The sequence below is a fragment of the Bartonella sp. CL71SXKL genome, from assembly GCF_042194935.1.
In the GTDB taxonomy this organism is placed as follows: Bacteria; Pseudomonadota; Alphaproteobacteria; order Rhizobiales; family Rhizobiaceae; genus Bartonella.
The window spans coordinates 173,015-222,029 of the sequence record NZ_JBHINI010000002.1; the positions used below are offsets into that span (position 1 = coordinate 173,015).

Sequence of the window (49,015 nt, forward strand, 5' to 3'; positions counted from 1 at the left end):
AATCAATAATGTCAATGCACTTCTCTCTGGCTGGAAGTAAGAACTGATTCATATTCGTTTCCTAATTTATATTTGTTTCTTTGTAAAAAATAAACGCAACTGAAAATAAAAGTAATGGCAACAAAACGAAAGACATACCGAAAAAAAACTGTAAAACACCGTAAATACTATAGTAGTATTGTTATAACACTTCTTCTTATAATTTTTCATTTTATTTTTTGGAGTGCAAAAACTCTTTATTTCTATACGCGAAAAAATACTTTATTTTTTGTTGGATCTCTTCTTTTTAGCATTAGTTTTTTATTTATTTCATTTAATGCTTTATTTTCGCAAATGACAACGCATCAAAATATTTTAACTCAAATGAAATTTTCCTCTGTTCAAAGTATAGGTAAGAGCTCTACTTTATCGGAAAAAGAAGAAAAATCACAAGAACTCTCCCGTGTAACTTCTGTACATTCTCAAAATCATAACCACACAAATTCATCTTTATCCTCTCAATCAGCAAGCATGCTGGAAAAGCAAAAAGAACTAGCAAAATTAGGCCTTTATGATGGACCCTTAGATGGATTGGAAGGACCTAAAACACGCCGAGCCATCACTTTATGGAAACAGCAAACTGCTCAGAGAATGCAAAAGAATGTTCTATCTAATCCCGCAACAGATGAAATCGCGATATTAATTAAGCAAAGCGAAATAGAAACAAACAATACAAAAAATATGACACACTTAAAAGAAGCTATTTTAGAGCCTTCTGTTGAAGATATTATACAAGTGCAAAAAGCTTTACATATTTTTGGGAATGAAGAGGTTATTGTCACAGGAATAGAAGATCAAAAGACGATAGAAGCTTTAAAACAGTTTCAAAAAATATTTGATCTTCCTGTAACAGGTAAAATTAATCACACAATTTTAATGAAAATGCGTGAAATTGGTTTATTTAATTGAAGCTAATCATCTACATTATAAAAATAATCTCTTAATTTATAATGATAATTCATCTTTCGTTTGTTTAATGCTCCCCTCAAACATTCCTTCATCTCAAGCCCTCTTATATTCAATCAATCAGAATGGTTTTCTTACACATTACATATTGAGCCGTATAATTTGCTGCAAGAAAACCACAACCGATTGCAGAAAAAAGAAATATTGCAAAATAGAAAACGCGCTTGTTCTAGCATTTTTATTGCTTCTGATGATAAAAGGACACAAAATTTTTGTAGTATCACGTAAACCTTTCATATTATCGAACCACGAATTGTCCATATATTATCGTCAATTTGATCTTTATAAATATGATGCAAAGAATTTATGCAAACACCTGTAAGGATAAGTAGACGTAAAGCTAGTTGTGTTATGGTTGTTGTTTTGCAAAGTATCTGAAAAAAACAGCACTTCTCTCCAATCTATTGCTGGAAAATTATGTGTTTTATGACATTGTTTTCCTAAAATAGCGTGTGTGTTTAATATTGCCTATAAATCAACATCTAAATTTAACGCAGCAGTATATTTGAAATAAATGTTAAGACAGTTTAGTACTTTTCTCAGCTGTTATAGCTTTTGTATGCCAAATGGGGGCAAGAATATTGCGCATCTCTGTTTGTATAATCTCTTAAAACAGGGAGACAGCCTAATTTGGGAAGAATATGAAATTTTAAGGTAAAAACCAGTTTTCATCTTTGCCATTTCCTTTTAATTCAGCTTTACGCCTTTCAAAGACATCTAAAGCAATATCTTTAAAATAATGGAGATTACCTATTGCCTCATGCTTTTATTTATCACATGTCTTTTTGAACTCACTCCCCCCTCACGCAAAACAAAATGTCCCAAACGAAATACACTTGGATTGCCATTCACGGGCTTTCTTAAAAAAACATCTCTTAAAGCACCCAAGAGCATTTCACAACAACGCCCGTGAATAATAGCAGCCCCTACTGCGCGCGCGCTATCATTTTTACACTTGTGAAAAAGCAAGCCAGCACCATTACACACTGTACCTACCTTCAATTTGTGACAGCTCTTGACACTTGAGACGATTCATAAGAGGCATATCCTTGCTTTATTTTTTTATCCACAGACGCTCATCCCGCCTATAACATGCAAAAAACATGGTTTTGATTGATTCATTATAAAAAAAGTTGAAATGAGAAGATCTTATGATATTTACAGCTTTTGTTCAATATAAGAAATAAAAAAATATCATTATAAATCAACATATTGTATAACTTTTATATTCCTTCATAAAGGTAAAGATGGTAGCGTATAGTGGAGTTTATAAACTTACGGGGGGTTTACATAATCCCCATTCCACGAATGTCAATGTGAAATGGACATCCACTGAGAGATGTCTATCTCAAACAGCATGATGTGCAAAAAAATACATTTGTTTGGAGCATTCTATTTTGCGTGAGGAGCTCATTCCCCCATAAAAAAGCAAACGCGTAAATTGACTGCACAATAACACGTTTCTCTCTATCAAGAGGTTCTTCAATAGAAAGTGTATTAATAATACATCTTTGTCTATCCTGCTTTATATTTTTTCTTATAAACTTCTAAAAAAGCACTTTCTCGCGTAACATAACTTATCGTGCATTTTAGAAGCATTTTTATTCCCTTTATTAAAGAAAATAAAAGAATATATAAAAATTTATTTCAGTAATAACGATACAACAAAAAATATTAACCCATTACATCCTTTTTGCTATTGCGGCCTGAGCTGCTGCTAAACGAGCAATTGGTACTCGAAAAGGAGAACACGAAACATAATCTAGGTTATTTTCTTCGCATAAAGTAATAGAAGCAGGATCACCTCCATGTTCACCGCAAATTCCCAATTTTATTTTTGCACGCTTTGAACGTCCACGCTGTACAGCAATGGTAATAAGTTCCCCTACTCCATCACGGTCAATAGACACGAAAGGATCTTGCTCTAAAAGACCTTTTTGAAAATAGGTTGCTAAAAAAGGAGCAGCATCATCACGGGAAATCCCAAAAGTAGTTTGTGTCAAATCGTTTGTTCCAAATGAAAAAAATTCAGCAGTTTCAGCAATTTCATCTGCTCGAAGTGCCGCCCTTGGAAGTTCAATCATCGTCCCAACCATATATTGAATAGTGCTTCCCTTTTCCTTCATCACTTCTTCAGCAACCTGATCAATACGCGCTTTTACAAAATCGAGTTCAGATTTAAGCGCAACCAGTGGCACCATAATTTCAAGCATAACAGGAGATCCAGATTTTTGGGCAGCTTCTGCTGCTGCTTCAAAAATCGCCCGCGCTTGCATTTCTGCAATTTCAGGATAAGTAATAGCTAAACGGCATCCTCGTAATCCAAGCATAGGATTAAATTCGTGCAACTGCTGAGCGCGTTCAGCAAGCACTTCAGCAGAAACCCCCATAGCTGTTGCAACATCAAGAATTTCTGCTTTCGTTTTAGGCAAAAATTCATGTAATGGTGGATCTAGCAAGCGGATAGTAACAGGTAAACCACACATAATTTCAAATAATTCACTAAAATCTGAACGCTGCATTGGCAAAAGCTTATCTAGTGCTTTACGACGACCACTTTCATCATGACTTAAAATCATTTCACGCATAGCAACGATACGTTCATCAGAAAAAAACATGTGCTCCGTACGGCAAAGACCTATACCTTCAGCCCCAAAAGATCGCCCCATACGGGCATCAGATGGTGTATCAGCATTAGCGCGAACTCTTATACGTCGCATCCCATCAGCCCATTCCATTAATTTTGCAAAGTCTCCGCAAAGCTGAGGCTGCAACATTGCAACTTTCCCTTTGAAAATTTCTCCACTTCCACCATCAATTGTGATAACATCACCTTTTTTTAAGCTTTCTCCTGAGGCAAACAACGTATTTGTGTTATAATCAATCCGCACACTGCCAGCACCAGAAATACATGGTTTTCCCATCCCCCGCGCAACAACAGCAGCGTGACTTGTCATACCGCCACGCGTTGTTAAAATTCCTTCTGCAGCATGCATACCATGAATATCTTCTGGGCTTGTTTCTACACGGACCAAAATAACTTTGCGACCTTCCGCCGACACAGTTTCTGCCTCTTCTGAAGTAAAAACAATTTCACCAGTTGCGGCTCCAGGAGAAGCAGGTAAACCACGTCCTATAACAAAACGTTCTGCTTTAGGATCAAGTGTTGGATGCAAAAGTTGGTCCAGCGACTTTGCATCAATACGCATCACAGCCTCTTCACGGTTTATTAACCCCTCCTCAACCATTTCAATTGCCATCTTGAGAGCCGCACGAGCCGTGCGTTTTCCTGAACGAGTCTGAAGCATCCATAATTTACCTTTTTCAATGGTAAATTCGAGATCTTGCATATCCCGATAATGCTGCTCAAGCTTCTGCGCAATCTGACATAATTTCAAAAAAGCCTCAGGCATAATTTTTTCTAACGACGGTCTATTTGAACCAGCAACAATACGCGCACTTTCTGTAATATTTTGAGGCGTTCGAATGCCCGCCACAACATCTTCCCCTTGCGCATTAACTAAAAATTCACCATAAAGTTCTTTTTTCCCTGTCGATGGATTGCGTGTAAAAGCAACACCTGTTGCCGAATCTTCTCCCATGTTACCAAAAACCATAGCTTGCACATTAACTGCCGTTCCCCAACTTTCAGGAATGCTATGTAAACGGCGATAAGTAACTGCGCGTGCCGTCATCCAACTTGAAAAAACGGCTCCAATTGCCCCCCATAACTGTTGTTCAGGATCTTGTGGAAAAGGGGTTCCTAATTTTTCTTCAACATAGGCTTTATAAGAAATAATAACATTCTTCCAATCATCTGCTGTCATTTCTGTATCAATAGTGTAACCATTGCATGCCTTTGCTTCATCAAGAATCTCTTCAAAATACGAATGGTCTAGCCCCAAAACAACGTTAGAATACATTTGGATAAAACGCCGATAACTATCATAAGCAAAACGTTCATTATTGGCTTGTAAAGCAATGGCTTTTACAGTCTCATCATTCATGCCAAGGTTAAGCACTGTATCCATCATCCCTGGCATAGAAGCCCTAGCCCCTGAACGAACAGAAAGCAAAAGTGGCTTTTGCTCACTCCCAAATTCACGTCCTGTTTGTTCACCAACACGTCTTAGTGCTTGCTTAACAGATTCCTGTAGCTCTTCTGGATATGATTTGTCATGGGCGTAATAAAAATTACAAACTTCTGTTGTCAGCGTAAATCCTGGCGGTACGGGCAAACCAAGATTACTCATTTCTGCCAAATTAGCCCCTTTACCTCCGAGAAGGTTACGCTCACTTGCACTTCCTTCTGCCTTTCCATCTCCAAAACTATAAACCCATTTTTTCACTGTACAAATCCTCCCATATCAGCATCAAAACATCATTCAACCGAGGCTCACTTAAAAGCAATGATTTGATTCAAAATTGGCTCAAAAACAATATCGCTTCATAAATGCATAATATTAATCCTTCCAAAGGAGATAATGGCCAAAAGTATCACTATCCATCTTCTGGAAGATTAAGATTCAGTTTTTAAGAAAACTATCAATCACCGAAAAAAATTCTTCTACTTTCATGGCACCTTCATATTTACTACCATTAATAAAGAAAGTAGGTGTTGCTGTGACACCAAGCTCTTTACCGCGTTCAAAAGATGCATTTACTTCATCTAAAATGGACTGATTTTTCAAACAAGCAGTAAAACTTTCATCTGTAAAACCAGCCATTAAGCCAATTTTTTTCAATGGTGTTAGAGCATTTTTTCCGAAAGCCCATTCATTTTGTTTTTGAAATAAAACTTCTATCAAAGGAAAATAGCGATCTTCTGGTGCACACCGTGCCAACATAAAACCTGCTGTTGCCCGAGGATCAAAAGCATATTCTCGGAAAATAAGTTTTACTTTTCCTGTTTTGATATATTTTTTACGAATTTGGGGAAGTATATCATTATAAAAATGCGCACAATGGGTACATGTCAACGAAGCATACTCAACAATGACGACTGGTGCATCCGCCTCTCCCTCAAAGCGATCCTTTACTTTACCCGATTGGAGAAGCTCTGCCATATCAACAGTTGTTGCCACTGGTTTGGGATCACGCGCTAAAGCAACTGTTACACTGTTTTGTACAATCGTTATGAAGAGAAAAATTATCCCGAAAGATAAAAAAGAACGATATTTTACCATAAATAATACTTTTCTGTTGTTATTAACGAATAGGAATCCAATGCTTTCTCATATATTAAAGAAAAATATATAAAATATCTTCCTATTTATTATTTTTTTCCAAGAAAATGCAACAGCCAAGTTTATAAAGTGCTTGGTGCAAGCTTTTATCTTCAATTCCTTCAAGCATTTTTTCCACGCATTTTTTGTCTTGTTCACTCAAAGGCGGTTTTAGAGGCAAGTGATTCATAAAAACCGACATACTCCTTTGCTCAATCTTGATGCGATCAATAGCAATATAGCCAAAAAATCCGTTAATTCTATGAAGTAATTCCTCTGTTTCATGCATCAATTTTAACGCAGCAAATCCTTCACATGCGACAACAAGTGTTGCTGGCTGAAAAACTTCATCTTGATCTGCACGACGTTTCCAAATAATTTTAAGCGGCATTGTATGTTCACTAATATCATAGCCCGCAATCTGTGGCCAATGTTCTATAAGCGCTACATTAAGCCCTGTCCGTTTGCGTAAAACTGGATCAAGTATTTTGTATACCGTCTCAGAAAGAGAATAAAAGATACGTTTTTTAAGTTGTTTTCTCATTTTTAGATCATTGTTCAACCGCTTACTAAATTAAAATCATTTGTTTCATCTAGAAATTGTTGCCTCCTCAATTTATGAAATATCAACAAAATAAAAAGCCTTTTCTCACCAGAGCCTTGACAATAAAGAGCAAAAAACATGAATTACAAAATAAATAATTTTTTCTTTTGCATTTTATATCTCCCTATGCTTGAAAGCAATCATGTATGAAATTTCTTCGCACCTCCTTGCTTGGTACGATCAAAATCACAGACATCTTCCATGGCGGATTACCCCTGAAAAGCAAAAACAAGGTATCCGTCCTGATCCTTATCAAGTTTGGCTTTCTGAAATCATGCTTCAACAAACAACCGTTGAAACAGTTAAGCCTTATTTTAAAAAATTTCTAAAACTATGGCCTGATCTTTTCTCTTTAGCAAAAGCCTCACAAGATGATATCATGAAAGCATGGGCTGGACTTGGTTATTATTCACGCGCACGTAATCTTAAAAAATGTGCGCGACAGCTTGTTGAAAACTACGCGGGACAATTTCCACAATCTGTAAAAGAATTGCGAACTCTAGCCGGTATTGGAGATTATACTGCCGCAGCCATTGCTGCGATTGCTTTTAACCACCCTGTAGCAGTGGTTGATGGTAATGCCGAACGTGTGGTAGCGCGACTTTTTGCTATCACTTCAATATTGCAAAAAGCAAAAGTTGAAATTAAAGAAAAAACACAAAAAATTACTGCTTTAAATCGTCCTGGTGACTTTGCTCAAGCAATGATGGATTTGGGAGCAACAATTTGTACTCCACGCAAACCATCTTGTTATACCTGCCCTCTTCAATGTTTATGCAAAGCAGAAAAGATGCAACAACCGGAGTCTTTTCCAGTTAAAGCCCCTAAAAAAGAACGCCCTTCAAAAACAGGTATTGCTTTTGTGGTCCTTAATAAAAAGAGACAAATTTATTTGGAAAAACGACAGACACAAAAGCTCCTTGGTGGAATGACCCAAATTCCTAACAATATTGGCATAAACAACGAAAATGGGCTCCAAAACGCACCCTTTACTGCCAATTGGCAATTCAAGGGACAAATTACACATGTTTTTACTCACTTTTCTCTAAAACTCGATGTTTACTATACCGAAGATGTTCATGAAATGAATTGTGAAAATGGTTGGTGGTGTAACATTCAACATCTTACCGAAGAAGCATTACCTACTGTTATGAAAAAAGCCATTTCCGTAGCACTTCCCAATTCTTTCAGATTTAAATAACCTTCCCTATTCATAAAAATGTTTTCTAACAGAGACTTTTGTATCTCTAGCAATTATTTATTAATCTGCAAAAGAAAAATTAAAAAAATGAAATAACCAATTTTTTCTACAGATAAGAATTAAGGAGGAATAGAAAAGCTTAGAAATCTTAAATTTAAATTTCAGGTTCTATCCTTTTTTCGCTTATGAAGGAGTAAGTCGGCTCCATCGTTATATTTACCAGCCCCCTCAACATCCCTTGGTACGTGAAACGGTTCATAAGAGGTATTTTTAGTTCTTTCGTTAACAATTTTTATTCACACGCCAACCCCGTTTATGACATGCAAGCAAGTAATTTTCATCGATTCAATATGGAACAAGTTTGAAATGAAAAAACTTGACGATATTCCGAGGGCAATTCAATATGAGTTGCGTTAAATTATCTTTATAAATAAATACATTTTACGCACTTTACAGATGTACGTATTCAAAAAAGCACTTAATTTGGAACTTCTGAATGAACCTTTTAATTCTGATATTTCATTTTTATAAGCTTATATTGAAATTTTACTGTCTTGGAACTAAAACTAGAACATAGAGTGAAAATTTCTCATTTTAATTTCTTCTACAAGAAGCATAAAAATACTCGCTTGCCGCTTACAAGCGAGATTAGTGTGTCAATAAAAAACATCTAAGAAAGGCATAAAACGCCCTCACGTCCATCTTAATCAAGATCAGGTACATTGGTGGTCAATAGAATGAAGCGATCAGCTTAGTTCATAAAACACCCGTTTTTAACATTTGTGAACGTATAATCATTCTTAAATGATCTATGGACTTCAACCGTCCATTTTCCTCATAATACCAAAAGGTCCAACCATTACAACTCTGCGAATCTTGAGCCTTTCTTCCCATTGCGTGAATTGAACCCGCTTCACCACCATGCATAATCGTACCATCAGCTCTTACAATAGCAGATACTTGCTTCTTACGATCATAAAGAACTTCTCCAGGATAGAGTAAACCTGCTTCAAGCAAACTGTTGAATGCTACGCGCGGTTCTGCTTTTTTTCTATCCAAAATCGCTAGTTCTGGTTGCGCTAAAGGTTGAACCGCCGCAATTCTCTCACATGCTGCATCGATGTAATCTTGCTCGCGTTCAATCCCAACAAAATCACGCCCTAAAAGCTTGGCAACAGCACCTGTTGTTCCCGAACCAAAAAACGGATCGAGAATAACATCACCAGGTTTACTAGAAGCCATAATAATACGCGCTAATAACGCTTGCGGTTTTTGTGTTGGATGCAATTTACGCCCTGAATCATCCTTTAAACGTTCAGCTCCAGTGCAGAGAGGGAAAAGCCAATCTGAACGCATTTGTAGATCTTCATTTGCCGCTTTTAAGGCATCATAATTAAATGTGTACTTTTTATCTTTTTGATCTCGCACGGCCCAAATAAGCGTCTCATGAGCATTTTGAAAACGGCGCCCTCGAAAATTAGGCATCGGATTATTCTTGCGCCAAATAATATCATTAAGCATCCAAAAACCTAAATCTTGTAATGCCGTCCCAACCCGAAAAATATTATGGTAAGATCCGATAACCCAAAGTGTTCCGTTGGGTTTTAATACACGACGACAAGCAAGCAACCATGCACGGGTAAAAGCATCATAAGCAGCAAAACTCTCAAACTGATCCCATGCATCATCAACCGCATCAACAAGCGAATGATCTGGACGGTATAAAGCTCCATCCAATTGCAAATTATAGGGTGGATCTGCAAAAATCATATCAACAGAATGTTTTGGAAGTTTTTCTAGAACGGAAACACAATCTCCTTTAAAAATTTTATTGCGCCATGGCATTTGTGAGGGGATACGAAGGAAATCTTTTTGAAGCTGAATAACTGTCATGAAAAACCCAACAAAATTAACTAAATTTGCCCTATAATCAACTAAAATAGTTTATAGGCCCGCATTACCAATCCATATTTACAAAATAGCGTAAACGTATCGTTAAAATTCTACAAAATTGATAATTGTTTTTGTTTTTTTAGTAAAAAAAACTTTCACATGAATGAAACCTTAATTTTCTTTTTTTCAATGTACTGTTCCCATATCTTTTATTTCGTAAAAGAATTAAGAATCATTTTCAAAACTTATTTTTATGAAATAAGATCCTCTCAATATCGTTTTCATGAAAATTGTCCATCTCGTAACATGTAAAGGAATATCTTATGCCTCAGATAGATCTTATTATTTTTGATTGTGACGGAGTTCTCGTTGACTCTGAATATCTTGCAGCAAAAATTGGATCACAATTGCTCAAACAAACAGGATATGAAATATCACCCGAAGAATTGAGTGAGCGTTTTGCAGGGCTTATCTTTCGCGATATTCTTAAACACGTTGAACAGGAAACAGAAAAACCAATTTCTGCTCATCTCATAGACCAAATGACTAATATTTTTCGTACACAAATAAAAACTAAATTACGGGCTATTGATGATGTAAGAGAAGCTGTAGAAATTATTCAAACACGCTATCCCTACTGTATCTGCTCTAATGCAAAAAGCGTAGATATAAAAGAGATGCTCACCACGGTTGATCTCTATGACCTTTTTGAAGGTAAAATATTTTCAGCACCTGAAGTTGGAACAAAAAGAACGAAACCGGCCCCTGATGTTTTCCTTTTTGCCGCACAACAATTACAGGCAGAGCCCCAAAACACTATCGTTATAGAAGATTCACTTCATGGTGTACACGCAGCCATAGCAGCAGGCATGCGTGTCATCGGCTTTACGGGAGGATCACATAGCTATTTTGGCCATTCTAATGCACTTGCAGAAGCTGGTGCAGAAACAGTTATTGCAAAACATGCTCATTTAGGAGAAGTCTTAGAAGCAATGGCAGTATGGCGAGATCTATTATAAAAAATCTCTTGAATATATCAATTTGTAAACTCTTGTAAGAAGCATTTTTATTCAAATGTCCTTCTCTTCTCGCTGCTCCTTTTATAATAACTTCAATAAATGCGTAATTCACGACACGGGTGAATTGCATCTCAATGTGAAGGAAAAATATAGCGCCTCATTGAAATCATAAGTCTGTTAACCATTGCACGTGCTTTTAAAAAAGCAAAAAACAGGGGTGCCAACTCATAAAAATTAAACCCTGCTTATCTATCTCAACTCCGATATCCCACTCCCAACCTCAGCAGCTCATCCTGATAAATTATTATATTTGTCAAAAAAGGAATATTACGATGCCTTGCTCGATAAGATGTGAGAATTGCTAGCCTCTTTCATCTGATCAAAAAAATCACATACTATGGTAAAATTGTAAGGGATGTGCCTATTGATCATGGAAAAAAATATTAAAATTCGCGGAATCTATGGAACACAAGAGTTTATTGAAAATGACAAAAGCGTCCTTGTTGAGTTACACGGGCTTATATTTACTCAATCCAAATCTCGTAAACTTGTTGAAGGCTTATTTACTTTGCTGCTCAAACAGTATTTTAACAGCATCAATTAGTACAACCTCCCTAAGATTACAAAAAACAAAAAGAATACATTTTTATGAAAAATGTGCCTTTTATAAAAAACATTTCATACCAAGTAATTTACAGACAACATGTTGATTTATAATCAATAATTAATCATTATTCAAATTAAGCAAAAAAACCGAATATTGTAAGATCCTCTCATTTAAAATCTGGATAAGCTGAATTAAAGAAATAAAAATGCCTTTTAATGAATTATCTCAAAAGGCAAAAATTAGTAGCAACATTAGGAGCGAGCAAAGTGTATGGCACTGCCATCTTTCTTCTTTATAAACGTCAAAAATTCTGATGTCCTAAGAATTTTATATTATGGGACTTTATCATCATATATAGCGTTGCAAAATAGGCTTGAGTACCTTGAGAACGGTTTCTTTAAAAAAGCACTTAAATATGAAACATACAATCATGTTAAACAACGTACAGAGATACCAGTAGTTGCTCAAAATTTTCCAAAAGCACTTAATAGACTTTTTAAATAAGCAATGAAATCAGATCTTTTCAAAAGTAATCCAACTTTAGGAAAAACACCCTTTCTAAAAATAAAAGCGGCTTTTCAGTTTGGAAAGAAGAACATGTCGAAAAATATTATCCAATGCTGATCTTTCGGCACTCATAAATATGTCTGAATTGACATTCTTCTATACACTTTACATCATAGTAATACGCCGCTCACATTGGCGAGAAAAAGATAATATCATTTATCTCTATCCAATTCGAGCTCTACTTTCCACTATGAGAGAGCTGTATATTTTTTAGTATCTATAACATATTATTATCTATAAGATAAATGTATATAATTAATAGTTAAGTAAGCAGTAGTATTATGCTATCATTATGCAATTAATAATCATTGAATAATAACTTGATAATATCTATATAACACATATTATTACAATAATGACTATCTATAATAACTCATATAAATAATAATATTTTAACGTGTCCATTAATATTTTAATTTTTTAATAATATTTTTATAAATACATCATAATTTTTATGTTTTTATTATAATATCTATAATAAATAAATTTATATATATTTATTATGTAAAAAGTTTGATCAACTTTATTATTTATAATTGTATTAAAAAAAATAACATTAATATCATTTTATAAAAATCATACGATAACCACGTGTTGTTTTATATATAACACATAATAAGATATTTCATAAATTTTTTTAAAAAATATTTTTGTAATTATTACTGTTACTTTTTTACAATAATAATTATAAAAAATTACAGTTATATTTTTATATGTATTTTTATTATTGACTAAAAATACATATTGAAATATATAAATTATATATAGTGTGAGATACATAAACATTATGTATATTTCTTACATATATAACTTAAAAATATTTGAGGTAAAGTTATGATAAAAATATTTAAAAATTATATCTTAAGCATTTTTATAGCGAGCACTTTTTTTATTTCACAAACTGTAAATGTTAATGCAAACTATTTGAAAAATGATACTCCAAAAGAGGAACTTTCTGTTTTCCCAATGGAACAAGTAAAATATGCGACATCCGATGTAGTTTCTACGACTGCTTTCTATGTTCCATCTGTAAATTATCAAACAGAAAATGGAACAACTGGTGAAGGAAAATTAGAAAAGGTCGTTGAGCCTATAACTATAGGAATGGGACTATTGTTTACTGGATATGCAATGAGCTTTATAGGATCGATAATAAGTTGGATAAAGGACATAGTCTTGATGTTCAAATAATTCAACCTCATCTAGAACTCTAGAATATTAGCTTCATTATGTGTCTATAATTTATTGTAAATAATTACATAATGAAGCTCATCTTTCTACAAAATATAAATGTTGTAGATTATATCCAAATATCCAAAGTATAAATTTACGCATATATATAGTATAAAATATTTGAGGTAAATTATGATTAAATTATTTAAAAATCATATATTAAGTATTTTCATTATGTCTGCCTTTTCTCTTTCTCAGGTTGTAAATGTACATGCAAACTCTTTGCAAAATAGTACTCATCGTGAGAATACTTTTGTTTCTGCAATAAAGCAGAAAAGAAAGGATGCAGTCCATACCGTTTCTCTCTATAGACCCAGTTTAAATCGTGGAGTGAGTAATGAAACTACTATTGAAGGAAAATTTGAAAAGGTCGTTGAACCTCTTACAATCGGGGCTTTTGGTATGGGGATGGCACTTGGATATGCATCAAGTACGATAGGCATGTTTTTAGGATGGATAATAAGTAAAATAATATCGTGTTTTAAATCTCGTTAGAATTGAAATTTCATCAGAATAAAACCTTCTCATATGAAATATAAACTATGGATATATTCTGTGTTGATCGATTGTTGATGACAAAAAACTAATGAATTATCACACTAAGAATGAAAAAAGCTTTAAATGCTTCTGTTTCTCTCAATGTGCACTAATTCTGCCGACGAATCTATTCAATTCAGATTAAAATAAAAGTAAAAGTATTGGTGAAAAATTATGATTAAAGTATTGAAAACTTACGTATTAAATATTTTAATAGCAGTTTCTTTTTTGCTTTCACAAGTTATAAATGTTCATGCCAATCATTTGAACAATGATACTCAATGGGAAACTGTCTCTTTAATAGAACAAGGAAAGAAAAAAGCTATCGATATAGCGGCTCTTTATGTCCCAAGTTTCACTCATAAAGCAAAAAGTGAATCTGCCTTTGAAGGAAAATTTGAGAAAGTGTTTGAACCAATTACGCTAGGAATTTTTTCTACAGTAGGAGCTTTAGGTTTTGGATTCTTGACTGGATTTGTTATGTCCATATTTAGCGGGATAATCGGATGTGCAATAGGAAAAATTAAAGGAAAATAATTCAAAGATACTCAGTATTTTTTCTATTAAAAATGAGAATACTTTACAGCCTGCTTCACATCATTTAGCAGGCTGTTGTATGTTTTCTATGGATAAACTTTAAGTTACCATACTGTATAGCATAAATATAATATCTATTATTATACAAAATGATAAATTATGCTAAAAAAAGATTATGCAAAGTATAGATTTGCGCACGAAATGCCATAAAATTACCTTATAAATCTTCCAGTGTGAATTCTGAGATGTATCATTTTAACATTCGGTTTAGCAGATGTAATTGTTACAAAGTATTAAGAGCATAAAATAACTATGAATGATTGAGTTTTATACAAAAGTTCTTCAGTAACTACCATTCTATCTATTTAATTTTATTATTTTAGAAGGTGCACAAGTGAAGATACGTTGTAAAATTTAAGTGAGTGAATAATAGAGAGGAAATTTTCATCTGCAACAGATTTTCTGTGAACATTTGACGTTTATATCTTAAAAATAAAAATGCTTAAGACTATTTCCTTTCATTATTGAGTTAAAAAGAAGAAAAAAAGCTCTATCCATTTAATAATTTAAATATTATGAAAAACGTGAAATAAATAACTTCACCAATTTGCCAGAAATAAAAAAAGGATAAGACTTATGGAATATATCAGCACGAGAGGTGAAGCTCCTGCTTTAAGCTTTACGGAAACAATCATGACAGGGTTGGCAAGTGATGGGGGACTTTATTTGCCAGATAAATTTCCTCAGCTATCATTTGATGCGTTACGAGCACTTCGTGGTCAGTCCTATACAACAATTGCTAAAACTATTCTGTGGCCCTTTGTGAATAACGAAATCGAATATACAGCTTTTGAAAATATGATCGCTGAATCTTATGCAACCTTTCACCATCCAGCAATCTGTCCGTTACGACAAACTGGAGCAGATGAATTTATCCTTGAACTCTTTCATGGTCCTACTTTAGCTTTTAAAGATGTAGCAATGCAGTTTCTTTCTCGACTGATGGATTATGTTTTGACTGAAAAAAATAGATGTGCAACGATTATTGCTGCAACATCAGGTGATACAGGTGGAGCTGCGATACAAGCTTTTGCTGGAAAAGAACACTCAGATATTTTTATTTTATTTCCTAAAGGACGTGTATCACCTGTTCAACAACGGCAAATGACAACCAATCAATGTTCAAATGTTCATGCCATTGCCATTGAAGGAAATTTTGATGATTGCCAAGCCCTTGTCAAAGCAATGTTTAATGACCACAATTTTCGTACAAAAAGAGCACTTTCAGGTGTGAATTCTATAAATTGGGCGCGTATCATGGCGCAAATTGTTTACTATTTTTCATCTGCACTTTCTTTAGGAGCTCCTGATAGAGCTGTTTCATTTACTGTTCCTACTGGAAATTTTGGTGATATTTTTGCAGGTTATGTCGCAGCCCGTATGGGATTACCCATTGCTCAACTGGTCATCGCAACGAATGATAACGACATCCTTGTACGTACATTGACCAGTGGTACTTATGAAACACAACCAATAGTCCATACAACATCACCTTCTATGGATATTCAGGTCTCTTCTAATTTTGAACGTTTGCTCTTTGAAAGTGGCAATCGTGATCCAATCTGGATTCGCAATGCAATGGAAAACTTGAAAAAAACGGGGCTCTTTACTCTTGATGAAAAGCAACTCAAAAATATTCGTTCCCTATTTTCCGCCGGGAAAAGCAACATGGCTACAACAGCTCAAACAATTGATAGTGTCTATAAGGAAAGTGGCTATCTTGTTGATCCACATACAGCGGTTGCTCTTCAAGTAGCGCGTGAAAACAAAAAACCGCATATTCCAATGATCGTTCTTGCCACGGCTCATCCAGCTAAATTTCCTGATACGATTAAAAGCGCTTGTGGCCTTCATGCTCCATGGCCATCTCATCTCAATGATGTAATGAAACACGAAGAACATTTTATAAGTCTTGCTAATGATGAAAAAATAGTAAAAGATTATATTTCTTTAAAATCGCGTGCATCTTATTAAAGTTAGCTGCATTAATTTAAATCAAGAATATTCTAATACCTTTACAATGAGGTATTTAGCTTATTAATGGAGTTGTAAATACATGGATGTAGATATATGTCGCCTTAATAATGGTTTGACTATCGCCACACATACAATGCAACAAATTGATAGTGTTGCCCTCGGGATATGGGTTAAAGTGGGCTCACGCAATGAAACCTCCACACAGCATGGTATTGCTCATCTTCTTGAGCATATGGCTTTTAAAGGAACCGAAAACCGCACTGCTTTTCAAATTGCAACCGATATTGAAGATGTTGGCGGTGAAATAAATGCTACAACCAGTATTGAAACAACAGCTTACTTTGCACGTGTACTTAAAAGCGATATCCCTCTTGCTATAGATATTTTAGCCGATATTTTAATGCATTCAAAATTTGACGACAATGAACTAGAACGAGAAAAACAAGTAATCTTTCAGGAAATTGGTGCTGCCCATGACACTCCTGATGATATTGTTTTTGATCATTTTACAGAAACAGCCTTTCGTCATCAATCCCTTGGGCGCTCTATTTTAGGAACAGCTAAAACTATTCAATCATTTACATCTACTGATCTCCATGATTTCATCAATAAACAATATAGTGCAGATCGTATGATTGTCGTTGCAGCAGGAGCTGTAAAGCACGAAAGTTTTTTGCGAGAAGTTGAAAGTCGTCTTGGTACTTTTCGCTCCCATTCAACCGCACCTCTTACTAATCTTGCAAATTATGTCGGTGGCGACTTTCGTGAATATCGCGATTTAATGGATACACAAGTTGTTCTAGGGTTTGAAGGACGCGCTTATCACGCGCGTGATTTTTATGCGGCCCAAATTCTTTCAATCATTCTTGGTGGTGGTATGTCTTCACGTCTTTTTCAAGAGGTAAGAGAGAAACGTGGATTATGCTATTCTATTTATGCTTTTCATTGGGGATTTTCAGATACTGGACTTTTTGGTGTTCACGCAGCTACCGGACAAGAAGGGCTCAAAGAACTTATTCCTGTGATTCTTGATGAACTTTCCAAGGTCAGCAAAAATATTCACGCCAATGAACTGCAACGAGCACAAACGCAATATCGTGCGAACCTGACAATGTCACAGGAAAATCCTTCTAGTCAAGCACATCTCATTGCTCGCCAAATACTCCTTTATGGTCGACCAATTCCAATATCGGAAACAATTGAACGCCTCAATCTCATTACTCCTAAAAGATTAACTGATTTAGCACATCGTCTTTTTACAAACTCCACACCAACACTAACTGCTGTCGGACCTGTAGGACCCCTCATAAATTTTGATGATTTAACGTCAACTCTTTCATACAAGCTAAAGTAAAAACTTTTTTTCAAAGCAGCATCACAATAACATCACATATTTTATCATAAAATTTACCACAAAAGCTCTTCTCATTAAATAAGTTTTGGAAATATTGGGCAAAGAGGCGTACAAAACTACCCAATTCATACTTCATGTGATAAAGATTCTAGTGAGTGAAGGTATATCCGTGAAATTTGGAAATTCATGATTTAACTTTGCCCTTTTAAAATATAAAACTTCATTCGCTTCAAGTTCTATTGGAGCAAATGGGTATGTGGTTTATTTGTATATAAAATCACATAACTTAAGAAAAAGTGATACCAATTTATTATGTAAATAAATTATAAAAGGTGGACGTTTTTTCTCAAAAATAGAAATGAAAATTAAACATCCTAAAATATTGAGAGTGGGACATTGTGAAGAGTTTGCGTAAAATAATTGACATCATTTTCATTGTAGTCGTTAGTTCTTTTGTCCATCTTACATCAGCACAAGCAATTGAGCCAGTTAAAATTTCTTCTCAAGATGCTGCTCTTGATCTCTCAAAAGCAATTGAAATTCACCATACAAACAACTCTATTTTTCAAACAAGTACAGCGCCAGGACCAGATGGTATTGTATGGCGTATTGAAGTGCAGGCAAAAAATGAAAAATTTTCCGGAAATTGGGCAGTTTTTTCTCTTGCAAATCCAACAGATGAACAAGTTGATCGTCTCATCGTTGCCCCCCATTATCGCATGGCACGTTCTGGATTTTTTTGGCCAGACCTTGGATCATCAAGGATTCAATCCATAACGCCAAGCGAAGGTTTTTCCCTCGATCGTCAACTTAGTGCAAACTCTGATATCTTTCGTATTACTCTTAACCCTGGTGCTGTTGTTACATTTGTGGCCGAACTTAACTCTGCAAATCTACCGCAAATCTATTTATGGCAACCTGAAGCTTATAAAGATGCAATTAATTCTTATACGCTGTATCATGGTATTCTTCTCGGGATATCAGGTCTCTTAGCGCTTTTGTTAACTGTTCTCTTCGTCGTCCGTGGAACAGGGCTGTTTCCTGCAACAGCTGCTGTTGCTTGGGCAGTGCTTTTTTATATTGGTATTGACTTCAACTTTTTAAATAAATTCTTTGCAGTTACACTCACAACCCAACCAATCTGGCGTGCTGGTACAGAAGTAGCACTTACTGCTACACTCTTCATTTTTCTTTTTACCTATCTCAGCCTTAACCGCTGGCATTATCATTTTAGTTACGGTGCTATCGCTTGGACCATTGCCTTTTGCAGTCTAGGAGCCTTTGCTATTTATGATCCCATCAGAGCAGCTGGGATTGCGCGTTTGTCTTTTGGCCTTACCGCTGTGCTTGGTATAATATTAATCATCTATTTCTCAATCAGAAGCTATGACCGCGCTATTATGCTTATTCCAACATGGTTGCTCATTAGCTTTTGGTGTGTTGGAGCCTATGCCTGCATAGCTGGACATTTAAACAATGATATTATCCAGCCAGCATTAGCGGGGGGATTAGTGCTCATTGTTCTTCTCATAAGCTTTACTGTCCTGCAACAAACTTTTTCTAATGACGCTTTCCATGAAGGAATATTTTCCGACCTTGAACAACAAGTACTCGCAGCAAAGGGAGCTGGAAATATTATTTGGGATTGGAATATTGAGCGTGACCGTATTGTTGTACATCCAAACATGGCAACCCTTTTTGGTACTGAAATTCATAACCTCAATGGACCTATGCGCAACTGGATTTCAGCCTTGCACCATGATGATCGTGAACGCTTTCAAGCTGTATTGGATATCATTCTTAAAAATAAAAAAGGGCGCATTGATCAAATTTTTCGTCTTTCTTCCGGTGGTGGTTATTATCATTGGTTTTCTCTTCGTGCACGTCCGGCTATGCAAAAAGATGGAAAAATCACACGTGTTATTGGAACCATTGTCAATATTACTAACCATAAAAAGTCCGAAGAACGCTTATTGCATGATGCAATCCACGACAGCTTAACCGGACTTCCTAACCAACAAATTTTCTTTGATAGACTACAAAATTATACCTCTTTAGCGAAAGCAAATATCAAAATTAGACCGACTGTCTTTATGATTGATTTTGACAATTTTCGCCAAATTAATCGCAAATTAGGCATAGCTGTTGGGGATACTGTACTGCTTATAATCGCACGTCGTTTAAATCGTCTCATTAACTTTCAAGACACCTTATCGCGTCTTTCAGCAGACCGCTTTGCAATTATTTTACTCAGTGAAACCGAACCACAAAAAATTGCAGCATTTGCAGATCATTTGCACAAAACAATTTCAGCACCTATTTCACTTTCAGAAAACAAAATAATCCTTTCAACCTCTATCGGATTGGTTACATGGAGTGAAAGCCGATCGACGGCTAAAGATATTTTTAATGATAGTGAATTAGCGATGATTCGCGCAAAACAAATGGGTGGAAACCATATTGAACCTTTTCGTCCTAATTTTCGCACTTTGGGACTCGAACATAATACTCTGGAGAAAGATGCTCATTATGCCATAAAACGTAATGAGATGAAAATCCTCTACCATCCTATCCTTAATTTATCAGACGGACATATTATTGGTTTTGAAACAATTGTAGAATGGCATCATCCCACTTATGGAAATTTAAATGTCTCTGATTTCATAAAAATCGTAGAAAATGAACAAATTGTTATGGATTTGTCACAATTTATCATCGATAATGCCATTATTGATCTTATAAATGTACAAGAAAAGTTTTCCCAACAATCTTTCTTTATTTCAATTAATTTACCAAGCGCAGAAATGATTCATCCTCGTTTTATCAGTCAGTTGCGTGCCGCTTTGCTTCGCCATCCGCTTCACAAAGGGCGTCTGATGATTGAAATATCTGAATTTGTCTTAAGAAATAATCCTGAACAATCAGCACACTTTCTTGAACAAATTAAAACACTGGGAATGAATCTCGCACTCGATAATTTTGGAACAGGTTATTCGTCTCTGACCTATCTCGTACGTTATCCATTTGATATGGTTAAACTTGATCGTTCACTTATCTCAATCGACTCTCTTAAGAAGAAAATTGTTCTAAAGTCTATCATTAATATGGCAACAGATCTTAATTTGCAAATTATCGCAGAAGGTGTTGAAAATGAAAAAGAAGCAATCTTTCTTCGTCAAGAAGGCTGTAAATATGTTCAAAGTACACTTGTGACGAAACCGATTGCCATAGAAGAATTAATTACACTCGTTCAGAGCCATTTCCCTTATAAAATAAAAACATAATGGATAAAATAACGTGTAAAGTTAAAAAGCTTAGAAAAAACTCTACGCGTGTCCCATTTCAGAAGCAAGATAAGTTGGATCGATACCCATGCGTGTTAAACTTTTATCATATTTGCAGCTTAAATCGCTTTCAAAAAGAAAACTAGGTGATGTAGAACTGATTAGCCAACCATTTGTAGAAATTTCTGCCTCAAGTTGCCCCGCTTTCCATCCAGCATAGCCTAATGCGACCAGTGCATGTTGCGGACCTTGTTCGCAACTGATCGCTTTTAATATATCAATTGTCGCAGTAAAACAGATCTTATCTGCAATAAAAACAGTTTCTTCACAAGCATAATCATCTGAATGAAGGACAAAACCACGCAAAGGATCAACAGGACCACCATAGCGAACTGGAAACTGTTTTATTGGTTCAGAAAGACTTTTTTTTTGGCCACTGTCTATGACTCCCAAATGAAGCAAAAGCTCTGGAAAATCAATATGATGCAATTGATTAAGAATGATGCCCATCGCACCGGCATTAGAATGCGCACAAATATAAATAACAGAACGAATAAAGCGTTTGTCATTCATCCCAGGCATTGCTATGAGTAATTGTCCACCTAAAAAGCCATTACACCGCTTCATTAATCTGTTATTCTCCATAATTTACATGATAAAAGTTTGTTCATTTAGCACACTAGGAAAATAAAACTCCAATGAAAAAAAGTCGTATATTTACAAATTTACAAAATATCGCAACTTTCTTTTATAAAAAGCTTTTCGTTACTTTAAGCTTAACATTCATAGTTTTAGAATTACTTAACATTCCTGTAAATGCTCAAACAGAACAAAAACTCCAGCTTTTCGCAACATCTTGGTATGAATCAGATGGTGGTCGTATCCGATTAGCGATCACTGAACCTTCTCTTTCTGGAATAAGAGAAGGCATTATTGAAATTGAACTTAAACCAGGATGGAAAACTTACTGGCGTAATCCAGGTAATTCTGGCATGGCACCATTTTTTAATTTCAACCAACAGATTTCTTATGAAATCTTCTATCCTACTCCACAGCTTTTTGAAACAGAAAATGATTGGTCATTAGGTTATAAAGATAAAGTAATATTGCCCTTCAATCTTTCTGGTTCAAGCAAAAATTTAAGTGGTGCTTTCACTCTTGGATTATGTAATAAAATCTGTCTTCCATTTACTATTAACTTTGATTTTTCGCCATCTGCTCTTAAAAATAAACATCTTCCTGCTTCCTTCTTAAAAAAGGCGCAAGATTCTTTGCCCCGCATGATGCAGAATGCACTAAAAATAAGTGCCGAAAAAAATAACAGTACCCTTCTTATAAAAATACAAAATAACAACAAAACTACACCTTCCTCTCTCTTTTTAGATGGAGGAGAAATGCAAATTGGAGCAGCAAGAAAAGTCAGTGATAACGCAGAATATACACTCTTCAGTGCTCCACTCTATTTCGCACCAGAAGAAATAAACCAAAAAATTTTTTATACAGTTTCTTTTAAAGATCACGCCTTAAGTGGAACATTCATATTCCATACGCAGCCAACCCCGCTTGCGACTCCGTGATAAAAGAAAAAGCTCCCAAACAGCAATTATGCTGGAAAACGTCCATTTTCACGATATTGAGTAATTGCTTTGCGAGCAAGGGCATCTGCGCGTTCATTTTCTGGATGTCCCGCATGCCCTTTTACCCAGTGCCATCTGACTGTATGACAAGAACTAGCATCCTCAAGAGCTTGCCATAGCTCCATATTTTTAACAGGACTTTTTGATGCGGTGCGCCAATTATTCTTTTTCCAATCTTCAATCCACTTAGATATACCGTTACGCACATAAACTGAGTCTGTATAAAGATCGACCAAACAGGGCTCTTTAAGCGCCTTTAATGCACAAATTGCCGCCATGAGTTCCATTTGATTGTTTGTCGTATGGACCTTACCGCCATAAAGCTCCCGTTCATGACCATTCCAGCGTAAAATTGCCCCCCATCCTCCAATTCCAGGGTTCCCTGAGCAAGCACCATCTGTATAAATTTCAACGACTTTTTGTTGAGTTGCCATAAAATTTAAAAACCTAATTCACTTAGCGAATTTACATTACTGAAAAAACAAAGCTTGTGCCAATACTCCCATGGATCTTTCTTAATAACAAAGCTATTAGGCGGTGTATTAAACCAATCATATAGACGTGTGAGTAAGAAACGTAGAGACGCACCACGAGCTAATAAAACCATCTTGTCCAATTCTAAAGGGATCAATGGTCTTATTTTTTGATAACTTTCCAATAACTTACGTGCTTTGGTAAGATTATAGGAATGATCAGGCTCAAAGCACCAAGCATTTAAACAGATCGCTAAATCATAAGCAAAAAAGTCATTACAAGCAAAATAGAAATCTATCATCCCAGAAAGACGATGATTCACAAAAAAGACGTTATCATTAAATAGATCTGCATGAATAATGCCTATTGGTAAATTGAACGGCCAATTTTTCTGTAAAAAAGCCAATTCCAACTCAATTTTTTGTCCAAATTCTTTTAACAATGCATCTTCTTTGGTTTGACAACGTTGCCACAAGACCTTCCAATCCATAACAGAAAGAGTATTTTTACGACTAAGTGTAAAATCCTGTCCTGCTAAATGTAATTGTGCGAGCCCCATCCCCACTTCGCCACAATGATCTATATTGGGCTGGCGGATCCACTCTCCTTCCAGAAAAGTAATAATAGCGGCAGGACGTCCTGCTAATTCACAGATCATCATTCCATCATTTTGAATAACAGGTTGAGGACAAGGAATTCCACGCTGTCCTAAATGCTGCATCAAGCGACAAAAAAAAGGTAAATCATCTTTTGAAATACGCTTTTCATAAAGTGTTAAAATAAATCGCCCTTGTGTTGTCTCTAACATAAAATTAGAATTTTCAATCCCCTCCTCTATACCTTGATAAGACAAAAGTGATCCTATTGCATAACGTGTTAAAAACACTTTTAAATCATTTGGGTGAATATCTGTATAAACGGCCATTATTCTGCTTTCGTTGTAGATATGTTTGTATTCTGATTTTCATTTTTTGCATTATTTGCTGGACCATTGACGAAAGCCATATCTTGAGACGTTAAAATGACGTCACGTAATTCGCGACTCACTAAAAATTTTTCCGTTTCTACCGCTGTTTCAGCTAATTCTATTGTGACATCATAACGCTCACGAAATGCTGAAATAATTTCATCAATAATAATTTCAGGAGCCGAAGCCCCTGCTGAAAGACTGACAATAGAAAGAGATTTTAGGTTTTCAAAATTAATTTCATCAGCGCGCTGAACTAAAATAGCTTGCCGCGCACCAGACTTTTCGGCAACCTCTACTAAACGTCGTGAATTAGAAGAATTTGGTGCTCCAACAATCAAAAACAAATCGCTCCCCTTTGCCGCTGCTTTAACCGCATCTTGTCGATTCGTTGTAGCATAGCAAATTGACTCAGCCGCTGGGGCTGCTAATGTAGGAAAACGTTGTTGTAATATATCGATAATTCCTGCAGTATCTTCAACAGAAAGCGTTGTTTGTGTCACAAATCCTAATTTATCTGGATCATTGGGTTGATAATGCAAAGCATCTTCTATCGTTTCAATAAGCGTCACAGCCCCTTCTTCAAGCTGTCCCATTGTCCCTATCACCTCAGGATGACCAGCATGACCAATCAATATAACATGACGACCATGACGTTGATGTCGTATCGCTTGTTTATGAACTTTCGAGACCAACGGACATGTTGCATCGAGATAAAACAAATTATAGCATCGCGCTTCTTCTGAAACAGATTTTGGTACACCATGAGCAGAAAAAACAACCGGTTGATTGCGATGTTCTTCTGGAATCTCATCAAGTTCTTCGACAAAAACAGCTCCCCGTTGCTGTAATCCCTCAACCACGTAGCGGTTGTGTACAATTTCATGACGAACATATACTGGAGCACTATATTTTTTTAATGCAAGCAGAACAATCTGGATAGCACGATCAACCCCTGCACAAAATCCACGTGGACCACAAAGACGTATCGTTAAAGGGGGAAGTCCAGACATAAATCATCCTTAATCTCTATAGTTTTAGCTATATATTCAAACAACCTATTATTATACATGAATAAGCAATGTAAAAAAACGCGCAATATCATCTTTTGCATAAGAACAGACTCTATCGTGTTTTCTTACAGAATTTTCTTGAAGAAAAGCTCTTTTTAAATTTGCTTTTTCATTTTATTTGCCTAAAGAGCGATAAAATACCAAACAAGAGATTCAATCAAAAGAACTCCAAAGATAGCTGCCAAATAGAGTAACGAAAAGAAAAACGTTTTTTTGGCCATCAAAATAGTTTCATTATGTGTATCAGCTTTCCATAAACGATAGGCAAAATAAATAAAGATAATGCTTAAAATTGTTGAAAAAATACCATAAAAAATTCCGCCAAGACCAATAAAGCAAGGAGCAGCAGCACATAATGCCATCAAAATAGTATAAAATAAAATCTGTTTTTTTGTTGAATGTTCACCTCGTACATTAGGCATCATAGGGATGCCTGCAGCCTCATAATCAAGAGATGAAAATAAAGAAAGAGACCAAAAATGGGGGGGGGTCCACATAAAAATGATCAAAAATAATAAAAAGCTATCAATACTCACTGTCCCTGTTGCCGCGGCCCATCCAATCATTGGTGGAAAAGCCCCAGAAGCACCACCAATAACAATATTTTGTGGTGTGATACGCTTTAACCAAATTGTATAGATAACGACATAAAAGAAAATCGTAAAAGCAAGAAAAAATGCCGCAAACCAATTAATGAAGCTCCCCATAACCAATACCGAGAGCATAGAAAGAACCATGCCAAAAATAAATGCCTTTTGAGAGCTGATTTTACCCATGGGAATGGGACGCTTTTTAGTCCGTTCCATCACAGCATCAATGTCAGCATCATACCACATGTTCAGTGCTCCCGCACCACCGCCACCAGCAGCAATACATAAAATTGCTAAAAAACCATACCACGGATTGATAGGAACAGGAGACACCATCAAACCAACTAAAGCCGTAAAGATCACAAGAGACATAACACGTGGCTTTAATAATGTGATATAATCACTAATAGTGGATTTTGGTGGCGTTGGTTTACCATTCACAACCGATAACTTTTCTGAAACTGACATTCCACTCAAAGCCCTTTTCCATTTCTGTCATTCACAAACCCAATATTATCTGACAAATATTATCTAGCGTATGGAAATGACCAATTAAGACCAATCGTATTTTTGAGAAAATATGAAATATCTCTTTCGCACGTATACCCTAAAAGTAGATGAAAATACTGGCAATAAAAACACATTTTTTCAATCAACGTTCTTTCCCATATTACAAGTGTATCATAAAAATATATCCTATGAATTAATATATTTGGGTAAATACTGATTTTGTGTTATAGTTTTTTATAGGGAATTCATTTTTTATGTAAATCTATGCATGGTTGTGAGTGTTAAGTCGGATAGGATTTTCTGTGATACTTTATAAATTACTCAAAAAAACTTTTTTTATTGGCACTGTTTTTTACACACTTTATAGTAGTTTTATCAGTCATGCATTTGCACAAACACCCTATGCGCAAAGTGTCCCTGCTCCACAAACCTATGGTGCATGGACAAAAGTTTGTTCTCTACCACCAGGTACACCTAACATGCAGTGTGAAGTTGTACAAAACGTTCACACACAAGGGCGTCAAGATATTACCTTGCGCGTTACATTTTATAAACTTCCTCAAAAGCAAGGTGCCTTGATGCGTGTTTTTGTTCCGATTCGCGTTGAATTACGTCCTGGCGTTGGAATTAAAATTGACGATAAAAATATGGGCAGAATGGAATATCGTCGTTGTCTTGGTGATAATTGTGTTGCTGAAGCCTTTCTTAAAGAAGACATATTGCGGCTCTTTTTAAAAGGAAAAATGGCAACCTATTTTATCTTTACAACTCCGGAACAAGGGATTGGAGGTTTTGTTGACCTTCATGGTCTTGGCGACGCCTATGCAACCTTACCAACATGAGTGAAATCAATACACTTTAAACGATTGAAATTTCATCGTATATTTTGAAAGATTCTTAAAATTAGATTGATAAAAATCTTCTAAGCCCCCATAAAAATAGGATAATTCTTATGAAATCGCTGATTGATCATTTTGATATTGCTTCCTCTAAAGTGCAATCACTTGTACAGGAAACACTTCATCATGCTGATGATGGTGAGCTTTACCTTGAGTACACAGAAAGCGAAGCTCTTTTATTTGATAATGGGCAGCTTAAAAACGGCTCATTTCATCAAGATATGGGATTTGGACTACGCGTTGTTGCTGGAGAGGCTACTGGATATGCTCACTCTAGTGAGTTATCAGCTGCTGCACTCAAACGTGCCAGTGAAGCTGCTAAAGCTGTTACCTATAATAATCATGCAGGGCCTTATAGTATAGCACCTCAACAAACAAACAAAAGACTTTATCAACCGCATAATCCCCTTGATGCTCCATCATTTGAAGAAAAAAGTGCTCTTTTGCAAAAAATTGATGCCTATTTACGTGCTAAAAATGATAAATTGCATCAAGTGACTGTTTCTCTTTCCGGCTCGCTACAACATGTTGAAATTTTACGTGCAGATGGTTATTTGGTTCGTGATATTCGTCCCCTTGTGCGACTTTCTATATCTGTGGTCGTAGCTGAAGGCAATCGACGTGAAAATGGTTTTTATGGGTGTGGAGGGAGACAAGCATTTAACCAATTTATTCATGAAGACAATTGGAAGAAAGCTGCAGATGAAGCCTTACGTATGGCTTTAACAAATTTAGAAGCAGAAGCAGCACCTGCTGGATCTTTTGATGTTGTCTTAGCCAACGGATGGCCTGGTGTTATGCTCCATGAAGCCGTAGGTCATGGTTTAGAAGGTGACTTTAACCGTAAAAAAACATCCGCTTTTGCTGGACTTTTAGGACAACAAGTTGCAGCAAAAGGTGTTACAGTTGTTGATGACGGAACAATTCCACAATGCCGTGGCTCTCTCACTGTTGATGATGAGGGGACCCCTTCAGGATATAACGTTCTCATTGAAGATGGAAAGCTCGTTGGTTTTATGCAAGACAGGCTTAATGCACGGCTTATGGGAGGTAAATCAACTGGAAATGGACGGCGTGAATCTTATGCTTATGCACCAATGCCACGAATGACCAATACAATCATGCTAGGAGGAGATAAAACACCTGAAGAAATCCTTTCTTCACTTAAAAGTGGTATCTATGCTGTTTCATTTGGTGGAGGACAAGTTGATATTACTTCTGGAAAATTCGTCTTTGAATGTACTGAAGCATACCGAGTAGAAAATGGTAAAATTTGTGCACCAATCAAAGGGGCAACTCTTATTGGAAATGGACCGGATGCTATGAAACGTATCACAATGATTGGTAATGATAGTAAACTAGATAATGGTATTGGTATGTGTGGAAAAGCTGGCCAAAATGTCCCTGTTGGTGTTGGCCAACCTCACCTTCGAATCAATAATATGACAATCGGTGGAACTGCGCTTATAGAGGAATAAGCTTGTTCATTCCTTCCCCGTATTGCTTCCTTCTCGTCTATTACGACCATTTTGTTAGGGGGTACAATGCATTGATTTATAAAGATAATCTAGCGTTATTCATATTGTATTAGAACCTTGAATACCGTAAGATTCTCTCATTTTAAATCTGTGTCTGTTGAACCAATCAAAATCATTCGTTTATACATTACAGGCAGGGAGAGTTATATGGATAAAAACTGTACAAGAAAGAACTAAAGATTCTTCTTATGGACCGTCTCAAGTACCAAGAATTTTAGAAACATTGGGAGATGGCAAATATAACGATGGAACAGGCTTATTCAGACACATATTCTTCGTAATCCATTCGTCTTTTTTGTGGTTTTTTTGTGTGGGGTAACTTGTCTTTTATATTTCATAATAAAAAAGCACTTTCTACATTCAGTGCTCTTAGATCAACGAGAAAAAGGTTATTATTATAGATAAATTTTGGAGAGATTTTATAATAATACTCAGGTAAACTTTTAAAAAAAAATTAGGCTAAAGTTTCCAACCTTTCTTTTTTTTCTTTTTGCTCAAAACAGCAACAATTTCGACATGTGGTGACCATAAAAATTGATCGATCGGTATGATTTTTTCTACTGTATACCCCCCTGCAACAAGAAGAGATAAATCACGAGCAAATGTAGTAGGATTACAAGAAATTGCCACAACACGTGATACTGTTGTCTTCGCTAATTCACGTACTTGTTGCTCTGCACCAGCACGGGGAGGATCAAAAACAACACTCTCAAAACATTCAAGTTCCTTTACAGAAAGGGGATGTCGGAAAAGATCACGTTTTTCACAAGTGACCGTTTTTAAACCAGTCGCAAAACGTGCTGCTGTATTTAGATTTCTTAATGCATCTTCATTATTTTCTACTGCATGAACATTCATCTTTTTTGCCATACGCAAGGTAAATGTTCCTACCCCTGAAAACAAATCAACAGCATTCTTTGCTTTTTTTAAATGAGTCAAAATAATATTGCCCATTATATTTTCCGCTTCACAAGTTGCTTGCAGAAAACCACCAGAAGGAAATTCAACACGGACATCTCCAAAGTAAATCTCTGGTTTTTCTCGTTCAACCAAAACTTCACCGTCAACAGATAAACGTATAATCCCATATGAAAGAGCAGCACTGATCATTTTCTGACGAAGTGATTCATGGTGTATAATGCAACCGCTTAAAGCAACATCTAAACCATTTTCAACACATGTTATCGTAACATGAAACCGTTTGGCAGAGTTCTTTAGAAAAGCACAGAGCTCTCTGATATTATGCAACTGAGAAATAAGCTCTGGACGGCTTACTGGGCATTCCTCAAGAGCTACAATCTCATGAGAGAGATAACGGTTAAAACCAACTTTTTGCCCCTGTGGGGTCATGGATGCTGTTAGAGTAATCCGCCGTCGGCTATAAGGTTTACATTCTATTAAAGGCGCAACAACATTATTAAGTCCATACTTTTTAAGCGCCTCAACAACCAATTGTTGTTTCCATACGCGATAAGCATCCATATGCCAATGCTGAAGAGTACACCCTCCACATTCTCCAAAATGCTGACAAAGAGTATCAATGCGTTCTGATGATTTTTCTTTTAATGCTATATATGTTGCATATTTTCCATGAACAGTAATTTCAGCACACTCTCCTGGTAAAGTAAAAGGAACAGAAACGAAGCCGTGAGACGTCTTAGCAATACCATAACCATTTTCTCCGATATGATCGATTATGACATTGTCATTCACTCTTGTTTTTCTCCGAATAGTAAATATTCCACGTTGCCATCACCACCTGTAATAGGGGAAGAAATTAAACCTTTTGCACTCCACCCTGTTTGTGTATTTAACCAAACAAAAAGCGCCTCAGCAGTTTCTTTAGCACTTGATGGACTTAATATTCCTCCCTTACTAAAATGTTTACGACCAACCTCAAACTGAGGCTTTACCAGTAAAACAGCTTGGGCACCCTTCTTGGCTAAAGACAAAACAGGAGGCAATGCAAGTTTGAGAGAAATAAAGCTAACATCTGAAACGATAAGATCAATTTCTCGCCCACCTAAATGTTCCTGTTTAAAATCTCTGACATTCAAGCCTTCTAATAACGTTATAGCACTGTTGCCCAATAAACGTTTATCAAATTGATGATGCCCAACATCAACAGCAATGACATGATCTGCTCCACGCTCTAAGAGAACTTGCGTAAAACCACCTGTTGATGCACCAACATCAATGGCTGTCACTTTATCTGTTATAATTGGAAATGCATCAAGTGCAGCAATCAATTTTAACGCTGCCCGAGAAACATAATTCTGCGCTGGATCACAAACGGTAATCTCTGCATCATCAAAAACGATTTGCCCAGCTTTAAAAACGATTTCTCCGTTAACTTTAACAGTTTGGCGCATAACAGCATCACGTGCGCGTGAACGTGTCTTAAAAAAGTTTTTTTCAACTAAAAGAATATCGAGTCTTTTTCTGGCAGCCATCTCATACTCGAATTTTTTATCCTGTTCGAATCTCGCGGTCCAAAGCTGTAAAAACCGTGTTGACAATGCCCATAGCATCAAGCCCGATACGTGAAAGAACTTTTTCTGGTGAGCCGTGATTCAAATATTCATCTGGAAGTTGTAGTGTACGAACTTTCAAACCATGCTCTAAGAGCCCTTCTTGCGCTAAAAATTGTAATATGTGCGCTCCAAATCCACCGATTGCCCCTTCTTCAATTGTCACCAATACCTCATGCTCACGTGCCAAACGACGCATCAAATCCTTATCTAAAGGTTTTGCAAACCGTGCATCTGCAACCGTTGTAGATAACCCTTCAACCTCCAACGCATCAGCAGCTTGCAACACTTCTGACATCCGCGTTCCAAAACAAACCAAAGCGATCTTATTCCCTTCACGCAGAACGCGCCCTTTTCCAATTTCTAATAACTCACCACGTTGCGGTAAATCTATACCAATCCCCTCACCACGCGGATAACGAAAAGAAATGGGTCCCTGATCATAAGCTGCAGCTGTACGCACCATATGCATCAATTCAAGCTCATCAGAAGGTGCCATAACAACAAACTCAGGAAGAGTGGACAAAAAAACAATATCAAAACTTCCAGCATGTGTTGCGCCATCTGCCCCCACAAAACCTGCTCGGTCAATAGCAAAACGTACCGGTAATTTTTGAATTGATACATCATGAATAATTTGATCATAAGCACGCTGTAAAAAAGTAGAATAAATTGCAACAAAAGGCTTATACCCTTCACAAGCAAGTCCTGCCGCAAAAGTTACGGCATGTTGCTCAGCGATACCAACATCAAACATTTTTTCAGGAAATTTTTTCGCAAAAGAATCAAGACCTGTCCCTGTTGGCATCGCTGCTGTTATGCCAACAATCTTATCATCATGGTGAGCTTCTTCTATTAAAGCTTTAGAAAATACCTTGGTATAGGGTAGAATATTACTTGATGCTTTAACCTGTTTTCCTGTCGTGACATCAAAACGATTAACACCATGATATTTATCAGACGAGGCCTCTGCAGGTGGATATCCCTTTCCCTTATGGGTTACAACATGCACCAAAACAGGACCATTAGGATATTCACGAACATTTTTAAAAACAGGCAATAAATGCCCCAAATTGTGCCCATCTATGGGTCCAACATAATAAAAGCCGAGCTCATCAAATAAAGTTCCCCCAACCAAAAGTCCACGCGCAAATTCCTCTGAACGACGGGCCTTATCCAAAAAAAACTTTGGCAATTTTTCGCTCAACATCTTTACGCGTTCACGCAAATGACGATAAGAAGGACGAGACACTAATCGTGCAAGATGTGCACTCATAGCACCTGTAGGTGGTGCTATAGACATATCGTTATCATTAAGAACAACAATCAAGCGCGCATTCAAAACACCAGCGTTGTTCATTGCTTCATATGCCATACCCGCAGACATTGCACCATCACCAATGACAGTTATGATATTGCGTCTTGTCTCTGCTTTCAAAGCACTTGCCACCGCCATGCCAAGCCCCGCTGAAATAGAAGTAGATGAATGCCCCGCTCCAAATGGATCATACACACTTTCTGAACGTTTTGTAAAACCAGATAATCCGCCCTCTTGACGTAATGTGCGAATTTTTTCTCTACGCCCCGTTAAAATCTTGTGTGGATAGGTTTGATGACCAACATCCCAAATAATCCTATCCTCTGGTGTATTAAAAATATAATGTAATGCAACAGTGAGCTCAACAACACCAAGTCCCGCCCCAAGATGACCACCTGTTACAGAAACCGCATCAATTGTTGCTGTCCGCAACTCATCAACCAACTGTACCAAATCAGACTCATGCAATGCCCGCAAATCTTGCGGAAAACAAACACGGTCAAGCAATGGTGTTAGGACCTGAGACAAAAAAAATCCTTTCTATTATCTTAACTCAAGAAAACGCAACGAAATACATCTTCTCTACTCTTATTTACAGTTTTGCATCTTTTTTTACTGAAAAATGCTCTTTTCTATTGAGATGAACTATAATTTCCTCATTTTTAAATTATTATATAAAAAAGAAATCAATAAATTTTTCTGTTTATAAACTAAGGTTATTGCATCTCTTAAGTCCCACAATAAATATCCAAAAAGATTTAATATTATTTAGCATCAAGTGGTTCTACTCCTTCTGGAGAACCTTCTTCTGAAAACTGGATTTTTTCAACTTTAGCTTCAGCAACTCTTAAGAGTTTTTCACAATGCTTTTTAAGCGCTTCACCGCGTTCATAAATATCAATGGATTGTTCCAAAGGCACATCGCCACGTTCCAAATTTTCGACAATAACTTCAAGTTGCTTAAGCGCTTGCTCGAAACTTAAGGTCGTAATATCTCCCTCTTGTATCTCTTTTTTCATATGAACCTCAAAAAATATCTGTTCTGGATATACGAATTCCAAAACCTTCCAAACCTACATAATGGCGCTCTTTAGAAGCATAAACAATAACAGAGCCTATTCCTAAATATTTTAAAATTTGTGATCCTAAACCAATTTTGCGCCATTCTTCTTCGCGTTCAATCGCCTGCACATGGTTTTCTGAACTGTCTCTTGCCATGTTTTGAATATCAATAGTTGATTGTATAACAGATCCTTCACGCAAATAAATAAATACGCCACGTTTTTCTTTTTCCATCATACGCCGCATCATCACCATAATATCTGAAGTTTGACAAAAAACGTCATTTATAATGTTTTCATGATGTAAATACACAGGAATATCCTCCCCCTCACGGACATCACCAAAAACAATTGCAATATGCTGAACGGCTTCCCAAGGGAGTTGATAACTTTGAATAATAGCGGGACCTACAAATGTTTCAATAGGCATTTCTCCAACATTTTTGATCAATATTTCCTTACGTTGGCGGTAAGCAATTAAATCTGCAACCGTTATAATATGCAACCGATGTTCTTGCGCAAATTTCATAATCTGATCGCCATGTTTAACGCTTCCATCATCATTAACTAACTCACCGATAACACCAACCGGCGGCAAATTAGCTAATTTACATAAATCAACAGCCGCCTCTGTGTGACCTGAACGCATGAGCACCCCCCCTTCATGCGCAATCAAAGGAAAAACATGCCCTGGACGAACAAAATCATCCGCACTTGCATTTGAATTCGCAAGATTACGTACAGCTAATGTACGGTCATGTGCTGAGATCCCTGTTGTTATGCCGTGTTTAAAATCAACAGTAACCGTAAATTGTGTCCCATGTGCAGAATTATTATCTGGTACCATAGGAGAAAGATTAAACCGTTTTGCTTCTTTTTTTGGCATAGGTGTGCACACAATACCTGTTGTGTGACGAAGAATAAACGCCATCTTTTCTTCTGTACAATGCGCTGCAGCAACAGTTAAATCACCTTCATTTTCACGGTCATCGTCATCTGTTACCACAACAATTTCACCGCGTTCAAAAGCTTTAAGTGCAGAAACAATTTTTTTTTCATCATACGCCATTGTTCACCTTTTCAATCACCCAACTTGACCGCGATGTCTTAGATAATGGTCAGCAATAGCACAAGCAACCATCGCTTCACCAACAGGAACGGCACGGATCCCAACACATGGATCATGACGCCCCTTTGTTATAACGTCTATATCATGACCATCAACATCAATAGAGCGACGAGGTGTTAAAATTGATGAAGTAGGCTTTACAGCAAAACGTGCAACAATTGGCTGTCCACTCGATATTCCCCCTAAAATACCTCCCGCATGATTTGATAAAAAAAGCGGTTTTCCATCATTTCCCATTCGCATTTCATCGGCATTTTCTTCTCCCCTCAAGCGGGCTGCCGCAAAACCATCACCAATTTCCACACCTTTTACCGCATTAATCGACATAAGTAACGAGGCAATATCTTGATCAAGCTTTGCGTAAATAGGGGCTCCTAAACCTGCCGGAACATTTTCTGCAACGATCTCAACAACCGCTCCAACAGATGTTCCCTCTTTACGGAGTTCACTGATATAATCACTAAAAATGTGAACCATCTCTGCATCAGCTGTAAAAAAAGGATTATTATTAACCTCTGACCAATCCCAACGATCACGATTAATATTATGAGGACCAATTGCTATCACTGCTCCTCGTACAATCAAACCAGGAACGATTTTACGAGCAAATGCACCAGCTGCAACACGTGCTGCCGTCTCCCGTGCCGAAGAACGTCCCCCACCTCGAAAATCACGAATGCCATATTTAATATCATAAGTATAATCCGCATGTCCTGGACGATACTGATGGGCAATCGAGCTATAATCCTTCGAACGCTGATCTGTGTTTCGAATCAACAGAGAAATTGGTGTACCTGTTGTCACCAATGTCGTCCCATCGTCTTGAACAACAACTCCTGAAAGGACTTCTACTTTATCTGATTCTCGGCGCTGCGTTGTATATTTTGATTGTCCTGGTTTGCGTTTATCAAGATAAGCTTGAACTTCTGCAAGAGTAAAAATAATTCCAGGTGGACAACCATCAATGACACAACCAAGAGCAGCACCATGACTTTCACCCCATGTTGTTACACGAAACAAATGACCAAATGTATTATGCGACATGAAAAAGATCCGTTTCTCTGTCAAATATTACAACGACAACGCATGTTGTATGCTATACACAAGGTAGCTCTTTGCGCTCAAATACTCTTAGCCACTTTAAATTTGGTCAAATTACTGCTGTCCAATAAAATCCTATAAACCAAACTTTATTCTTTAACGACAGAAATGTCTGGTGCATCAACGGCTTTCATACCTATGATATTATAACCCGAATCGACATGATGGACTTCACCAGTAACAGAACGAGACAAATCTGAAAGAAAATAAAGCGCAGAATCACCAACCTCTTCAATTGTTACCGTACGACGTAATGGAGCATTATATTCATTCCATTTTAAAATATAACGAAAATCACCAATACCAGAAGCTGCTAACGTTTTAATGGGTCCAGCAGATATAGCATTAACACGAATATTTTGAGGACCTAAATCTACCGCTAAATATTTCACGCTCGCTTCAAGAGCCGCTTTAGCAACCCCCATTACATTATAATTTGGAACAACCTTTTCTGCTCCATAATAGGTCAGTGTCAAGATTGAACCACCATCTGGCATCAATTTTTCTGCACGCTTCGTTAGAGCCGTTAGGGAATAAACGGAAATATTCATGGTCATCATAAAATTTGATTCGCTGATATCAACATAACGACCGCTTAATTCATCTTTATCAGAAAAACCAATAGCATGAACTAAAAAGTCGAGTTTTCCCCATTTCTTCTCTATTTCTTTAAAGACCGTATCAATAGAGGCACTGTCAGAAACATCACAATGCCCACAAACAAACCCCTTTAATTCTTCAGCCAAAGGCTCAACACGCTTTTTCATTGCTTCACCCTGATAGGTAAAAGCTAGCTCTGCCCCTGCGCTACTTGCCGCTTTAGCGATTCCCCAAGCGATGGAGCGATTATTGGCCAACCCCAAAATTAAACCACGCTTACCGTACAATAAACCATTACCCTTAGCCATCAGCACTGCCCCATTGTTACTTAAAATTAATATTATTCACCTGCCTATGACACAGGTCAACTTTTTCTTCAAGCAATTGGTTTAAAATCAAACAAAAACTACGCTTTTATATATAAAAAATTTTAAAATTAATCTTGCTGCATTTTCAAAAACTGTTCTAGCGCGGCATTTTCACCTTCCGGCAACATAATGCGAACATGCACATAAAGATCATCTCTTGTACCATTTTTTAAACGAAGCCCTTTCCCTTTCAACCGTAAAACGCGATCAGAACTTGACCACGCAGGAATCGTTAAAACCACACGTCCCTCCAACGTCTCAACTTCTTCTTTTGCTCCCAAAACAGCATGTTTAAGAGAAACTGGTAAATCAAGATGAAGTGCTCTTCCTTCAACCCGAAAACGAGGATGTTTTTGAATCTGAATGGTTATCAACGCATCTCCTGCTTGCCCAAGAGCTACCTCTTCTCCCTGACCTTTTAAACGAATAACCTGTCCGTCTTCAATATAATCTGGAAGTTTAATTTTTAACTTTTTTCCATTTGGAAAAACAGCTTCCACCTTTTCTGCGCCAACCATCTGCTCTAATGTTATGGCAAGATTAGCACGCACATGTGCTCCTTGTTGGGGACGGTTATAGTGTGTGGAATTCGAAAAGCTACCTCCTCCTCCAAACAGATCCCGAAAAATATCACTCGCATCAAAACCTGCACCACCTGAAGAGGAAAAATCAAATCCCTTTGCTCTTCCTGAAAAAGGATTTTGTTTATTGCTAAAATTTTCACCAGTACCATAGGCCTGATAAAGCGGTTTTCCTTCCATATCAATTTCACCGCGGTCAAATTGTGCCTTTTTATCTTTATCACCTATAATTTCATAAGCTTGATTAATTTCAGCAAATTTTTCTTTAGCCTTTGCATCATCTCTATTATGATCTGGATGATACTTCTTTGCTAATCTTCTAAATGCCGATTTAATCTCTTGCGATTTTGCGGTACGTGCCACACCCAGAATCGTGTAGGGATCACGCATATTGCCCTCTTTTCAATTTCTTCGTTTTCAAAATATCAACTGATACGTTGTTAATACCCTTTATAGCTTCATCAATCTATTCTAGAGAATAATTTCTTCTTTTCTCTTTATATGTCTATCAATAAACTAAAATACCAGATAAAATGAGATATTTATTTAATATAGCTCCTTGTAGTCTATGCTAAAGTAAAAATAATTAAACTACCATAGAAATACACGATAGCATTGACTTTTTGAAAATAAGGAAAAATGGTACTGTGACTTCTTGATGATAAAGTAAATGAGAAAATGCCTCACCCATGCTCACTGATATTTGGAGAAACTATGAGCAAAAAAATACCAACAGATGATCATTTTATGCAAATGCAAAAACCTTTTGAACTTTTCGCAAAGTGGCTTGAAGAGGCAACGATAAGTGAAATAAATGATCCGAATGCTATGGCATTAGCAACAGTTGACGAAACAGGACTCCCTAATGTTCGTATGGTTCTCCTCAAAGACTACAGTCCCCAAGGCTTTGTCTTCTATACCAATTATGAAAGCTGTAAAGGACAAGAAATTTTAAAATCAATGAAAGCATCCTTAGGTTTTCATTGGAAATCGCTCCGTCGTCAGGTAAGAATTAGAGGAATTGTTGAAAAAGTAAGTCAACAGGAAGCCGATGCCTATTTCCAATCACGACCACGTGGTAGTCGAATTGGTGCATGGGCATCTAAACAATCTCAACCTTTAGACAATCGTTTTGTGCTCGAAAAAGCAATTGCTCAATATACTGCGCGTTATGCTCTAGGTAATATTCCACGACCACCTTATTGGTCTGGGTTTCGTGTTAAACCCCTTTCTATAGAGTTCTGGTGTGATCGCCCATTTCGTTTACATGATCGTCTGCTTTTTACACGAGATTGTGTTGAACACAGCGATTGGAAAAGACAAAAACTTTATCCCTAATCCTTCAAACTTCATCGTTATGAAGATTTTTTCTTCCCAACAGTTAAGCAAATATTTTTTATTTGAAAAATTCTAAAAGAAGATGATTTATTTTATTTAAATAGAAGAATTTCATTTCCACTGTAACAGTTGATTAGTAATATTTTCTACTGTATCGCTTAAAAATAGATTAGCAACAAGCTTATTTAAAAAAACATACTGTATTCAGTAGAAACTATGATTTTAGCTAACTTATTTTTAGACCGCAGGATAAAATATCGTCCATATACCCCCACATACTAAACCAGCAAAAATCACAAAACCAATAAGCGAATTAGATTTGAAAAGCCTGAGGCATTGTGAACTGTCATCTATATCAATGACTTTAATTTGAATAAACATATGGATGCTTGCCACAAAAATCCCCAAAAAACTAAGAACAGGGACTCCAGCTAAATAAAATGCTAGACTAATGAACATCACAAAACCACCATACAAAAATACTAAAGCACGCTTGGTTGCTTTACCAAAGAGAAGAGCCGTAGAACGGACACCAACAGTAACGTCATCTTCTTTATCTTGATGTGCGTAGATTGTATCATATCCTATGGTCCACAAAATTGATCCCACATAAAGCAAGATTGGTGCCCAGCTTAAACTTCCAAAGACAACAGCCCACCCCATTAATGCCCCCCAATTAAACGCAACGCCTAAAAAAAACTGCGGCCAATATGTTACGCGTTTCATAAAAGGATAAAATGCAACAGCTATCAATGACGAAATACCTAGAAAAAAACTAAACCTATTAAATTGTGATAAAACAACTAAACCAACCAAACATTGCACAAGTATAAAAACTCTTGCTTGAAACCGACTCACATGACCTGTCGGCAATGGGCGAGAACGTGTCCTTTCTACCTGAGCATCAATTTTATGGTCAATAAGATCATTCCAAGTACATCCTGCCCCTCGCATAGCAATAGATCCCAGAAAAAAAAGAAAAAGATACCAAACCCAATGAAGAAACATTGATAAAAGAGTATCGTAATGCATTTTATAAGAGAAAAAAGCCATTGTTGTTGACCAAAAACAAGGCCACATCAACAATTGCCATCCAATAGGCCGATCCCAACGCGCCAATTGCGCATAAAACCATAAAGAACAGGGAAGGAAATTGTAGACCCATTGTTTGGAAGATGCATCCATAACCCGTCCTTGGCTATCATAGGACTGAACATGCGCGATATTTTTATTTTTTTTCATCAAATGATTTACCTTTGGTCTTGCGATAGAGACATTTCATTCTTATGAGAAGGGGATGAGATTAATCATCTTTTATGAGAGGAGCAAGCAATGAATATTCTTCTTATTGGCTCAGGTGGACGAGAACACGCTTTAGCATGGAAAATAGCAGCATCACCACTGCTAACAAAGTTATACTGTGCTCCTGGAAATCCTGCAACAACAGAATTTGGTGAAAATATTAATTTAAACATTGATGACCATTCCCTTGTTATTGATTTTTGTAAAGCACGTTCTATTGATCTTGTAATTGTAGGACCAGAAGCACCATTGGTTGCGGGTATAACAGACTCTCTTAATAGCGCTAACATCTGTGTATTTGGTCCTACTCAAAAAGCTGCTCAACTAGAAGGTTCAAAAGCTTTTACAAAAGATTTATGTCGTAAGAATAACATTCCTACAGGAAGTTACCAATGCTTTAATGATGCCTCTAAAGCTAAAGCTTACATTCAGCAACAAGATGTTCCCATTGTTATTAAAGCTGATGGCTTAGCAGCTGGCAAAGGTGTTGTGGTTGCAACAACTATGGAAGAAGCATTTAACGCAGTTGATGCCTGCTTCAAAAGTACATTTGGAGATGCAGGAAACAAAATTGTTGTAGAATCTTTTCTTGAAGGTGAAGAAGCAAGCTTCTTCTGCCTTTGTGATGGTAAAGTTGCTCTTCCTTTTGGATCTGCTCAAGATCATAAACGTGTAGGTGATGGGGATATTGGAGCAAACACCGGTGGTATGGGTGCTTATTCACCAGCGCCCATCATGACCAAAGAAATAGTGAATCGTACTCTCAAAGAAATTGTTGAACCAGCTTTAAAAAGCATGAAAGAAATGGGCGCTCCCTTTAAAGGTATTCTCTTCGTCGGATTAATGATAACGCAAAAAGGACCCGAATTAATTGAATTTAACGTACGATTCGGTGATCCTGAATGTCAAGTTTTAATGATGCGCCTCAAAGATGACATTTTGCCAATTTTTCTTGCTGCTGCTCAAGGAAAACTTGAAAATAAGCCTCTTCGGTGGTCTGAAAAAGCTGCTCTCACCGTTGTTATGGCTGCTAATGGTTATCCAGACTCCCCCCAAAAAGGTACTGTTATCCGTAACGTTGATCAAGTAAACTCTCTTCCCGATGTGAGAGTTTTTCAAGCTGGTACAGTGTTGCGTGATGGAGAACTCATTGCAAATGGTGGACGTGTTCTCAATATAACTGCAACAGGAAAAACGATTACGCATGCACAAAAACGTGCCTATGAAGCAGTTGATTGTATTGATTGGCCAGAAGGTTTTGTTCGTCGTGATATCGGATGGAGAGCCGTTGCGCGAGAAAATAAAATCCTTTGAATATTCTTTTTTACGATTTTATTATTTTATATAAGAGCATGACACACAAATTTTCTCACTGTTTTACGTTGACCATAATTTTGAAAAAATGAGTGTGCTTTCCTTTGAACAATCAAATATTATAAATAGAATATCTACTCATGATAAAATAGGAAAATTTTTTGAATCTGAAAATGTAATATAAAATGATCATTTTACTGTTACTTTAAACGTATTTTCTCATCACTTTTATAAACACTTTCTTTCTTATAAAGTCCTGAAGAAAAACATATATACTATCATTTCTTTTATCTATCGCGTTTTTAATGAAATTCCGCTTTTACAAAAAATAAAATGCCCAAAAAAGATAGTTATATTATTCACATACAAATTCTTAAACAATACCTCTCATGCTCATCACTCCCATTTTACGACACTACCTGCAAATAGTATAAATCCACTCTTCCATCTTTCTGGAATAAAAACCGATACCATCTTTGTATTTTCCAACTCTCAATATTACGATAACCCTTTCTATCTAAATGATTTTGATTATAAGAGAGAGAGATGAAATAAGAATATTCTGCAATATTCAAAGCTCTCATTCAACATGGAGAAATTATTTATAAAAAAATTCAAAAACACTTCCAGCAATCTGCTGGTGTTTTTATGATGTGGCAAAAACCCAAAATTATACCGCCAAAAAAAACAGTTTCTATTGTTATGAAAACCGTTTTTACCTCTCCGAAAAAAGCGTTTTACATAATCGATTTCTGCTGCCAATGTATGGTGTCAAAAAACTCTCATTTACAATCATTGACTTCCTCTTTTTGTTTTCAAGAACCAAAAGTCACACCAAATCCCGTCTGTAAAGGTCTGGATTCTCATTGAGCGGGTTCCTCTTGCTTCCCACTCCTATGCTGCACTTACACAAATACCTACAAGCAAACTTAAGAATATTTGCCATATCTCCTAAAACACTTCATGTGTGAAGTTTACATGCCTTATATTACCGCTCCAAACAACGATGTTTTACAGCACAACAAGATAAATGCTGACGGTAGTACAAAAATAAATGCATGTTAATATTACTGGAGTGCAATTCGATTCGCAATCACCAAACGCAAGCCTAACGGATTGCTATAACGAAGTAAAAAACGCTTTTGTTTAGAATGTGCTGTTGTACCAAAAAATCGATGTAAATCAGAACGATCTTTTACAACCAGAATGCGATTATCTTCATTGATCATAAGCATGGGAAGGCCATAAGTATCCGCCCATAACCGCCAATCCAGAAGAACATTATTCAAATCTCTGGAAACCAAAAGCGGTATACAAGCTTCCTCATCGGCATGAAGTAATTCTAATGCAACAGCTCTTTCTCCTGAACGCGTTTTTACGGTACGTGCTGCAATTCCTTGGAAATGATAAGGGGGTATTAAATGCGATAAACTTGAAGGCATATCCGTTTTAAAAGAAACACCACGCTCATTTAACGAACAAATAACCTGATTACCCGTTTTGGATGAAAAATATGTCGTCGTTTGTGGCAAATGGCACGGATCTAACCGAAATTCAAGCACCGCTTTTGCCTGATTAAAGCATTGATTAGCCATATACATTATCCCAATTTATCTTAAATAACATACACCCTTTAGCAGCTTTTTCTCATTGGATTATTAAAAGTTTGAATAAAAAACAACTGGTTTCTTTTTTGGTTATTAAAATCTAAACAAAAATACATGATCACCATTCTTGAATTATAATACTTTTCCAGGATTCATTATCCCTAAAGGATCGAGCGTTTTTTTAATCCCTTGCATAATATCCAATGCGACAGGCGATTTAAAAGAACGAAGTTCTTCGCGCTTAAGCTGACCAATTCCATGCTCAGCAGAAAATGCACCTCTATAGTCCACCACTAAACTATGAATGCGATGATTCATTGTTGACCATAACTGCAAGAACACTGTCGTATCAGCTCCTACAGGTTGTGTAATATTATAATGTAAATTTCCATCACCCATGTGTCCAAAACAAATCACCCGTGCTCCTGGAGCAATATCTTCTACAATAAGCGCTGCCTCAGCAATAAAATCAGGAATAGAAGCAAGTGGGATTGCAATATCATGCTTAATGGACCCTCCTGCTAACTTTTGTGCTGATGATATACTTTCTCGTAATTGCCAAAAAAAATCTTGCTGTTTTAAAGATTGCGCAACAACTGCATCTTCTATCACCGCATTCTTTAAAGCTTCTTCTAAAATAGTACTCAATACCGATAATGCCTCATCATTGCCTTGCAACGATGAAATGTTCATTAATACATACCATTCATGTTTCCGCTGAAGAGGAGGCTTCTCACACATCTTATAATCTAAAGCCATTTGCAAACTGAGATTTCCCATGAGCTCAAAACCTGTCAACATCCCTCCTCCATATTCTTGAGCCAGAGATAAAAACTCTAAAGCCTTCGCCGGACTATATAATCCCACCAAAGCAACAGCTTTTCCTTTTATTTTTGGAAACATCTTCAAAACGGCTGCGGTTATAACTCCCAATGTGCCTTCTGCACCAATAAAAAGATCTTTTAAATCGTAACCGCTATTGTCTTTTTTAACAAAACGCAAATCATCTAAAATACGCCCATCCGGTAAAACAACTTCTAAACCAAGACAAAGATCACGCATATTGCCATAAGCTAAAACAGCTGTCCCTCCAGCATTCGACGAAAGATTGCCTCCTACTTGGCAAGAACCTTCAGATGCCAAAGAAAGAGGGAAAAAACGACCTGATTCATCCACTTTTTTCTGTAAATCCTGTAAAATAACACCAGCCTCTACAACAACAAAATTTCCCTCAAGATTTATAGCTCTAATCTTATTTAATCGCTCCATGGATAAAAGAACGCTCCCTCCTCTTTCATCTGGTTGTTGTCCCCCCACAAGCCCTGTATTTCCACCCTGTGGCACAATCGGTGTGCGCGTTTTGCTCGCTAACTGCATAATCGATGAGATCTCTGCGCAAGAAGATGGACGTAAAAGTAAAGGTGTTTTTCCATGAAAAAGCCCACGCTCTTCAAGCAAATACGGCGCAATCAACGCTTGATCTGTTATAGCATGCTTAGCACCAACAATTTCCCTAAACCCCTCAATTAATTCCTGCTCCATGTTCATTTCTCCTTTGGAGCTGCAGCCCGTATAAGACGATCATTGATAGCCTCCCCTAATCCGTATGATGGAATAGGTTCTACTGCGATACATCTCACTTTAAATGAATCTAATTCCTTCATATATTGAAATAAATGAGAAGCTGCCTCTTCCAACTTTCCATCTTCGCTAAGGTTTAAAATAGAAACGGCATTTTCAGCCCCCATAACACGCTTTGAACCAAATGCTAAAAGCGCTTCACCATTTTCCACCTTTTCTACATTCAAACGAACCGTGGCATTGGGGGCATAATGCGATTTTAACATCCCAGGAGCTTCAATCGCCGCCCTTTGATCTATCCGTTTTAAAGACTTCCCCACAACTTCTTCAATTTTATCAGCCGTAAGCCCCCCTGGACGCAAAAGATAAATATTTTCACCACAAATTTTAATAATCGTTGATTCTAGTCCTATTTTAGCAGGTCCTCCGTCCAATATTAAAGGAACAGATTCCCCCAAAGATGCAAAAACAGCCTCAGCTGAAGTAGGGCTAAGACGCCCCGATTGATTCGCACTAGGAGCAGCAAGTGGACGGCCAAAATGTTGTACCACTTCCGCAAAACGACTGTCTGGAAAACGAACAGCCAAGGTATTCAAACCAGAGGTTGTTAAAGGATGGATATTATGCTGTTCCTTTAAAGGCAAAACCAATGTCAAAGGCCCTGGCCAAAATTCCTCCATTAATTGGCGTGAAAGAAAGTCAATTTCAACATAACGTTGTGCCATTTCGATGCCGCTAACATGCGCAATAAGAGGATTAATTTGCGGACGACCCTTTGTAGAATAAATAGAAGAAATTGCCCTCCCATTGGTTGCATCGCCCGCTAATCCATAAACAGTTTCCGTTGGTAACGCTACTAACTTCCCTTTTTCAAGAAGCGCTATTGCTTCTCTTATCGAAGCACTATCGAGTGGTAGAATCGTCATGATACATCATTTCTATAACACTCTTTTAGTGATATTATGCTCTTTTTTATTCATATATCACATTGATTTTATATAGTTTTTTTTAAAAGTGCGAGGTTCATAAATAAAGGTTAGGGAATAGGATTTTCCAATATTCTTCTACAAAACATATCTTATTCTGCCAACTTTCTCTAATCATTTTTTGAATTTTGCTAAGTTCTCTTGTGAAAAGCTATTGTTGAAACTCTTAACATAAACTTAACGTGTAGTACATTGTACTACAATTGAATAGGAGGTTTAGCAATGGGAAAAATTCAAGCCCGCATACCTGATGAAGTTCAAGAAATTGCAAGTGCAGTTATTAAGTCTACGGGTTTAACTGTATCGGATGCAGTACGCATGTTTATGACCCGCATTGCTAGAGATCGAGCATTACCGCTTGATCTATTCCAACCAAATCCGGAAACATTACGAGCTATCGAGGATGCTGAAATGAGACGCATCGAACATACATCATTAGACGGCTTAAGGACCATGATACGGGAAGATAGAACCGAAATGCGTAAATCTGAAAAGCAAACCTAAGCTTGCTATGCGGGAAATTGTCTATACGCGTTCATTCCGGTGTGATCTTAAACGTGAAAGCAAAGGTAGATATGCTAATGCACTAGAGGAGAATTTGCTGCTTGTGGTCAAAGCGTTAGCGGAGAATGAACCGCTAACGGCGCATTAGAGAGATCATGCACTAACATGTCAATGGCGCAATTGTCGTGATTGTCATATCAAGCCAGATTTAGTTGTGATCTATCGAAAGCCAGATACCAAAACACTAGAGCTCTTACGACTTGGTTTGCATTCTGAACTACGCTTATGATTGGATCTCCAATTCATAGTAAAAAGGATTTTTCGAAGTTTTGCTTGTATGACAGTTTTTCTAATTCTTTAAGAACCATTGTTTTAAATGTGCGAAGATGTTGTCTATTGCATCCATGAGGCGTGCAAAATCAAGGATAAGCAAAAAAAGAAAAAATGCTATCCACTTCATCAAGCGAGACATCATTTTCACGCTTTGATAGGTGATGATCATTTCTTGAAGCATTTCTTTTCTACTTCTGTAAGCTCTGTGTGTTTTTTGGATTTTTTTCTAACCATGTTTCCACCCACACAAGCGTTGACCCTGCTTGTTATGCTTTAAGAGCTCTCTTCCTAAGTTTGAGCTAATGGTGTTCAGATCTTGCCGGCTTAAATAAACAGGTAACCAACCAACACAAGAAGAAGCATATTTATTTGTCGCGCAATCAATCAAAGAGAGCAGCACGCACATCAGCAGCACTTTTTTGATTAACTTCACTTTCCACCTCCAGACGTATTGTGGCTGCTTTTAAAGCTTTTTCTGTTTGCTTTTGTTGTTCTGCTTTTTTTCCAAGAGTAAAGGCTCTTGCTAAAATCATAAAAAAAAGCGGCTAAAGCCGCACCTGTTAGCATCAGATTTCTTTTCATCCATAAGATTCATAGGCAGTGCTCCTGAAAAGGTTTAGCAACAAATAAAATACCAGCATATGCGGCTCAAACCATAATGGCGGCTAAAGCCCATTGAACTAGACCATTGCCCGCTAAAAAACCGCCAAGACCTGAGAAAAAACCAATAATGGGTGCCAATGCTTCTGCTTTACCCCCCGTTTCTACTGTTTGATAGTTAGAGGAAACATAAGCACCTTTCGTCCATAGCCCTTGCCTCTGATACACGCCGGAGTACAAGACCTTGTAAACGTTTGCCTCTTGGCTTTGGTCCATTTTCTGCAATTCGGTTGGTACAGCTTCATAATCACCCCGATTAAGCCTTTTAAGCAATGTTCTATAGCCTTCTTGAGGGCTTAACGTGTTGCCTATGATTTTCATGGCAAGATCTGGATATTGTGTGAGTGCTTGCGCATCTTCATCGCTATACCCTTTAGAGCGTAAAAATTGCAAAGTTTGTTTATGTTGTGCACGTACATTATTGCCCTGCCGCATAAGGATAGATGCATTTGAAAAACTTTCTTGTGGTGTCTTTCCTAACGCAAGCCCCGCAAAAAAATCCATTAAATGCTCGGAAAATTCTGATTTTCTAAAACGCTCCCATAAGCTACTTGGATTTGCTCCTGTCTGAACAAAGTTATCAAGTGACTTGATATAATCTGTTTTTTGTTCAAGATCACCACTTGCTTTTAAATGTTCCTCTTCTGGTAAGTGTGCATTCAAATGTTTTTCTTCTCCTATGGGTGCCTCAAAAAGCTTTTCTTCATCATTTCCAGAATTGTTTTTCAAAGAGTTTTCCGCTATAGATTTCTCATTAAGTTGAGCAATATAATCCATCACATCTTTTTGCTGTCGCCCAGCTTCATCCCCACTAGACTGATCAATGTTCCCAACAAGTGGAGATTGAGGAATCATTGATGCAAAACCTCCCTGCTCTGAAAAGTCATGCTTTTGTTGCTCTGGCGCCTCTTGTATCTTAACAGTATCCTTTGAAACATCCGGCAATGGAGGCATTTGGCGCTTTAAATCATCTGTAGACATAATCAATTCTGTGGGCGTTTTTTTCCCAGCTTCTCCTCCTCCTGTTTGAGAACCGCGAATAAGCTCTGTAGGACTCAATTTTTGTGGAGTATCAGCCCCATTGCTCGCATCAAAAGGGTTTGTGCTAAAAGCAACACGTTCTAAAAAACTTTGCGTGTATTGCCCTTACAACGGCGTGCTTAGAGGGGTAGAAAGCTGTTCGAACAAATGCTTTGGCAATTGATACATACCCTGATATATCAAGGGACGCAAAAATTTTGGATCAAACAACTTTGATAGAGAATTCGTGTTTTCTTGTTCCATCACCGCACCCTTTCCATCTCAAAGCCAAGATTGCCATAATCAACATGCAAAAAGCCTGTCACCTTATGCAAGAAAACAGCTTCAGGCTTTGACTTCAAAACGTCTTGTGCCATCACCCCGCGATAGCGCTCTGGATAACCCTTGTAATTATACTCATAGAGTTTGTGTCCATTTCGCTGCCCTACTCGTACAATATTTTCTTTCGATCTGATGTCGCTAAGCCCAGCAAAAGTACCAAGGATAGTTCCAACATTTCCAACAATCTCTCATGGATTAGGTTTTGGCTACAACAATATATTGATTTATAATGATAATTTACTGTTTTGTATATTGAATTAGAGTCTCGAATAACGTAGGATTCTCTCATTTCAAATCTGTTTATGTTGAATCAACTAAAACCACTTACTTGCACATAACAAGTGGGATGAGTGTGTGGATAAAATTTGTATAAGAAAGGACTAAAAATGGTTCTTATGAATCGTCTTAATGCAAGGGCTGTCGCAACACCCACGAGCTGGCAAATATAATGATGGTGCCGGCTTGTTACTTCATAAGCGTAAAGATGGTGGTGCTCAATGGCTTTATCGTTATACCATTCATGGTCGGCGCCGTGAAATGGGCTTGGG

Annotated in this window: 40 protein-coding genes and 6 pseudogenes; 19 read left to right on the plus strand and 27 right to left on the minus strand. The window is 37.0% G+C overall.

Annotated features, from left to right (window positions below; translation table 11 throughout):
• Positions 1 to 114: 114 nt before the first annotated feature.
• Positions 115 to 948, plus strand: coding sequence for a peptidoglycan-binding domain-containing protein (locus ACFILA_RS01895; protein ID WP_375643145.1), 834 nt, complete (start codon positions 115 to 117; stop codon positions 946 to 948).
• A gap of 807 nt (positions 949 to 1,755) precedes the next feature.
• On the opposite strand, the gene ACFILA_RS01900 is transcribed toward ACFILA_RS01895, so the two are convergent.
• The 4 genes from ACFILA_RS01900 to ACFILA_RS01915 form a co-directional block, all read right to left on the minus strand.
• The gene (locus ACFILA_RS01900; protein WP_375660551.1) at positions 1,756 to 1,992 is read right to left on the minus strand and encodes a hypothetical protein; all 237 of its coding nucleotides are present in this window, start codon (positions 1,990 to 1,992) and stop codon (positions 1,756 to 1,758) included.
• Between the two features lie 695 nt (positions 1,993 to 2,687).
• The gene (gene ppdK, locus ACFILA_RS01905) at positions 2,688 to 5,354 is read right to left on the minus strand and encodes a pyruvate, phosphate dikinase (RefSeq protein ID WP_375660552.1); all 2,667 of its coding nucleotides are present in this window, start codon (positions 5,352 to 5,354) and stop codon (positions 2,688 to 2,690) included.
• Between the two features lie 177 nt (positions 5,355 to 5,531).
• Positions 5,532 to 6,191: a DsbA family protein gene (locus ACFILA_RS01910; RefSeq protein WP_273791562.1), complete on the minus strand. Its 660-nt coding sequence runs from the start codon at positions 6,189 to 6,191 to the stop codon at positions 5,532 to 5,534.
• 82 nt (positions 6,192 to 6,273) lie between these two features.
• Positions 6,274 to 6,774 carry a DUF721 domain-containing protein gene (locus tag ACFILA_RS01915; protein WP_273791561.1) on the minus strand — a complete coding sequence of 167 codons (501 nt, stop codon included), beginning with the start codon at positions 6,772 to 6,774 and terminating at the stop codon, positions 6,274 to 6,276.
• 202 nt (positions 6,775 to 6,976) lie between these two features.
• Between ACFILA_RS01915 and mutY the strand changes: the two genes are divergently transcribed.
• Positions 6,977 to 8,035: an A/G-specific adenine glycosylase gene (gene mutY, locus ACFILA_RS01920; protein WP_375660553.1), complete on the plus strand. Its 1,059-nt coding sequence runs from the start codon at positions 6,977 to 6,979 to the stop codon at positions 8,033 to 8,035.
• A gap of 756 nt (positions 8,036 to 8,791) precedes the next feature.
• Here the strand turns inward: mutY and ACFILA_RS01925 are convergent.
• Entirely contained in the window at positions 8,792 to 9,880 is a 1,089-nt protein-coding gene (locus ACFILA_RS01925; RefSeq protein WP_375613050.1) for a site-specific DNA-methyltransferase, read from the minus strand.
• A 371-nt stretch (positions 9,881 to 10,251) separates the two neighbouring features.
• On the opposite strand from ACFILA_RS01925, the gene ACFILA_RS01930 reads away from it, so the two are divergent.
• The 9 genes from ACFILA_RS01930 to ACFILA_RS01970 all read left to right on the plus strand — a co-directional run bounded on the left by ACFILA_RS01930 (position 10,252) and on the right by ACFILA_RS01970 (position 21,103).
• Positions 10,252 to 10,947 (plus strand): HAD family hydrolase, encoded by a 696-nt coding sequence (locus tag ACFILA_RS01930; RefSeq protein WP_375660123.1) that lies wholly within the window; start codon positions 10,252 to 10,254, stop codon positions 10,945 to 10,947.
• A 424-nt stretch (positions 10,948 to 11,371) separates the two neighbouring features.
• Positions 11,372 to 11,551: a hypothetical protein gene (locus tag ACFILA_RS01935; RefSeq protein WP_375660554.1), complete on the plus strand. Its 180-nt coding sequence runs from the start codon at positions 11,372 to 11,374 to the stop codon at positions 11,549 to 11,551.
• A 273-nt stretch (positions 11,552 to 11,824) separates the two neighbouring features.
• Complete coding sequence (locus ACFILA_RS01940; protein WP_273791557.1) at positions 11,825 to 12,058, plus strand: hypothetical protein; 234 nt, start codon at positions 11,825 to 11,827, stop codon at positions 12,056 to 12,058.
• A gap of 897 nt (positions 12,059 to 12,955) precedes the next feature.
• Positions 12,956 to 13,312: a hypothetical protein gene (locus ACFILA_RS01945; protein WP_273791363.1), complete on the plus strand. Its 357-nt coding sequence runs from the start codon at positions 12,956 to 12,958 to the stop codon at positions 13,310 to 13,312.
• A 174-nt stretch (positions 13,313 to 13,486) separates the two neighbouring features.
• Positions 13,487 to 13,849, plus strand: a complete 363-nt coding sequence (locus ACFILA_RS01950; protein ID WP_273791362.1) for a hypothetical protein — start codon at positions 13,487 to 13,489, stop codon at positions 13,847 to 13,849.
• 216 nt (positions 13,850 to 14,065) lie between these two features.
• Positions 14,066 to 14,428, plus strand: coding sequence for a hypothetical protein (locus ACFILA_RS01955; protein WP_273791361.1), 363 nt, complete (start codon positions 14,066 to 14,068; stop codon positions 14,426 to 14,428).
• A gap of 636 nt (positions 14,429 to 15,064) precedes the next feature.
• Positions 15,065 to 16,462, plus strand: coding sequence for a threonine synthase (gene thrC / locus ACFILA_RS01960; RefSeq protein ID WP_273791360.1), 1,398 nt, complete (start codon positions 15,065 to 15,067; stop codon positions 16,460 to 16,462).
• Positions 16,463 to 16,544: 82 nt separating this feature from the next.
• Positions 16,545 to 17,819: a M16 family metallopeptidase gene (locus ACFILA_RS01965; RefSeq protein WP_375606400.1), complete on the plus strand. Its 1,275-nt coding sequence runs from the start codon at positions 16,545 to 16,547 to the stop codon at positions 17,817 to 17,819.
• Positions 17,820 to 18,217: 398 nt separating this feature from the next.
• On the plus strand, positions 18,218 to 21,103 hold the full coding sequence (locus tag ACFILA_RS01970; RefSeq protein ID WP_375660555.1) for an EAL domain-containing protein: 2,886 nt from the start codon (positions 18,218 to 18,220) through the stop codon (positions 21,101 to 21,103).
• Positions 21,104 to 21,145: 42 nt separating this feature from the next.
• On the opposite strand, the gene ACFILA_RS01975 is transcribed toward ACFILA_RS01970, so the two are convergent.
• Positions 21,146 to 21,730 (minus strand): YqgE/AlgH family protein, encoded by a 585-nt coding sequence (locus ACFILA_RS01975; protein ID WP_375631387.1) that lies wholly within the window; start codon positions 21,728 to 21,730, stop codon positions 21,146 to 21,148.
• Between the two features lie 71 nt (positions 21,731 to 21,801).
• Here ACFILA_RS01975 and ACFILA_RS01980 point away from each other — a divergent pair, with 71 nt between their 5' ends.
• Entirely contained in the window at positions 21,802 to 22,680 is an 879-nt protein-coding gene (locus ACFILA_RS01980; protein WP_273791356.1) for a protein-disulfide reductase DsbD domain-containing protein, read from the plus strand.
• Positions 22,681 to 22,706: 26 nt separating this feature from the next.
• Here the strand turns inward: ACFILA_RS01980 and rnhA are convergent, their stop codons facing one another.
• The 4 genes from rnhA to cyoE form a co-directional block, all read right to left on the minus strand.
• On the minus strand, positions 22,707 to 23,174 hold the full coding sequence (gene rnhA, locus ACFILA_RS01985) for a ribonuclease HI (RefSeq protein ID WP_273791355.1): 468 nt from the start codon (positions 23,172 to 23,174) through the stop codon (positions 22,707 to 22,709).
• Between the two features lie 5 nt (positions 23,175 to 23,179).
• The gene (locus ACFILA_RS01990; protein ID WP_273791354.1) at positions 23,180 to 24,139 is read right to left on the minus strand and encodes a homoserine kinase; all 960 of its coding nucleotides are present in this window, start codon (positions 24,137 to 24,139) and stop codon (positions 23,180 to 23,182) included.
• Positions 24,139 to 25,194 (minus strand): 4-hydroxy-3-methylbut-2-enyl diphosphate reductase, encoded by a 1,056-nt coding sequence (gene ispH, locus ACFILA_RS01995; RefSeq protein WP_375660556.1) that lies wholly within the window; start codon positions 25,192 to 25,194, stop codon positions 24,139 to 24,141. Before ispH ends, ACFILA_RS01990 begins: the two co-directional genes overlap by 1 nt.
• 182 nt (positions 25,195 to 25,376) lie before the next feature.
• A complete protein-coding gene (gene cyoE / locus ACFILA_RS02000) occupies positions 25,377 to 26,312 on the minus strand; it encodes a heme o synthase (RefSeq protein ID WP_375660561.1) in 936 nt (311 codons plus the stop codon).
• A 344-nt stretch (positions 26,313 to 26,656) separates the two neighbouring features.
• Here cyoE and ACFILA_RS02005 point away from each other — a divergent pair, with 344 nt between their 5' ends.
• Positions 26,657 to 27,196 carry an invasion associated locus B family protein gene (locus tag ACFILA_RS02005; protein ID WP_375660557.1) on the plus strand — a complete coding sequence of 180 codons (540 nt, stop codon included), beginning with the start codon at positions 26,657 to 26,659 and terminating at the stop codon, positions 27,194 to 27,196.
• A 110-nt stretch (positions 27,197 to 27,306) separates the two neighbouring features.
• Positions 27,307 to 28,731 (plus strand): metalloprotease TldD, encoded by a 1,425-nt coding sequence (tldD, locus tag ACFILA_RS02010; protein ID WP_273791351.1) that lies wholly within the window; start codon positions 27,307 to 27,309, stop codon positions 28,729 to 28,731.
• Between the two features lie 519 nt (positions 28,732 to 29,250).
• On the opposite strand, the gene ACFILA_RS02015 is transcribed toward tldD, so the two are convergent.
• From ACFILA_RS02015 to ACFILA_RS02050, 8 genes are all read right to left on the minus strand, one after another.
• Positions 29,251 to 30,504: a class I SAM-dependent RNA methyltransferase gene (locus tag ACFILA_RS02015; protein WP_375660558.1), complete on the minus strand. Its 1,254-nt coding sequence runs from the start codon at positions 30,502 to 30,504 to the stop codon at positions 29,251 to 29,253.
• Positions 30,501 to 31,244, minus strand: coding sequence for a TlyA family RNA methyltransferase (locus ACFILA_RS02020; protein WP_375643156.1), 744 nt, complete (start codon positions 31,242 to 31,244; stop codon positions 30,501 to 30,503). Before ACFILA_RS02020 ends, ACFILA_RS02015 begins: the two co-directional genes overlap by 4 nt.
• A 16-nt stretch (positions 31,245 to 31,260) precedes the next feature.
• The gene (gene dxs / locus ACFILA_RS02025) at positions 31,261 to 33,168 is read right to left on the minus strand and encodes a 1-deoxy-D-xylulose-5-phosphate synthase (RefSeq protein WP_273791348.1); all 1,908 of its coding nucleotides are present in this window, start codon (positions 33,166 to 33,168) and stop codon (positions 31,261 to 31,263) included.
• 236 nt (positions 33,169 to 33,404) lie between these two features.
• Entirely contained in the window at positions 33,405 to 33,659 is a 255-nt protein-coding gene (locus ACFILA_RS02030; RefSeq protein WP_273791347.1) for an exodeoxyribonuclease VII small subunit, read from the minus strand.
• A gap of 7 nt (positions 33,660 to 33,666) precedes the next feature.
• On the minus strand, positions 33,667 to 34,770 hold the full coding sequence (gene ribB / locus ACFILA_RS02035) for a 3,4-dihydroxy-2-butanone-4-phosphate synthase (RefSeq protein ID WP_375641951.1): 1,104 nt from the start codon (positions 34,768 to 34,770) through the stop codon (positions 33,667 to 33,669).
• 15 nt (positions 34,771 to 34,785) lie between these two features.
• A complete protein-coding gene (gene aroC, locus ACFILA_RS02040) occupies positions 34,786 to 35,874 on the minus strand; it encodes a chorismate synthase (RefSeq protein ID WP_375660559.1) in 1,089 nt (362 codons plus the stop codon).
• Between the two features lie 146 nt (positions 35,875 to 36,020).
• A complete protein-coding gene (gene fabI / locus ACFILA_RS02045; protein ID WP_375641950.1) occupies positions 36,021 to 36,839 on the minus strand; it encodes an enoyl-ACP reductase FabI in 819 nt (272 codons plus the stop codon).
• A gap of 128 nt (positions 36,840 to 36,967) precedes the next feature.
• Positions 36,968 to 37,870: a DnaJ C-terminal domain-containing protein gene (locus ACFILA_RS02050; RefSeq protein WP_375660560.1), complete on the minus strand. Its 903-nt coding sequence runs from the start codon at positions 37,868 to 37,870 to the stop codon at positions 36,968 to 36,970.
• Between the two features lie 324 nt (positions 37,871 to 38,194).
• Between ACFILA_RS02050 and pdxH the strand changes: the two genes are divergently transcribed.
• The gene (gene pdxH / locus ACFILA_RS02055) at positions 38,195 to 38,818 is read left to right on the plus strand and encodes a pyridoxamine 5'-phosphate oxidase (protein ID WP_375628318.1); all 624 of its coding nucleotides are present in this window, start codon (positions 38,195 to 38,197) and stop codon (positions 38,816 to 38,818) included.
• A 237-nt stretch (positions 38,819 to 39,055) separates the two neighbouring features.
• Here the strand turns inward: pdxH and ubiA are convergent, their stop codons facing one another.
• Positions 39,056 to 40,060, minus strand: a complete 1,005-nt coding sequence (gene ubiA, locus ACFILA_RS02060) for a 4-hydroxybenzoate octaprenyltransferase (RefSeq protein ID WP_375631380.1) — start codon at positions 40,058 to 40,060, stop codon at positions 39,056 to 39,058.
• A gap of 90 nt (positions 40,061 to 40,150) precedes the next feature.
• Between ubiA and purD the strand changes: the two genes are divergently transcribed.
• Positions 40,151 to 41,434 carry a phosphoribosylamine--glycine ligase gene (purD, locus tag ACFILA_RS02065; protein ID WP_273791340.1) on the plus strand — a complete coding sequence of 428 codons (1,284 nt, stop codon included), beginning with the start codon at positions 40,151 to 40,153 and terminating at the stop codon, positions 41,432 to 41,434.
• 1,067 nt (positions 41,435 to 42,501) lie between these two features.
• On the opposite strand, the gene ACFILA_RS02070 is transcribed toward purD, so the two are convergent.
• From ACFILA_RS02070 to ACFILA_RS02080, 3 genes are all read right to left on the minus strand, one after another.
• On the minus strand, positions 42,502 to 43,029 hold the full coding sequence (locus tag ACFILA_RS02070; protein ID WP_012754813.1) for a DUF6101 family protein: 528 nt from the start codon (positions 43,027 to 43,029) through the stop codon (positions 42,502 to 42,504).
• 144 nt (positions 43,030 to 43,173) lie between these two features.
• Positions 43,174 to 44,583 carry an FAD-binding oxidoreductase gene (locus tag ACFILA_RS02075; protein ID WP_273791339.1) on the minus strand — a complete coding sequence of 470 codons (1,410 nt, stop codon included), beginning with the start codon at positions 44,581 to 44,583 and terminating at the stop codon, positions 43,174 to 43,176.
• A gap of 2 nt (positions 44,584 to 44,585) precedes the next feature.
• Entirely contained in the window at positions 44,586 to 45,548 is a 963-nt protein-coding gene (locus tag ACFILA_RS02080) for an L-threonylcarbamoyladenylate synthase (RefSeq protein WP_273791338.1), read from the minus strand.
• Positions 45,549 to 45,830: 282 nt separating this feature from the next.
• On the opposite strand from ACFILA_RS02080, the gene ACFILA_RS02085 reads away from it, so the two are divergent.
• Together ACFILA_RS02085 and ACFILA_RS02090 are read left to right on the plus strand one after the other, a co-directional pair.
• On the plus strand, positions 45,831 to 46,112 hold the full coding sequence (locus ACFILA_RS02085; protein WP_273791337.1) for a type II toxin-antitoxin system RelB/DinJ family antitoxin: 282 nt from the start codon (positions 45,831 to 45,833) through the stop codon (positions 46,110 to 46,112).
• 7 nt (positions 46,113 to 46,119) lie between these two features.
• A pseudogene (locus ACFILA_RS02090) lies at positions 46,120 to 46,401 on the plus strand (type II toxin-antitoxin system YafQ family toxin).
• A gap of 60 nt (positions 46,402 to 46,461) precedes the next feature.
• On the opposite strand, the pseudogene ACFILA_RS02095 reads toward ACFILA_RS02090, so the two are convergent.
• From ACFILA_RS02095 to ACFILA_RS02115, 5 genes and pseudogenes are all read right to left on the minus strand, one after another.
• Positions 46,462 to 46,679 (minus strand): annotated as a pseudogene (locus ACFILA_RS02095) (hypothetical protein).
• A 146-nt stretch (positions 46,680 to 46,825) separates the two neighbouring features.
• A pseudogene (locus tag ACFILA_RS02100) lies at positions 46,826 to 47,027 on the minus strand (hypothetical protein).
• Between the two features lie 66 nt (positions 47,028 to 47,093).
• Positions 47,094 to 47,381: pseudogene (locus tag ACFILA_RS02105) on the minus strand (glycoside hydrolase family protein); the annotation flags it as partial.
• A pseudogene (locus ACFILA_RS02110) lies at positions 47,376 to 48,389 on the minus strand (hypothetical protein); the annotation flags it as partial. The pseudogenes ACFILA_RS02105 and ACFILA_RS02110, both read right to left, overlap by 6 nt.
• Complete coding sequence (locus ACFILA_RS02115; protein ID WP_375660562.1) at positions 48,389 to 48,652, minus strand: tail fiber domain-containing protein; 264 nt, start codon at positions 48,650 to 48,652, stop codon at positions 48,389 to 48,391. The pseudogene ACFILA_RS02110 and the gene ACFILA_RS02115, both read right to left, overlap by 1 nt.
• Positions 48,653 to 48,853: 201 nt before the next feature.
• Here ACFILA_RS02115 and ACFILA_RS02120 point away from each other — a divergent pair.
• Positions 48,854 to 49,015 (plus strand): annotated as a pseudogene (locus ACFILA_RS02120) (Arm DNA-binding domain-containing protein); the annotation flags it as partial.

What these genes read in the sequence shown, in the direction of transcription:
- pdxH (WP_375628318.1), top strand. Translation starts at nt 38,195, where the DNA reads ATGAGCAAAAAAATACCAACAGATGATCATTTTATGCAAATGCAAAAA.
- ACFILA_RS02070 (WP_012754813.1), bottom strand. Translation starts at nt 43,029, where the DNA reads ATGGCTAATCAATGCTTTAATCAGGCAAAAGCGGTGCTTGAATTTCGG.
- ACFILA_RS01915 (WP_273791561.1), bottom strand. Translation starts at nt 6,774, where the DNA reads ATGAGAAAACAACTTAAAAAACGTATCTTTTATTCTCTTTCTGAGACG.
- ACFILA_RS02085 (WP_273791337.1), top strand. Translation starts at nt 45,831, where the DNA reads ATGGGAAAAATTCAAGCCCGCATACCTGATGAAGTTCAAGAAATTGCA.
- purD (WP_273791340.1), top strand. Translation starts at nt 40,151, where the DNA reads ATGAATATTCTTCTTATTGGCTCAGGTGGACGAGAACACGCTTTAGCA.
- ispH (WP_375660556.1), bottom strand. Translation starts at nt 25,194, where the DNA reads ATGTCTGGACTTCCCCCTTTAACGATACGTCTTTGTGGTCCACGTGGA.
- ACFILA_RS01945 (WP_273791363.1), top strand. Translation starts at nt 12,956, where the DNA reads ATGATAAAAATATTTAAAAATTATATCTTAAGCATTTTTATAGCGAGC.
- fabI (WP_375641950.1), bottom strand. Translation starts at nt 36,839, where the DNA reads ATGGCTAAGGGTAATGGTTTATTGTACGGTAAGCGTGGTTTAATTTTG.
- cyoE (WP_375660561.1), bottom strand. Translation starts at nt 26,312, where the DNA reads ATGTCAGTTTCAGAAAAGTTATCGGTTGTGAATGGTAAACCAACGCCA.
- ribB (WP_375641951.1), bottom strand. Translation starts at nt 34,770, where the DNA reads ATGGCGTATGATGAAAAAAAAATTGTTTCTGCACTTAAAGCTTTTGAA.
- rnhA (WP_273791355.1), bottom strand. Translation starts at nt 23,174, where the DNA reads ATGGCAACTCAACAAAAAGTCGTTGAAATTTATACAGATGGTGCTTGC.
- ACFILA_RS01895 (WP_375643145.1), top strand. Translation starts at nt 115, where the DNA reads ATGGCAACAAAACGAAAGACATACCGAAAAAAAACTGTAAAACACCGT.
- ACFILA_RS01925 (WP_375613050.1), bottom strand. Translation starts at nt 9,880, where the DNA reads ATGCCATGGCGCAATAAAATTTTTAAAGGAGATTGTGTTTCCGTTCTA.
- mutY (WP_375660553.1), top strand. Translation starts at nt 6,977, where the DNA reads ATGTATGAAATTTCTTCGCACCTCCTTGCTTGGTACGATCAAAATCAC.
- ACFILA_RS01955 (WP_273791361.1), top strand. Translation starts at nt 14,066, where the DNA reads ATGATTAAAGTATTGAAAACTTACGTATTAAATATTTTAATAGCAGTT.
- tldD (WP_273791351.1), top strand. Translation starts at nt 27,307, where the DNA reads ATGAAATCGCTGATTGATCATTTTGATATTGCTTCCTCTAAAGTGCAA.
- ACFILA_RS01975 (WP_375631387.1), bottom strand. Translation starts at nt 21,730, where the DNA reads ATGAAGCGGTGTAATGGCTTTTTAGGTGGACAATTACTCATAGCAATG.
- ACFILA_RS01980 (WP_273791356.1), top strand. Translation starts at nt 21,802, where the DNA reads ATGAAAAAAAGTCGTATATTTACAAATTTACAAAATATCGCAACTTTC.
- ACFILA_RS02080 (WP_273791338.1), bottom strand. Translation starts at nt 45,548, where the DNA reads ATGACGATTCTACCACTCGATAGTGCTTCGATAAGAGAAGCAATAGCG.
- ACFILA_RS01965 (WP_375606400.1), top strand. Translation starts at nt 16,545, where the DNA reads ATGGATGTAGATATATGTCGCCTTAATAATGGTTTGACTATCGCCACA.
- ACFILA_RS02050 (WP_375660560.1), bottom strand. Translation starts at nt 37,870, where the DNA reads ATGCGTGATCCCTACACGATTCTGGGTGTGGCACGTACCGCAAAATCG.
- ACFILA_RS02030 (WP_273791347.1), bottom strand. Translation starts at nt 33,659, where the DNA reads ATGAAAAAAGAGATACAAGAGGGAGATATTACGACCTTAAGTTTCGAG.
- ACFILA_RS02020 (WP_375643156.1), bottom strand. Translation starts at nt 31,244, where the DNA reads ATGGCTGCCAGAAAAAGACTCGATATTCTTTTAGTTGAAAAAAACTTT.
- thrC (WP_273791360.1), top strand. Translation starts at nt 15,065, where the DNA reads ATGGAATATATCAGCACGAGAGGTGAAGCTCCTGCTTTAAGCTTTACG.
- aroC (WP_375660559.1), bottom strand. Translation starts at nt 35,874, where the DNA reads ATGTCGCATAATACATTTGGTCATTTGTTTCGTGTAACAACATGGGGT.
- ubiA (WP_375631380.1), bottom strand. Translation starts at nt 40,060, where the DNA reads ATGAAAAAAAATAAAAATATCGCGCATGTTCAGTCCTATGATAGCCAA.
- ACFILA_RS01930 (WP_375660123.1), top strand. Translation starts at nt 10,252, where the DNA reads ATGCCTCAGATAGATCTTATTATTTTTGATTGTGACGGAGTTCTCGTT.
- ACFILA_RS01950 (WP_273791362.1), top strand. Translation starts at nt 13,487, where the DNA reads ATGATTAAATTATTTAAAAATCATATATTAAGTATTTTCATTATGTCT.
- ACFILA_RS01990 (WP_273791354.1), bottom strand. Translation starts at nt 24,139, where the DNA reads ATGGCCGTTTATACAGATATTCACCCAAATGATTTAAAAGTGTTTTTA.
- ACFILA_RS01910 (WP_273791562.1), bottom strand. Translation starts at nt 6,191, where the DNA reads ATGGTAAAATATCGTTCTTTTTTATCTTTCGGGATAATTTTTCTCTTC.
- ACFILA_RS02075 (WP_273791339.1), bottom strand. Translation starts at nt 44,583, where the DNA reads ATGGAGCAGGAATTAATTGAGGGGTTTAGGGAAATTGTTGGTGCTAAG.
- ACFILA_RS01940 (WP_273791557.1), top strand. Translation starts at nt 11,825, where the DNA reads ATGGCACTGCCATCTTTCTTCTTTATAAACGTCAAAAATTCTGATGTC.